The sequence below is a fragment of the Clostridium disporicum genome, from assembly GCF_001405015.1.
Taxonomy (GTDB): Bacteria; Bacillota; Clostridia; order Clostridiales; family Clostridiaceae; genus Clostridium; species Clostridium disporicum_B.
Genome location: NZ_CYZX01000025.1, coordinates 1 through 57,671, shown reverse-complemented (window position 1 = coordinate 57,671; position 57,671 = coordinate 1). Strand labels below are relative to the sequence as shown.

Sequence of the window (57,671 nt, the reverse complement as noted above, 5' to 3'; positions counted from 1 at the left end):
TTGTTAACGTAAAATATTATTTGGGGGTGAAATTTTGGAAATTGGACGTAAAATTAGAGATATTAGAATTAGTAAAAATATTACTCAAAAGAAATTAGCTGAATTAGCAGGTATATCTAATACATATTTATCTGATATTGAAAGAATGCGAACTAGTCCATCAATAAAAACGCTAGGGAGTATAGCAAACTCGCTTGATAAAAATATAAAAGAATTTCTAGATTAGATTTTTATGTATAATTAAATATTAAAAAATATGTTAGATTGCTTTTAAAACTAGTGGTTAGTTTAACTAAAATATTGAAACAAATATAAAACTTTATTTATAAGTGATGAATTATATTATTTAAATGTATATTAAAAAATATTAGATAATTAGATTTATAAATATCTTATTTTTTATTTGCGAGGAGTGAAACATATAATTTATATAATTTATATTGAAGATGATTTACAGAAGAAGAAAAATATTTATTATAGTGAAGATAAAGAAGAAGCTTATTCAAAATTTAATATTTTATTAAATAAATGTATTATTAAAGCATATGAAAGTATTTTTAGGAATGAGAATAATTATATTTTTCAAAGCAATCATTTTAAATCAATATCTTTAAGTAATAAAGAGAAAATCTTGATTAGAACTAAAGAATATGTAATATATATAAATGACAAAGGAAAAATTGTAGGAGCTGTTTCGTTTGTAAATGATTTCGACCGGACATATATAGAAAGAGTTGTTATGGAGATAATTTAAAAATTAAACTTATAATATATTTATTTTAAAATTTAGTTATTTTTAATAATACGATAATAGAAAGTTATAGAATCTAAAATTATAATATACAAGCTATAGTTTAGTTATTTAAATAATAGAGCAATATAAATCTGAGGATTGTTACTGGGATATAGAGATATATTGAATAGTTTTAATAAATAATTAAATATAGTGAAATAAATTGAGATTATCACATATAAGATTTTAAATAGATTAGGACAAGCAGCTTTAATGAATTTAACAATAAATTACAATTAACAGATTATTATCAAAGGAGATATTCCTAATGTTGAATAAAAATACATAAATCATTTAGATTAGCTATTGAAATAGCATTATATATTAGAGAGTATCAGAGATGATATAGGGATCAAAGTATAATAATGGGAGGGTTTTATGAGTGAAGGGTTATCTATAGAGGAAATAGAATCAGTATTAGATTTAATTCCTTTACAAATAGCTTATAGAAATTTAGAAGGAAAGTATATTTATTGTAATAAAAAGTATGCTAGTCAACTTGGAATAAATGAAAGAGAAAAACTTTATGGTAAAAAGTGTGATGAGATTGATAAAATAATATATAACATTAATAAAATAAAAAAAACAGATGATGAAGTAGTAAAAAGAAAAACAGCTATTGAATATGAAGAAGTTATCTATATAAATAATAAAAAGTATATATTTGAAATTAATAAGGCTCCCATAATAGATAATAATAATGTTAAGGGAATATTAAGTTTAAAAAAGCCAATTTCATATAAAGAAGAATTAGATAAATTAAAAGAAGGTTTCTTCTATAATTTAAAACATGAATTTCGAACACCTATAAATGTGATTATAACAACTATACAACTTTTAGAAAATAAATTAAAAGATTTTAATATAAGTGATTATGAAAATTTATTAATGAAAAGTATTGAAAGAATAAGGATAAATTCTTTGAGGATATTGAAGTTATCAAATAATTTTATAGATTTAACTAGCGCATATAATGGTAATACTATATTTAATTTTCATAATTATGATATTGTAAGTACAGTAGAAGATATATGTTTGGATATAAATAATTGTGGGAGATTTAAAAACTTAAGAATAATATTTGATACTGAAATAGAAGAAAAAATAATATCATTTGACAAGGTAAAATTAGAAAGAATAATAATGAATTTAATTTCCAATTCAATAAAATTTAATGATGGAAATAGAATTATAAATGTCACGATATACTTAAAAGATAATAAAGTAAATATATCTGTTAAAGATAATGGATATGGAATATCAGAAAAAAAATTAGAAACAATTTTTGATGAATTTTCTAATTCCGAAAAAAGGTTAAATAAAGTAAATGAAGGTTGTGGAGTAGGATTAGCTATTGTAAAGCACTTTGTTGAGGCACATAAAGGAAAGATTAATGTTAAAAGTGAGTTAGGAAAAGGTAGTGAATTTATAATTGAAATGCCAGATGTAGTTATTGAAGATTTACAGAAAAATACTTGGTTTACTAAAATACATAATAATAGAGAAGAAAGAATTACTATGGAGCTTTCAGATATATATGAATAATACTATCATACAATAAAATTACGTTTTAAAAGTAAAGTTATTTTAAAATATTAAAAGTTTTTTAGTCAATTTTTATGAAGTATAGTATAGAATTTATGAAGAGGGATGAAAAATTAAAAATAGCAATAATAAATTAATAGAATATATAAATAAAGAAGAAGTAGTATCTTCAAAGGTACTTCTATCTTATATTTTAATAAATATATAAAATTAGATATAGCTATATATAACTTATTTAATTAAATTATTTATAATATAAATAAAAATTAACTTAATACTGATATGGATAACTGTATAATAAGTAGCATAGGATAAAAATAAGATAATATATTTAAGTAATAATTATTAGAAATTTATAGTTATTAATAGAATTTATTAAATTTTATACCTAAAGGATATACAAGTAATTTATTATAAAAAGATAAAGTAGTTAATAAATAATACTTACCCCATAAAAATATATTTACGAATTTATAGAAGTTTAACACTAATATTACCTAACTAAGTGTTAAGCTTCTTTTGTTTATTATTTAAGTTTCTTTACGATAAGAAAATTATTTCACTAATAATGTTATAACAGAATAAAATATTGTAGAAATATTTTAATTTAAAGGGGATATATCAAATAGATAATTCCGAGGAACAAGGGAACAAGAATATATAGCTTAAGTATAAATAATAAAAAATAAGTAAATTCATGTGAGTGTACACGCATACACACGCGTATAGAAAAAAAGGAGATTGTTCCAATTATTGTTCGGTATTATAAGTAATATTTAAGATTATAATTTGTCTGTAAGTTTATATAATAAATAATTTTTACATGTATTTCTTATAAAAATTTATATTGATGTATGATATAAAAAATGCAATTATATATTAAGATAATAACAAAGATGAAATAACATCAAAATGATTATAAAGGGAGTGAGGTCGATAGGTAAAACTTATAAAACAAGTGAAGTAGCTAAGTTGATAGGAATACATCCAAATACTGTACGTATGTATGAGGATTTAGAGTTAATATCAAAACCTATTAGAAAAGGCAATGGGTATCGTGTATTTACAGATTTGCATATAGATCAGCTTAAGTTAGCACGTAAGGCTTTTGAGGTTGAAGTTCTACAAAATGGATTAAGAAAAAAGGCAATAGCTATTGTTAAGATGTCAGCTAAACAAGATTTTGATGAAGCTATTGTTTTAACTAAGGAGTATATTAAATCTATTAAAAAAGAGATTGATAATGCTAATGAGGCTGTAGATATTGCAGGTAAATTAATAAATAGATTAAATCATGACAAAGACTTTAATTTAAAGCGTAAAGAAGTTTCAGAATTGCTTGGAATATCTATGGATACTCTTCGTAACTGGGAGATGAATGGATTGGTAAATATTAAGAGAAAGCAAAATGGATATAGGATTTACACTTATGAAGATATCCAACGATTAAAGGTTATTCGTTCTCTTAGATGTGGTAATTATTCTCTTTCTGCTATACTTAGAATGCTTAATAAATTATCAGAGCATAATGAAGCTGATATTAATGAGGTATTAAATTCACCTAATGAAAATGAAGATATTATTTCAGTATGTGATAAGCTTATAATTTCTTTGAATTTAGCTGCCAAAAATGCTGAGGAAATATTAGAAATGTTATATGAAATAAAAAGAAAATATTCAAACCCTACACTTTAACACCAGACTTTTGTTTGGTGTTATTATTTTTACATCAAGCAAGAGGAGGATGTAAAAATGGATTATGCAATTAAGGTAGAAAAACTATCAAAAAATTATCAAAGTTATGTAGCGGTAGATAACTTAAGCTTTGAAGTAAAAAAAGGAACTGTATTTGGGTTGCTTGGAGCTAATGGAGCAGGGAAGAGTACAAGTATTGAATGTATACTTGGAACTAAAAAGATAGATAAGGGTGAAGTTTCAATACTAGGATTAAATCCGATATCTAATCGTAAAGAGTTATTTGAAAGGGTTGGAGTTCAGTTTCAAGAAGCTAATTATCAAGAAAATATACGAGTTGAAGAACTTTGTGAAGTGACAGCATCACTTTATAAAAATCCAGCTAATTATAAGGAGCTATTACAAAGGTTCGGAATTGAAGAAAAAAGTAAAACTTTAGTAAAGGAGATTTCAGGCGGACAAAAGCAAAGACTGTTTATTATACTTGCACTTATTCCTAATCCGGAAATAGTATTTTTAGATGAACTTACAACTGGACTTGATGCAAGAGCAAGAAGAGATGTATGGCAAATATTAAAAGACTTAAAGGAAAAAGGTTTAACAATTGTGTTAACTTCACATTTTATGGATGAGGTAGAAGTATTATGTGATATTATTTGTATTCTTAAAAAAGGAAAGGTAGTATTTCATGGAACAGTTAAAGAGGCTATTGAAGCAAGCCCTTATGAAAAATTAGAAGATGCATATCTTTGGTATACGGATGAGGAGGTAATGTAATATGAAGTCATTTATTACAATGTTAAAAACAGAGTTGAAGTTATCATTAAGAGGAATGGACATGTTCATATTTGCTATATGTATGCCTATAGTTGTACTTGTAGCAATAGGTATTATTTATGGAAGCAAACCTGCTTTTGAAGGTGCAAATTATACATTTTTAGAGCAATCATTTGGAGCAATAACATCTATTGCAATTTGTGCTGGAGGAGTTATGGGCTTACCTTTAGTAGTTTCAGATTATAGAAGTAAGCATATTTTAAAGAGATTTAAAGTAACACCTGTTAATCCAATAGTTATATTATTAGTACAAGTTACCATATATGCTCTATATTCTTTAGTATCTATGATTTCATTATTTCTAGTAGCTAAACTTTTCTTTAAATTTAATATTCAAGGAAGTATTTTAAACTTCATTTTAGGATGGCTACTTGTTATGATTTCAATGTTTAGTATTGGAATTATGGTTGGTGGTATATCAAAAGATTCAAAAATTGCAGGAGTTATAGCAAGTGTTTTATATTTTCCTATGTTGATATTTTCAGGGGCAACAATACCATATGAGGTTATGCCAAATATAATGAAAAATATAGTAGATGTATTTCCACTTACACAAGGAATAAAAATACTAAAATCAGCAATTTTAGGACAATCTGTTGAGAATATTATAATACCAATATTTATAATGTTAATAATAGCTACTATTTGTTCAATAGTTGCAATTAAGTGTTTTAAATGGGAATAAAAATGATACATTTGTAGCTGGTATTAGAAGAGTGAGTATAAAACATATTACTGAAAGCTAGATTTACTAAAAGGGTAGCTCAAAAACATCAGCATGGATATTTTCATATAGGTAACATTGCAATTACTCATCATAAATAGTTAGAGGTAACGGAGATACTATTGAGGAATTTTATAAAATGAAAAAACCTTATTTATAGGAGATACGGAGAACCGTATCATAAATGAGTGATGTTTATAGCCTTAGGCATTGAAATAACTTGCCTAAGGCTATTTTTACAGCTGAAAATAACGTGTCATAAGTAAAATTAAATTTACAAAATATGCTATAATAAGTTGAGAAATGTATTTTATGAATCTAAATTAGAAGCTGAAAAAGAATTGAGATTTATTAATATTTAAGTTCTAAAAAATAACTGATTTAAATTAATTGCCTCTTATAAATTTCAATTTGCAGAGATGATTATTAGTAAAAAAAATTGATGTTTATTTTTTGTGAAAATTTGATATTATATAGATAAGAAAAGCTTAGTCCGATTAACACTAAGCGATCCTTAGAATGGTTTTAGTTTTAGGGCTATTGGTTACAATTAAATAATTTTAATTGAGAAAAAGCACAACTATTCTTGGTCGGATGGAGTGCTTTTTCATTTGTTTTAAAATATAGTTTAAAACATTTAATACCTATATTGAGTTCAAATTCTAAAAGTTTAGTTTTTGAACTTAAAGTCTTTATTATAATTATTAATAAAAATATCAAAACAACTAATAAAGTAAGTATCATATCCAATACCACCCTCTTAAGTTAAGATGAAAATCATCAATAATTATAAAAGGATAAAGTAGTTAATAAATAATACTTACCCCCTAAAAATATACTTACGAATATATAGAAGTTTAACACTAATGTTACCTAACTAAGTGTTAAGCTTCTTTTTATTATTATTTAAGTTTCTTTACAATAATAAAATTATTTCACCAATAATGGTATAACAGAATAAAATATTGTAGAAATATATTAATTTAAAGGGGATATATCAAATGGATAATTCGATTATACTTGCAATTTGTATGTCAGTTTTATCAATAATGATATTACTTCTCTTTTGGAGGTGGAGACGTAGAAAAGCTGCTATAGAAAAAGTAAAGGGAAGAACTGACGAAGAAAAGTTAAAAGATATAAATGATGCTCTGGAAATATATGGTTTCTTATTTGATATAGAGCAAGACATTGTTTATTCAAGCCTTCATCCACCACAAAGAAAGTTAGGTTATTGTAGTCTTTATGATGAATTAGCACCTTCATTAAATATGATTATAGATTGTGAACCTATTTATTTTGAGTATGGAGGAAAAAGGTGGCTTATTGAGTTTTGGAAAGGACAATATGGTATGACAACTGGTGGAGAAGTTGGAGTATATGCAACAGGCAAAAAGGATGTAGATATACCAGATGTTTTCACAGGAACTTTTTATGAAAGTGTATCAGATAAATATCTTTTGCAGATGAAGTATATCTTAAAGAAAAATGACAATCAAATAATAGAAAGAGAAGAAAGACACTGGTGGTTAACAGGGTTTGATGTAGGATTATTTTCTAAACCAGAGGAATTATCTCTAAAAATTGAAATTACTTTCCCATATTTGGATATGCAAAGAGCCTTTATTGATGGACTTTATTATGCTGGATATAAAGCTAATGAAATTAAGATTAATGGTAGAATGGTTAAGTTAGTTTTTACATCTCCTAAAACTAAGCAACCACAGAAATATAGTAAGTTTATGGTAGGATTTATTCAATTACTCAATAGATTTTATTGTAATTTGTTTAATTGGGTAACTAAAGATTTTACACGTGCAATTGATAAGATTGATTTCTTAAGAAGTTATTATCCAATATTATTTAAACTTCTTGCTAATGATAAGAAAGCTAAAAAATTAGAAAATCTTTATAGAGATATACAAGATTTTTTAGATAAATAGTAGAGGTGATAGGATGGGAACCTTTGAGAGTTTATCAAAAGCTTATGAATCAGCTAAAGTTATTCCTTATGATTGTAACTCTAAGTTTGTTATGATGAGTGATTGTCATAGAGGAATTGGAAACTGGGGTGATAATTTCATATCTAATCAACATCTTTTCTGGGCAGCATTAAACTATTATTACGAAGGTGGATTTACGTATATTGAAGTAGGAGATGGGGACGAGCTCTGGGAAAATAGATCTATGAAAGAGATAGTAAAGATTCATAGCAATTCATTTTGGTTGATGTCTAAGTTTTATAATGAAAACAGGTTATATATGATTTATGGAAATCATGATATAGAAAAGAAAAATGAGAAATTGTTCAATAGAAATTGTAGTGAGTATTATTGCGAGACAAGAAAAAAAGTTTGTCCGTTATTTCCTTCAATGCAGGTCTATGAGGGATTGATTTTAGAAGATAGCAATAATAGTAATAGAATATTTATTGTTCATGGGCATCAGGGAGAGTTTATTAATGATATAGCTTGGAAATTAGGTAGATTTTTAGTGAGGTATTTATGGAGACCATTAGAACTTTGGGGAGTTAAAGATCCTACAAGAGCTGGGGAAAACTACAAGCGTAAAGATAAAATAGAACAACATTTAATAAAATGGGCAGAAGAAGAAAATAAAATGTTAATAGCTGGTCATACACATAGGCCAAGCTTTCCTAAAGTTGGAGAAGTAATGTATTTTAATGATGGAAGTTGCGTTCATCCTAGGTGTATTACGGCAATAGAAATTGAGAAGGGCTCAATTAGCTTAGTTAAATGGAGTATGATGACAAGGGAAGATAGAACCTTATATGTGGAAAGAGAAGTATTAGAAGGTGCAGTGAAGATAGATGATTTTTTTAAAGCTAGAGAAAATTAATAAATGACTAAAAGCCTAGCACTATAGTTTGTATACTGTAGTGTTAGGTTTATTTTTACTTAAATAATTTAGTTATTTTGATTTCTCCAACAATCGTATCACCTGCATATATAAAGCCCCATTCACGACCATCAGGGCAATCATTTCTAATGGAAAATGATAAATGTTCAATATTTAAGTACGGTTTTACTAAATTATATAGTTCATTATATTGAAGATATTTTATTGTTTCACAAAGGCTGACTTTATTTTCTCCTAATTCTTTAATTTCAATTTTATACATTACTTGCCTCCTAAATGTATCAACTATAATACAAAGTCATTATATGAAAATAGTTTTAGAAAATTAACAATTTTTTTTAGTAATTATTAATTAAAAATAAATAATAAAATTTTGGCCTTAATAAGGAAACTCGCTACTCATACATATTTGTAGGAGTACACTTCCAGTGTAAGTTCAAGCAACAAAATATAAAATTTTGGCTTTAATAAGGAAACTCACTACTCATATACATTCGTAGGAGTAACTTCAAGTTACCAAATGTGAAATTTGGACTTTCAGTTAAAAAGGTACCTAAAATATAATTAGCTATTGTATTTAATAGTGACAAGGTTATTAAGAGTAATTTAAATTTAAAAAATTACATAAAATTTTGGCTTTCAGCTGAAAAGGTCCCTAAAGTAAAAATAACTCTTGTATATATTAGTATAAAAGAAATATGAAATTAAACTGAATTGATTAAATAAAAAAGCTTTATATTTTAGGAGGAATTTTAAATGAGAAACAATAAGATAAGAAAGATTTACGAAGTTATTAATGAAAATGGAAGAGGGCTAAACTTACATGAAATAAAGGCTATGACTGGTATTGGAAATGGATATAATAGCACAACTATTGATACTATTCCTGTAACTACTACTAATCATAAAAGTGAAAAAATATATGATGTAGTAACAAATATAAAAGGTAAAGTTAATCTTCATCAAATAAAGGCGCAAACTGGTGCAGGAAATGGACATAAACATAGCAATATAGTTGATGTAATAAATAATATTAGTAATGATATAGCTGAGGCTTGCAGTCATAAGAGCCATAAAATCAATGAAGTATTAAATAATAGTAGAAATCTTAATCTTCATGAAATAAAAGCTCTAACTGGAGCTGGAAGTGGATATAGACAATAATATTATAAAAGACTTATGCATTTAATTTTGCATAAGTCTTTTTATGTAATTAAAACTGTTTATGAATTAATCAATATTTCTTTTAATTCATCAAGGCTAGAAACTTCGTATGTAGGTTTTATTGAAGTTTTGTTTTCTAATTTTTTTGGATTATACCAGCAAGTATCTATACCAAAGTTTATTCCACCTTGTATATCTGAAGTTAAGCTATCTCCAACCATTAAAACTTTTGATTTATCAGAATGATTTATAGTTTTTAAAGTATGTTCAAAGATTTCTGGATTTGGTTTTGATATTAATATTTCCTCAGAAATAACTACAGTATCAAAGTATTTTGCTACAGTAGATTTTCTTATTCTCTTATCTTGAACAGCAGTAAGTCCGTTAGTTACTATAGAAAGCTTATGTGATTTAGATATATCTTCTAAAAGTTCTACACTACCATCATATAAAAAGGATGCATCAGCTAAATGTTCCATATATGATTTTGCAAATTCATTTTCATCAAAGCTTACTCCTAACTTATCTGATAATCTTTTAAATCTTTCTACCTTTAATTTTGCTTGAGTAATAAGACCTTCTTCGAACTCTTTCCATATAGCTGAATTTATTTCTTGATATATTTTTAAGTGATAATTTTCATCATAATCGAAGCCAAATTTAATCATTGTATTTTTAAAAGCTTCTTTTTCTGATTTTTTAAAATCAAATAATGTTTCATCTGCGTCAAATAATATAACTTCGTATTTCATAATTTTCCCCCCAAGTTTATATCAAATAAATTTTTACCTAATATAAGAATATCATTTTTTTGAATTTATTTATACAGAGGATATTAATAATAGATAAGGAAATAATAGATTAGAAAATTGATAATTACGATATTAAAAATTAAATTTATTAAGCTATAAATAGTAAGAAAGAAGGAAAGCTAATAGGATAGTTTTATTTTGAATTGAGCCAGAGATTTAATTAATTAAGTCATAAAATGTCGAAATTTGACTAAAAATATTTTTTAAGTATAATTAGTAAATGCTAATATTATACTTACGGAGGAATTTATGAACAAAGAACTAAAGAAAAGCCTTGGTTTAGCTGCTGCTTTTTCAACAGTTGTAGGAGTAGTTATAGGATCAGGTGTATTTTTTAAACCTCAAGCAATATATACCGCAACTAATGGAGCACCTGGATTAGGAATCTTAGCATGGATTTTAGGTGGTCTTATAACAATAGCTGGTGGTCTTACTGCAACAGAGGTATCTGCCGCAATACCAAAGACTGGTGGTATGATGATTTATATTGAAGAAATATATGGCAAGCGTTATGGATTTTTAACTGGATGGATGCAGACAGTATTATTTTTCCCAGGGACGATAGCAGCTGTAGCTGTAATATTTGCACAGCAAGCTTCAGAACTTTTAGGTTCTACGTCAAATAATATGAAAATGGTATTGCCAATAGCTATAGGAATCATATTATTGACAGCACTTTTAAATACTATTGGGTCTTCTTTTGGTGGCTCTATTCAGACTGTAGCTACTTTAGGAAAATTAGTTCCATTAGTTTTAATTATAATTTTTGGATTTACAAAGGGAAACAGCACATCAATACTTACACCTATGGTTGGAGAGGGAGTGAACCCTGTAACTACTTTAGGTCAAGTTCTTATAGCAACATTATTTGCTTATGATGGATGGATAAACGTTGGAGCTATTGCTGGTGAGATGAAGGATCCAGGAAAGGATTTACCAAAGGCAATAGTTGGTGGACTATCATTAGTTATGGCAGTTTATTTAGCTATAAATGTAGCTTATTTATGGGTAGCCCCAGCAAGTAGCTTAGCAAATGTTACTTCACCTGCATCTCTTGTAGCTACAAAATTATTTGGGCCAATAGGTGGAAAGTTAATATCAGCAGGGATATTAATATCTGTATTTGGAACATTAAATGGATATTTATTAACAGGACCAAGAGTAGTATATGCATTAACTAAAGAAAAATTATTACCAGGTAGTAATATTCTTTCAAAGGTTAATAAAGGTGGTTCACCATATAACTCAATATTACTTATATCAATACTTGCTTGTATATATGCATTAACAGGGCAGTTTAATTTATTAAGTGATTTAACTATATTTGCAGTATGGGTATTTTATGTTCTTACATTTATAGGAGTAATTATACTTAGAAAGACTAAGCCAGACCTTTATAGACCTTATAAAGTTCCAGGATATCCAGTAATACCTATAATAGCAATACTTGGAGGAACTTTTGTTGTAATAAATCAACTTATTACAGCACCACTTATATCTTTAGGTGGAATAATTATAACAATAATAGGGTTGCCTATTTATGCGTATATGAATAAAAAATCAAGAAATTAAAGATAAGTTTTATAGAATGGTTATATTTTGAAATTTACATTATTAGATGTATTTGTTGGTATGGGATACTTACATAGGCACATAATGAACTAGGATAATATAAATTATTATACTAATCCATTATGTGCTGAATTAAGTGTTTTATATCAACATTTTAATTTAAGATAGTTATTAAATTAAATCATCTAATCCATTAACAGTTGTTTGTTCATCTTCATCAATAGGAATCATTATGAATTTTTTACCGTCAATTATTTGTGATTTTATTTGAGGTATTTTTTCAGGTTTTACTTGAAGTATAACATCATAATCAGCCGCAACTTCATCACTTTCTACAGTTGCATTAGCAGCTTCATCTACATCATTTTCTAATGTTGCATAATTAGTTTCTTCAGTAGCATCCATATTATTTTCTTCTAAGTTATTTTCAACTGGTTCTTCAGTAGTATTTTCTAAAGCTTCTGAAGTGTTATCTTCTGTAGCATTTTCTAATTCTACATTACCTTCGTTAACTTCTGTAAAGTTATTAGTCACCTTATCAGCAGCAGCTTCTTGTTTAACTTGCTCAAGTTTGTTTTGAAGCATTTCAACTTGTCTTACAAGATGTTCTTCTTTTTTTCTTTGCTCATTTGCTTTAAGTACTTTTGGGTCAATTAAGCTTTCTGCTAAAGGTAGGTCATTGCCGAAGTTTGCTGCATATGATTTTTCTATTTTAGGAGCAAGCTCTTCTGGAACTCCACTTTCTACTAAGATATTTTGAATATCCTTACTTGATATTAATATTGGTTCAGCATCAGCTACATCTTCATACATAGAATTATATTCTTCTATCATATTATTAATGCTTTCTTGAACCTCCATAAATACTTTATCTGCTTTCTTTTCATCAGCACCAAAAGAACCTTTAATTATTTCTTGGAAGGTTTCTTTTTGAATAGTAGCAGTTTGTTTTGAAGGACATCCTAAAGCATATTCCATTAATTCATAATGTGGGTCCTTAGCATTTTTTGTGTAGTACATAATAGAGTTAACATCTGAACTACGGTTAATAAATGCTGGGAATATAAATCCATTAGCAGGAGCTTCAACAACCCAATCTCTATCACGAGCTTTAATTCTATTTTCATCCTCATAGTATCTAAGACCAGGTGCAGTAAGTGAAACTGGACATATTGCACATAGTACGTATTCATATACTTCTTCAGATTCATCAAGCTTAGCATTATCTTTAGTTTTAGTAATAACGTCATAAGCATCATGATACAGAAGTATTAAAAAGTTACCTGTATAATCATAATTCTCTATAATAGATTCGTAAAAACTATCAAGAAGAGCATCATCTTTTAATGCACTACTTTTAAGTTGCATAAGAGAAATTTGTTTTTCATTCACAAGGTCTTCATTAAGTGGAAATTCAAGTTGCAAAATATTATTTCCAATAGTTCCAGACATAACTTTTTTAGCAATTTCTAAGTACTTATGATAATCATCTTCCTCTAAGTTTAAGAATGTTTCTCTAAATTTTAAAATTACATGTTTTTCTCCACTGACATAGCACCCACACATTTTAGTAAAAGTACAGTGGTCTTTCTTTAGTCGTTTTTTTAATTCAAGTATATCTTTCTTTCTCATACATAAACCCCTCAATTTAGTATTTTATATTTCTATATATTAATTATAAGCAAACTCTTTTTTATATTAAACTATTTATTAAGTTTCTGTAAGTAAAAATTTTATATTTAAGTTATGTTTAAAGTGGAAATTAAGGGAAAATGGTAAATGTAATATATGGATATACATTCTATATATTTTGTATAATAGTATGTGATGGTGGATGGGGACCTTTTCTCTTTGCCATCAACCTCTATATGAATTCCAAGAAATTTAATCTTGATTATTAATTTAGAAATGAAAAGATTATGTTTTAAAACTAACCTTATAATATAAACATAGGAAAATAAACTTTAAATAGATTTATTTAGGAGAATTATATGAAAAAAGACTTTGTTATCGTATTAGCACCAGATTCATTTAAGGAAAGTATGACTGCAAAAGAAGCTTGTGTAGCAATGGAAAGAGGAATAAAGAAAGTAAATTCAGATATAAAATGTGTACATGTTCCTATGGCTGATGGGGGAGAAGGCACAATGCAATCATTAGTGGATTCCACAAATGGTAAGGTGTATTCTTTAGAAGTAGTAGGACCATTAGGAAACAAGGTCAAAGCAGAGTATGGTATTTTAGGGGATAGAGATATAGGAATTTTAGAAATGGCTAGTGCAAGTGGAATACAGTTAGTTCCATTAGATAAAAGAAATCCTTTAATAACAACTACTTATGGTACTGGTGAACTTATTAAAGCTTGTTTAGATAAAGGTGTGAAAAAGCTACTAATAGGTATTGGGGGAAGTGCAACTAATGATGGAGGAGCAGGAGTTATTCAAGCTCTAGGTGGAAGATTATTAGATAAATATGGAAATGAATTAGGTTTTGGTGGAGGAGAGTTAGGAAAATTGCATAGTATAGATTTAACTAATTTTGACTCTAGGTTAAATGATATTACTGTAGAAGTAGCTTGTGATGTTAATAATCCACTTTGTGGTGAAAGAGGAGCTTCAAATGTGTTTGGGCCACAAAAGGGAGCAACAGAAGAGATGATTAGTTTATTAGATGATAATTTAAGGCATTATGCAGATATAATAAAAAATCAGTTCGGAAAAGATATATTAAATGTACCAGGTGCAGGAGCAGCAGGAGGTTTAGGTGCTGGACTAATGGCATTTTTAGATGGAAATCTGAAAAAAGGAATTGAAATGGTAATAGAATACGCCGGATTAGAAGAGAAAGTAAAAGCTGCAGATATGGTGTGGACTGGAGAAGGAAGTATTGATTTTCAAACTCAATATGGAAAAACTCCTTTAGGCGTTGCAACAGTTGCTAAAAAATATAATAAGCCAGTTATAGCCTTTGCGGGAAAAGTTGGAGATAATATAGACGTGCTATATGAAAAGGGCATAGATTGTATATTTGGAATTATGCAAGGTGTAATGTCTATTGAAGAAGCTTTAGCTAAAGGTCAAGAAAACTTAGAAAAGGCAGCTGAAAATGTAATAAGACTTATGAAGTTAAACTGTTAATTATAATAGTTTAATATATTGTAATAAATTTGACACCTAATTGTCACAAAAGAAAGTTATTATAAATTCATAAAGTAGTTAAAGCATTATTATTTACCCCAAAAAATAACCTTTTAAGAAAAGCTAGCACTAATGTCCCCCAACAAAAGTGCCAGCTTTTTTATTTAATAATTTCTAATTAATAACTATCCTACGTAGCTTGCAAATAGGTGAATAAATATCATTGATGAAGCTGCAACTGCAAGCCAAGTACATCCACCAAGGATAATAGGTTTAATACCTTTAGTAAATAAATCTTTAAATTGAATTTTGAATCCTACACCAGCAAGAGCTACTGTAATAAAGAATTTATATCCAGTCTTAAATAATCCAGATAATCCTTCGATACTACTGAATAGACCCATTGTATTTAATACAGCCATAAGTAGGAATCCAAGTATAAACCAAGGGAATACTTTTAATACTGTTTGTCCTACGCTAGCTTGTTTAGTAACAGCAACTTGAGTTGCAGCACTAGAATTGCTCATAGTTGATGCAGTAGCAATAGCATTTTCTTTAGCTTCTTTACGTATAGCAAGTATCGTAAAAATTACAGCAAGTGCAATAAGCATAGTAGTTCTAGTAAGTTTTACGGTAATTGCTAAGTTAAGATCAAGACCATGTATTGCATTATAAGTAGCTTCAGATGCAGCAACACTAGAAGTATCGTTTATAGCAGTACCAGCTAAAAATCCAAATTGATTAGCTGTTAAATTAAGAGCACCAGCTAGATATGGATAAACTAAAGCTGCTAAAATATCAAATAAGAAGATTGATGTCATAGCATATGCAATTTCAGTTTCTTTAGCTTTGATTATAGATGAAAGAGTTGCTATAGCAGTTCCTCCACAGATAGAAGTACCACCACCAACTAGAGTACATGTATTATCAGAAAGGTTTAATTTCTTTCCTACAAAAAATGCAACAGTAAAAGAAAGGCAAATATTAAAAATGATTAATGGAAGTGCTTTTGCACCATAGCCAAGAATTTGACTGAAGTTTAATGTAGCACCAGCAAGTATAATACCAATATTTAAAAATTTCTTTCCTGCAAATGTAGTTCCCTTTTTAAAATCTTTATCTACAGTTGGTAGAAGGTTTACAATCAACATACCAATGAATAGACCTATCATAGGAGCACCTACGATATTTTGTAATCCACCTAAGTAAGTAGCAATAACAGCAATAGCAACACAAACAATAATAGCAAAATATGATTTCTTGTTCATAAATTTCTCTCCCCTTTAATATCAATTCTACTTGTTAAAAAATAAACGATTGAAAGTATAAATTAAAGTGGATAATTCCACTTTGTTTTAGCCTTAAAAGGAGTTCTAAATAGTGGGAAATAGAATCCTTTTAAGGCTATTTTTATGATTAAATTAGGTGATTTGTTATAAAATTATATAGTGTTTAGATTAACAAGTAGCTCCACCAACTAAGTGAAGTTGTGCATCTAAAATTTCTTGTTTACGATCCCAAATAGCATCAGAAAGTAATTCTTCTTGAATTCTTTCAAATCCTATACGCTCAATTGTTTGAGATAAACGTTCTCCAGTTTGTCCTTGTTCTCTGTAAAGTAAGATTAATTTTTCTACTACGTCTAAAGCTTCTTCTTTAGTAGTAAATACTTTATCTAAAGCGATACCGTGAGCAATTTTTTTACCCCATCTACCACCAATGTAGATTTTGTATCCTGTAGTACCATCTTCGATACAGTCAAAGTGACATTTTCCAATACAACGTCCACAGTTGTTACATTCATCTTTATTGATTTCTAAGATACCATCTTGAAGTGTAGCAGCTTTGATTGGACAGACATCTGCAACACCACATTTCTTACATCCGTTACATCCATCTTCATCATAGTTAGGTATATTTTGACCAATAATACCAACGTCATTTAAGTCTGGTTTTACACAGTTATTTGGACATCCACCTACTGCAATTTTGAATTTGTGAGGTAACTTAACATTTGCATATCCGTTGAAGAATCTTTCGTGGATTTCTTCTGAAAGAGCAAATGTATCTATTAATCCATATTGACAAGTTGTCCCTTTACAAGATACAACAGGTCTAACTTTAGAACCAGTACCACCAGTTACTAAACCTTCTTTTGCAATATATTCTTGGAATTTTTCTATGTTATCATAGTGGATTCCTTGACATTCAATTGTAAGACGAGTTGTAAGTGTTACAACACCGTTTCCATATAAATCTGTTGCTTCTGATAAACATTTATTTTGAGCTGCAGTAATTTTACCGTTTACAGTAATAATTCTACCTGAGAAACAATCAGTTCCCTTGTTTCTTAAAAAGCCCATCGCTTTTACTCTTTTTTCATCTTCTGGTGTTACCTTAAGTTTTGTCATAGTCATTTCTGCCATAATTAATTCCTCCAATGTTATAAATTTTTTTATTATAATTCTACTTCTGAGAAAGTAGAACCGCCTTCAAGTACAAGAGTATTTGTGTAACCATAATGTTTTAATCTGTTTTGTAAAAGGTAAGCACGTTTACCTTTAGTACAAACTAATAGTAATTTGTCATCTAAGTTATATCCTTCTACAGGTCCTGTAACTTTTGTAAGGTCCATATAAGGAGCACCTGTAATAGAAGGCGCAATTGAAGCATCAATTACCTTATAACCTTCTGGTTTGTTAGTTTTATATTCAAATGGAGTTATTGTTGTAAATGCTCCACTGATTTTATTAAGTAATACGTTTACTGTATGAGAGAATGGATGTATTGCTGTAGAGAATGGTGGAGCATAAGCTAAATCCATATTCTCGATATCTTCTAAAGAAGCATTCAGAGTAATAGCTGTTACTGCGATATCAACCATCTTATCAACAGCACCTTTACCGATTACTTGAAGTCCTAATAATTTTTTAGTTTCTTTATCAGCAATCATTTTTACGATAAATGATGATGCACCTGGATAATAGTGTGCTTTATCGTCTACTACAGTTACAACTGAAGCAACATCAAAACCAGCATCTTTAGCTTGTTTTTCAGTTAAACCAGTACGTCCAACATTTAGTTCTGGTAATTTACAAACACCAGTACCTAATACACCGTTATATTTTAATTTATTACCAGCAATATTTTTTGCTGCAATACGACCTTCGATATTTGCTGAAGATCCCATAGGAGACCAAGCTGGAGCATTTGTAATTGAATTTGTTACGCATGCACAGTCACCGATTGCATATATGTCAGGGTCGTTTGTTTGTAAATATTCATTAACTTTAATTGTTCTATTAGGCATAAGTTCTATAGATGTACCTTCTAAGAAAGAAGTATTAGCACGTATACCCATTGCAAGAATTACAGCATCACATTTCATTGCACGTTTTTGAGTTTTAACCTTTTCAACTCTATCTGTTCCAAGGATACCTTCAAGACGAGTATTAGTAAAAGTCATAATACCGTGGTCTGCAAGGTGATTTTCTACATAGTCACAGAACTCAGGGTCAAAACCTGGAAGTACGTGGTCTGCCATATCAAGAACAGAAACTTTAACTCCTTGTACTGCTAAGTTTTCAGCAACTTCAAGCCCAATGAAACCGCCTCCAACAACTATAGCTCGTTTAATTTCTCCAGCTTCTACAGAGCTTCTTAAAGAAATTGCATCATCTGGTGTTCTCATAAAGTAAACACCTTTTAAATCTACTCCTTCAAGGCTTGGCTTAATTGGATTCGCACCAGAAGCTATGACTAATTTGTCATATGTAAAAGTAGAAGATTCGTTTGTAGATAGATTTAAAGCATATACAGCTTTTTCTGATTGATTTACATTAGTTACTTCCATTTGTGTTAAGACATTAACACCTGTAAGTGCAGAAAAACTTTCTGGTGTATTTACAATAAGTCCAGAACGTTCATGGATTAAGTCACCAACATAATAAGGTAAACCACATCCAGCGTAAGATATATCATTACTTTTGGTTAATATAGTAATATCTAAATCGCGATTTTCTCTTTTTAATTTAGCAGCTACTTTTGTACCAGCAGCTACTCCACCAATAATAAGTATTTTCACCAAATCACTCCCTTGTCATTTATTTAACATACTAACAATCTAAATATAACATTTGAGTTAATATTAGGAAAGTGATATTATCTTATTAAGGTCATAGGAAATACCTATGAACTTTTTGGGGAAATATGTCGAATAAGTAAAGGGGTTATTGGATAAAGGATAAAAGAGGGAGAATTATATGACAATTAAACATTTACGTGTATTTAATGAGGTTGCAGAAAGTGGGAAAATGAGCATTGCAGCAGCAAAGTTTTATTTATCGCAACCAACGGTAAGTCAGATAATAAAAGAGTTAGAGGAGCATTATGGCTTTTTGTTATTTGAACGTTTATCTAAGAAACTGTTCATTACTGAAGAGGGGAAAAAGCTATTATATTACTCAAAACAAGTTGTAAAGCAATTCGATGAATTAGAAAGTAAAATGTTAGAGTCTTCTAAGGTGCAATCATTCCGAATTGGCTCAACTATCACAATAGGAAGTTGTTTAATTAATGACATTATTAAAGAGTTTGAACGTATTGATGATACTGTTGAGATTTATTCTTATGTAAATAATACACAAGCAATAGAAGATGAATTATTAAAAGCAAATATAGATATAGCCTTAGTTGAAGGTGTTGTAAAGAGTTCAGATTTAGTAAGTATTCCAGTAGTAGATGATTATCTAGTACTTGTCTGTAGTAAGAATCATCCATTGGCTGAAAGTCGTCATTTTACAGTGGAAGAGCTAAAAAATCAAGGATTTGCAATGAGAGAAAAAGGTAGTGGAACAAGAGAACAATTTGAAAACTATATAAGTAAACAAGGCATTTCAATAAAGGAAAGTGTAGTAGCAAACTGCCCAACAGCTTTGATAAATGCTGTAATAGAACAAAATTGTTTGGCTGTTTTATCAGTGAGATTAGTAGAAGAGCAAATTAAGAATGGTAGTATAGTAGTTCTAAAAAATGAATGTTGTGCTTGGAATCGTTCTTTTTCTATTGTATATCATAAGAATAAGTTTTTATCGCATAGCATGGTGAATTTTATTCAAGTAGCATCGAGCTTTAAACGTTCAGAGATTATGGATTCAATTATGTCAATGTAAAGGATTAATCATAAATATTTCCTATGATTAACTTAGGCAAAACTTAATTTAACTCAATATATAATTATGGTATGTTAAGTATATAACATTAAATGTTAAATATATAACAGTTTGGTGTTTAATAATCTATATTGTTATTAATAAAGGATGAGCATATGGATATTTACATGACAGGAATTAATTATAATAATGCTGATATTGAATATAGAGAAAAGTTTTCGCTAACAACAGAGCAACAGGATATTATAGCTAAGAAGTTAATAGATTCAAAAATAGCTAAAGGATGTATTTTTTTATCTACCTGCAATCGTACAGAGCTTTGGATAAGTGGAAATAATTCTTTATCACTAGACTTTTTTATAAATGAAGTATTAGGAGATGAAGAAATAGATTTCCTTATAAAAGAAGATATAAAAAAATGTTTTATAGTAAGACAAGGTGAAGAAGCTGTTGATTATCTTTTAGAGCTTGCCTGTGGAATACATTCTCAAATTTTTGGAGAAGATCAAATTTTAACTCAATTAAAGGTAGCTACAGATAATGCTAGAAAAAGTGGATATATAGATAGTATATTAGAAACTTTATTTAGAACAGCTATAACAGGAGCAAAGAAGGTAAAAACAGAAGTAATATTAACGAATAAAAATCGTTCTTTACCAGAGACAATAATTTCTCAATTAGAAGGAATGTATGGGTCATTAAAAGAAAAAAAGTGTCTTGTTATTGGAAATGGTGAGATGGGACGCCTTATGGCTAGTAACTTAGTAGATGTAGGTGCTAATGTTGAAATGACACTTAGGCAATACAAAAAGAAACAAGCTATTATACCATCAGGTTGTGGAGTAGTACTATATGAAGAGAGATGTAATGGAATAGAAGAAAAAGAATTTATTTTTAGTGCTACAAGAAGTCCACATTATACTATAAAGAGAGAAGAGATTAGTGAATTATTAAATAAAGAAAAAATGTACTGCTTTATTGATATGGCACTTCCAAGAGATATTGATCCTAAAATTGATGAGCTTAGTAATGTAAGACTTTTTCATATAGATGATTTTGGAGTAAGGTCTGAATGTGAAAAAGAAGATTTAGAAAGTGCAAGAGAAATTCTTTCAGAATATAAACAGGATTTTATTAATTGGTATCAGATTAGAGCTTTAGCTCCTAAGGTAAATGAGATAAGTGAAATAGTTGGTGAGTTAACTCATTGTAAGCTTACTAAGGTATATAAGAATATAAATATATCTGAAGATGATAAAGGTTTTTTACAAAGTAGTGTACAAGCTGCTACCAAAAAAGCTGTATCAAAAATAATATTTGGATTACGTGAAAATATGGATAGAGAACAGTACAATGAATTACTTAAAGCATTGGAATTAACAGCAAATAATTGCATGTAATAAATATAGGATATCATCTATATTTAGAAAAGTAGATGAATTAATAAGGTGTAGAGTATATTTGAAAAACGTTAGAATAAATAGACTATGGGAGCAGATTTATGAGTAAAAATAAAATTATAGTTGGAAGCAGAGATTCAAAGTTAGCTGTCATGCAGACAGAATTAGTTATGAATCAAATTCGTAGATATAACCCAAACTTAGAATTAGAACTAGTTACATTAAAAACTACAGGAGATTTAATTTTAGATAAGACCTTAGATAAAATTGGGGGAAAAGGGCTTTTTGTAAAAGAATTAGACCAGGCATTAATAGATGGAAGAATTGATATTGCAATTCATAGTTTAAAGGATATGCCGATGGAAGTAAGTGAAGATTTACCGATTGTAGCACTTCCAACACGTGGTGATGCAAGAGATGTATTAGTATTACCACAAGGTGAAACTTTAGAATCTTTAGATAGAGACAAATATTTATCTAACATAGGTTCTTCTAGTAATCGTAGAAAATTACAGCTTGAAAATTTATATGGTAATGTAAAGATAACACCAGTAAGAGGAAATATTATTACTCGTCTTGCAAAGCTTGACAGAGGGGAGTACTCATCTCTTATCCTTGCAGCGGCAGGATTACAAAGAGTTGGTTTAGAAAATAGAATAAGCAAATATTTCTCTGTAGAAGAAATGATTCCATCTGCAGGTCAAGGAATATTATCTATTCAAGCAAGAAAAGATTTAGATGTTAGCTTTTTACAAGGGGTAAATGACCCAATATCAATGTATTGTGCAACAGCAGAACGTAGCTTTGTAAGAGTATTAAATGGAGGATGTTCATCTCCAATTGCTGCTCATGCAAGAGTAATAGGAAATGAAATAAAGCTAGTAGGACTTCATTATAATGAGAAAACAAAAGAGCATATAATTGATACTATTGTAGGAGATGTACTAAAAGCAGAAGCTTTAGGTGAAACATTAGCAGATAAGTTGAGAGGTGAAATAGGATGAATACAGGAAAAGTGTGGCTTGTAGGAGCAGGTCCATCTGATGAAGGATTATTTACTTTAAAGGGGAAGCGTGTACTAGAACAAGCAGATGTTGTTGTTTATGATCAACTTGTTGGTGATGGAATTATGAGTATGATTCCAGCTAATGCAGAATGTATTGATGTTGGTAAACATGCTGGAAATCATAAGGTTGTACAAGAAAGAATAAATGAAATTTTATTAGAAGAAGCTCAAAAAGGAAAAAGAGTTGTAAGACTAAAGGGTGGAGACCCATTTTTATTTGGTCGTGGTGGTGAAGAGTTAGAATTATTATGTGAACATAATATTCCTTTTGAAATTGTACCTGGTATAACATCAGCAATATCTGTACCAGCTTATGCAGGGATACCAGTTACACATAGGGATTTTACTTCATCTCTACATATTATAACAGGTCATAAAAAGAAGGGTTGTAATGACCCTATTGATTATAAAAGCTTAGTAGCATTAGGAGATGTAACTTTAGTATTTCTTATGAGTGTAGGGGCTTTACCTGATATTTCAAAAGGCTTAATAGAAGCTGGAATGGATAAGAATACACCTGCTGCTATATTAGAAAAGGGAACTAGATATAATCAAAGAAAAGTAGTGGCAACTATTGAAACATTACCTGAAGAAGCAAGAAAAAATGATGTTGGAACTCCAGGCATAATTATTGTTGGAAAGGTATGTTCATTATCAGAACAGTTTTCATGGGCAGAGAAGAGACCTTTAGGAGGAAAACGTATAATAATTACTAGACCTAGACGTAAATCATCTAAGCTTAAAGAGATGTTATATGATTTGGGGGCAGAGGTAGTAGAGGTACCAAGTTTTGAAACTGTAGCTATTAATAATAATGAAGTATTAGATGAAGCTATAAATAATATTAAAGATTATAATTGGGTTGCTTTCACATCAGAAGCAGCAGTTGAAATATTTTTTAATGAATTAAGAGATACAAAAATAGATATTAGAAATTTAATCAATGTTAAATTTGCAGTTGTTGGACCAGCTACTAAGAAAGCTGTAGAGAGTCGTGGAATATTTGTAGAGTATATGCCGGAGGAATACTATGGTGAAGCTATGGCTAAAGGATTGTCAGAGCGTATTTCTGTAGACGATAAAGTTATGGTTTGTGTACCTAAAGAAGTAGATACTGAGCTTTATAAAAATTTAAAGTCATATGAAAAACAAATAGATGTTGTTCCTTTATATGATATTGTATATGAGAAAAATAAAGATATTAAAGTTAATGATGAAGATTATGTTGTATTTACTAGTGCATCTTCAGTAAAAGGCTTTGTAAACTCTATAGATGATTTAGATTATAATTCTATAAATTCAATTTGTATCGGAAAGAAGACAGCAGAAGAGGCTAGCAGTTATGGTATGAAGGTGTCAGTTTCAAAGGAAGCTACAATTGAAAGTTTAGTAGAATGTGTTATTGAATGTAGTAAGAGAGGTATTGATTAATGGACTTAATAAATAGACCGAGAAGACTTAGAAGTAATCCTTTTGTACGTTCTATGGTTAGAGAAACTAAGATGAATATAAAATCATTAGTTTATCCTATTTTTATAAAAGAAGGAACTGGCATTAAGGAAGAAATATCTTCAATGGAAAATCAATTTAGATATAGTATAGATATGTTGCCACAAGTTTTAAAAGAGATAGTAGATAGTGGTGTACAAAATGTTATGTTATTTGGAATTCCTGATAAAAAAGACCCATTAGGTACTGGAGCTTGGAGTGAGGATGGAATAATACAAAGAGCATTAAGAGTTGCGAAGAAGGAATGTCCAGAGCTTTATTACATAACAGATGTATGTCTTTGTGAATATACTTCACATGGTCATTGTGGTATGTTAAAGGGACAAGAGGTAGATAATGATAGTACTCTTCCTTTATTAGCAAAAACAGCTTTATCGCATGTACAAGCTGGAGCTGATATGGTTGCACCATCAGACATGATGGATGGAAGAGTTGCTGCAATAAGAAGTATATTAGATGAAAATGGTTATGAAAATATTCCAATTATGTCTTATGCAGTTAAGTATTCATCGTCTTTCTATGGACCATTTAGAGAAGCTGCTGGTTCAGCACCATCTTTTGGAGATAGAAAAACTTATCAGATGGATTATCATAATAGAAAAGAGGCAATGAGAGAAGCTTTATTAGATATTAGTGAAGGTGCAGATATAATTATGGTTAAGCCTGCATTATCATATTTAGATATAATTCGTGATGTTGCTAATGAAGTTAACGTTCCTGTAGCTGCATATAGTGTAAGTGGTGAGTATGCCATGATAAAAGCAGCAGCAAAAATGGGATTTATAGATGAAGATAATATTGTTTGTGAGACTGCAACAAGTATATATAGAGCAGGAGCAGATATATTACTAACATATTATGCAAAGGAACTTGCACAATTTATGAAGAGTGGAAGAATCGGCTAAAATAGCACCTTGTATTTGTTATATAGTAAGTAGAATTACAAAAATATTTTTATATATTATGTTAAGAATTAAGCACCATATAGGTGCTTTTTTTGATATTAGGAATATTATTAATATTACAGCATTTACTTTCAAATGCACTACCTATATAATTATGATGTTAATTATTAAAGTATACCTATAATATATTTTTAAAATTAAGCAAATTATAACTATATACTAAAAAGCAAGGGGGAATAAGCATGAAATCCTTAAAGATTGCTTGCACTAATAAAACAGAATATTATTTCTATACAGACAGAGAAATTATATCAGCAATGTCAACTGATTATACAGATGTAGCAGCTGCTGTAGTTAATGAATGTGATATAGAAATTATTAATAGCATATATGACACAAAATTCGGAATAGATATATTTGTTATAGCTGAGACTGATAATATTGATGAATCTATTAAAAATAAAGTTGCTAAAATAGTAAAAGCTGAAGATTTAAATACAGAAGAATTCAGTAAAGAAGTAAATGAAGCAGCTGATAGATATGAAGAGCAAATGTTACCTCCATTTTTTGATGTCTTAAGTAAATACTCAAAAAGAGGAAATTTAGCATTTGCATGTCCAGGACATCAAGGTGGAAAGTACTTCCTTAAGCATCCAGCTGGAAGAGCTATGTATGAATTTTTTGGAGAAAATATATTTAAATCAGATATATGTAATGCAGACGTTGATTTAGGGGACTTATTAATACATGAAGGTCCTGCAATGTCAGCTCAAGCATATGCAGCAAAGGTATATAATGCAGATAAGACATACTTTGTAATGAATGGAACAAGTACGTCAAATGCTGTAGTTATAAATGCAACAGTTGCCCCTGGAGATTTAGTTTTATTTGATAGAAATAACCATAAATCTATATATAATTCAGCGTTAGTAACAGCTGGAGGAAAACCTGTATATTTAGAAACCTCTCGTAATCCATTTGGATTTATAGGAGGAATAGATGCACATTGCTTTAATGAAGAGTATTTAAGAAATGAGGCAGCTAAGGTTGATGCAGAAAAAGCTAAAAGTAAGAGACCATTTAGATTAGCTGTTATTCAGCTTGGAACTTACGATGGAACTATATATAATGCAAGACAGGTAGTTGATAAGATAGGACACCTTTGTGATTATATTCTTTTTGACTCAGCATGGGTTGGATATGAGCAGTTTATACCAATGATGAGAGATTGTTCTCCATTATTATTAAATTTAACACCAGAAGATCCAGGTATATTTGTTACACAATCTATACACAAGCAACAAGCAGGATTTTCTCAAACTTCTCAAATCCATAAGAAAGATAGTCATCTTAGAGGACAAAAGTGTTATATAGATCATAAGCGTTTCAATAATGCTTATATGTTATATGCTTCAACAAGTCCATTCTATCCATTATTTGCGGCATTAGATGTTAATGCTAGAATGCAAGATGGAGAAGCAGGAAGAAAGCTTTGGGCAGATTGTATAAAGATTGGTGTTGATGCTAGAAAAGACGTTTTAGAAAGATGTACTTTATTAAAACCATTTATTCCACCAGTAGTTAATGGAAAGCCATGGCAAGATTATGATACAGAAGAAATATCGACAAATATTGAATTCTTCAAATTCCATCCAGGAGAAAGATGGCATTCATTTGAAGGATATGGAGAAAACCAATACTTTGTAGACCCTAATAAATTTATGCTTACAACTCCAGGAATAAACGTAGAGACTGGTGAATACGAAGATTTTGGTATACCAGCAACAATACTTGCAAATTATTTAAGAGATAATAGAGTTATACCAGAAAAGTGTGATTTAAATTCTATTCTTTTCTTATTAACTCCAGCAGAAACTCCTGCAAAGATGAAAGGTCTTGTAAATCATCTTGTAAGATTTGAGACATTTATAAAAGAAAATGCTCCATTAAGTGAAGTTTTACCTGTGCTTTACTCTAAATATGAAGAGCGTTATAAAGGTTACACAATAAGAAGACTATGCCAAGAGATGCATGATTTCTATAAAAAGAATGATGCTAAAACTTATCAAAAGCTATTATTTAGAAGAGATTCACTTCCAGAGTATGTGATGGACCCAAGAGAAGCTAATGTTGAGCTTAAGAGAAATAATGCTAAGCTTATACCATTAACTGATATAGTTGGAGAGATTGCATTAGAAGGAGCGCTTCCTTATCCACCAGGAGTATTCTGTGTAGTTCCAGGTGAAAGATGGAATACAGTAGCTCAAAGATATTTCTTAATTTTAGAAGAGGGAATTAATTCTTTCCCAGGCTTTGCTCCAGAAATCCAAGGTGTTTACCTTGAAAAAGAAGATGGTAAAGTTAGAGCTTATGGATATGTTTTAGATAAATAAGAATTAGTATAGGTGAAATTATATTTCACCTATATTTTTTTTGCTTTTTTATTAAATAAGGTCATATAAGTGCAAATAGAAAAGAAATGATTTTATATAATATTTAAGATATTGTATTTAATTTAATATAATATTAGAAGAATGTAGTTCTTAATATTAAAATTTAATAAAAAATATAATAAAGACTATCTTAAGATAAATAGTATTATTATCTTAGGATAGTCTTATAAATTATGTATAAGTATATTTGACGTTTGATTATGCTGCTTTAGGATTTCTTATTTCATCAGCAGTAAGGATTTTCTTATTTTTAAATATTAAGTATCCGATATATCCACTTATTACACTTACTATAATACATCCAGCTGCTGCTATTAAAACTTTTATAGCTGGGTTGTAAGCAAACATAACTGCAAACCCTGCAATTGGAGTAGCTGTACCTGGAGTATTGTTTACTAATCCCATTAAAGCAACTATTATACCACTTGCTGCTCCCCCTATAAAGTTTGTTACGTAAACTGGAATAGGGTTTGCACTAATTATATCTGCTTGAGTAAGAGGTTCTATAGCAACTGCTATAGTATCTTTCTTAGAACCAAACTTCATTTTGTGGAAGAATACATAGTTCATGAAAGAAGAACCAAATACTGCTAAAGCACCTATAGCCATTGGAACACCAGTTAATCCAAGCATAGCAGTAAGAGCCATTGAGCTAAGTGGAGCTGTAGCAACTACCGTTAATATTCCACCAAGGATAATTCCCATAATTACAGGGCTTGAATTTGCAGATGAAAGTAATACATCACCTATTTTTAATAATGTTCCATTAACTATTGGGTTTACGCCAGTAGCAATTAATCTAGAAAGTGGGGCAGCGATAATTATTATAGCAATAAGATCTAAACCAGCTGGCACTTTCTTTTCTAAGAATTTAACAACATAAGATATTAGGTATCCTGCTATAAATCCTGGTAATATACCAAAGCCTGAAACAGCAAGACCAGTTAATACTGCATAAACTGGAGAAACTCCAAGAGCTAGCGGTACAAGTATACCTGCTGCAACACCACCAAGGCTTCCGTTTGCATTACCTACACCTTGTAAAAATTCAATTTTTAATACTTCACCAAAGAATGCAAAGTGAAAGGCTTCAACTAAGAAACTAGCACAAGCTGCATTTGCAAGAGCTCCCATAGCCTTCATTCCATTTGGTGCCTTGTAGCTAAATAAAGTAAATAGTCCAAGTACTACAAGTAAAAGAACAGTTCCAAATATGATATCCATTTTTTCATCCCCTATTAATCATTTGTTTTTTTAAAATTTATCATAAGTTAAATTTTTGCTGTTAAGTAGTTAAGTAATTATTCGTTTATTATTATTTAGAAGATTTCCCGAATACTTTTTCTTTAAGTGCTAGACCAGTTTCAGTAATAGCAACTCCACCTAAAGCTGTTTCTCTTAATTCCGCAGGCATGCTTGTACCAACTTTGTACATTGCTGAAACTGCATCATCAAAAGGAATCTTTGAATCTACTCCTGCCATTACCATATCTGCTGTACAAAGAGCACTTATTGCACCTGATACATTTCTTTTTGCACAAGGTATTTCAACAAGACCAGCAACAGGGTCACATACTAGACCTAATACGTTTTTGAAAATTATAGCTGCAGCATCTAAACTCATCTTAGGAGTACCACCCATAAGTTCAACTACAGCACCTGCTGCCATTGCAGCTGCAGAACCACATTCAGCTTGACATCCACCTTCTGCACCAGAGAAAGTAGCATTCATTCCTATAATCATACCGATAGCTGAAGATGCAAATAAACCTTGAATAAGTTCTTCATCAGTTTTATTTAATAATTCTCCAGCACTTAAGATTACAGCAGGAAGGATACCACATGAACCAGCAGTTGGACATGCAACTATCTTACCCATAGCACCATTTACTTCTGAAGATGACATAGCCATTGCCATTGCAGTAACGATACCACTTCCCATTAATGATTTACCAGAGTTGCTGTATTGTTGTAGACGATAAGCATCTCCACCGATAAGACCACTAAGAGAATATACTTGTTTCTCTCTACCAACAGTAGCACTTTCTTTCATTGCATCAAGAGTAAGTTTCATTTGTTCAAATAAGTATTCACGAGAAACGCCTTTGCATTCCATTTCTTTACGTATAGCATATTCACTTAAAGATATTTGTTCTTTTTCACATATTTCAATTAATTCTTTACCAGAATTTGCAATCATCATAGTTAAAATCCCCCTAACCTAAAGAGTTTATAACAATAACACGGTTTACTCCGTCTATTGATTTTATTTGTTCAATTACTGCATCAGAAGCAGTGTGGTCTATTTCAACAGTCATTGTAGCATCTTGTCCTTTTTGACTTCTTACAAGAGCCATATTAGCGATATTAATTTCATTTTCATAGAAAATAGTAGAAATCTTAGAAATAGTACCAGGAATGTCATCGTGGCTAGTAATAATAGTAGGATATTCTCCAGTTATTTTTACCTTATTTCCATTTATCTCGTAAATTTCAACTAGTCCACCACCGATAGAAGAGCCTAGCACTTCCCATTGAATATCATCTAAATCAGTGATAAGAAATTTTACTGTATTAGGATGAACTTGTCCTAAATCTGCTGGAAGAAATTTAATTGTTAGACCCTCTGATTCAGCAATTAAAAGTGAGTCTTTAAGCCTAGAATCATCAGGCATCATTCCTAATATTCCCGCAACAAGCGCACGGTCTGTTCCATGTCCTTTGTAAGTTTCTTTAAAAGAGCCATGCAGTAAAAAAGTAACATCTTTGATAGGCTTATTTACAATTGTTTTAGCTATTTTACCAAGTCTTGCTGCACCAGCTGTGTGTGATGATGATGGACCTATCATAATTGGTCCTAAAACGTCAAATATTCCGATATTAGACACAATAAACATCCTTTCCGTATAGTAATAAGTATTTTTTATTTTTTGATTACGGTTACAAGAATACAATATTCGACAAAGTTTGTAAATGGTTTTATTGAAATATAATAAATTACCAGGTATTTTACGATTAAATTAAGAGAATAGTAAAAAAATAATAAAAATAATCAAAAATATTTGATAAAACACTAAAGGAAAATAATGGAATATATGTTATAATTGCTATGTAAATAATACAAAAAGGGAGATGTTTAAAATGAGAGATTATTTTGAAGGTAGGTTTGAAGGAAAAAATATGCTTGTAACTGGAGGAACATCTGGTATAGGTAAGGCTGTTTGTATTAGAGCGGCAAAAGAAGGTGCATTTGTAATTATAGTAGGACGTAACGAAGAAAGAGCACAAGCTGTACTTTCTGAAATAGTTCAAAATGGTGGTAAAGCAAGATTTATAAAAGCTGATGTTAGTAGAGAAGATGAAGTTACAAGCTTATTTAATATAATAAACAATGAAGTAGGAGAATTACATGTTGCTATCAATAATGCTGGAGTTGTAGGACATGGAGAAAGAATTGATGAGCTATCTACAGAAGAATGGTCAAGAGTTATAAATACAAATTTAAATTCAGCATTTTATTGTTGTAGAGAAGAAGTTAAAAATATGTTGAACCATAAACAAGGTGGTTCTATAGTAAATGTATCATCAGTGGCAGGAACTACAGGTTTTTATAGAGCAAGTGCTTATGTTACATCTAAGCATGCGCTTAATGGATTAACTAAAGCTGTAGCTAATGATTTGGCTAAATTCAACATACGTTGTAATTCAGTTTCTCCAGCAGTTACAGCAACACCATTAAATGATAGAAGTGCTCAAGAGATTAAAGTTAAGCTTGGAACAGCTATGGCTCAAGGAAAATCTTTAGAGGAAGCAAAATCAGAAACTATGATAGGTGGAAAAACTGAAACATTACAAAAACGTTCAGCAACTCCTGAAGAGCAAGCAGCAACTATTCTTTATATAGCAAGTGAAGAAGCAGCTCATATAACTGGCTCTATCATTATGAGTGATGGTGGTTATACAGCTTACTAAAATGAAATTTAGTTAGAAATAAAATCTAGCACAAAAGTTTAACAACTAAAGTGCTAGATTTTTTTAATTATTTGTAACTTTATTTATCAGCAAGATAAGATAAAGATTCTATTTTAAAGTTTGAAATCCATGAAGTATAAAAGATTCTGTTAATAATGCTATTTCATGTGGTGATTCCTTTAGTCCATTATTTAACCAGGCCTCAAATAATCCTAAACATCCTGAAAGAATATAAGTATAAAAATAATCAAAGTTATTCATGTTTTCAGAGTTAAAAAAGGCACTCCATGAAGTAAAACAGTTTTTTCGTATAATATCTTTTATTTTATTAACAAAAGCAATATCTCCATTACGACCTAATAATACTGTTGTCATGGAAGCATTATCTTTTAAAAACATAAAAATATCTTCTAAAAGTGGAAGAGGACGGCCATCAAGTTTATCTGGAGAATGAGCATCCATAATTTTATTAAATTCCTCAAATAATTCTTCTTCAATTTTTTCTAGCAAATCAAAAATATCTTTGTAATGCAAGTAGAATGTTCCTCTATTTAAATCAACTTTTTCTGTAAGTTCTCTAACTGTAATATCATTTATACTTTTTTCCAACATAAGTTCAATAAGTCCATCTTTTAAGGCATTTTTAGTCTTTCTGATACGCCTATCAGTAGATTTCTGTTCCATAGATATCCTCCTAAGATTTATTTCAATATCATGTATGAAAAATGGTTATTAAAAATAGACACATTTTTAAAATCTGTCTAATAATATTCAGAGTTACAAAAGGAAGTCTAGTTTTTAACATTTTCAAAAATATTGATTATTGATATGGAAATTTTAGTCTATTATAATCTAAATGGACTAATAAATCAACACAGTGTCTAATAATTAGGCTATTTAAAAAGGGGATGGAGCAATAAATGAAGGAAAAGTTTTTTAGAGGAGTTGTAAAGCATAAAAGATTAATTTTAATAGTTTTTTTTATAGTAACGATATTTTCAGCTTTATGTAAGCCATTGGTTTCTGTTAATTATGACATGAACGATTACCTTCCAGATGATACATCATCAACAGTATCTCTAAATGTAATGGAGAATGAGTTCAAGGGTGGAATACCTAATGGAAGGATAATGGTATCTAATGTTACTATACCTGAAGCTATTGATATTAAAGATAAACTTGAAGCTATTGATGGTGTTGATGAAGTTATGTGGTTAGATGATGTAGCTAATATAAAAGAGCCATTAGATACTATAGATAAAGATATAATTAGCGATTATTACATTGATGGGAATGCCTTATTTACTGTAACTGTAGATGAAAGTAAAAGAATAGAGGCTGTAAATGAGATAAGGGATTTGATTGGTGATGATAATGCATTTTCAGGAACAGTAGTAGATACAGTTGTTGCAACAGAATCTACTACAAAGGAAATTGGTAGAATAGTGATGATAGCAGTACCGTTTACCTTATTAGTTCTATTAGTTACTACAACATCATGGTTTGAACCTATCATATTACTATTATCAATAGGTGTAGCGATTATGATAAATTCTGGTACAAACTTGATTTTTGGAGAAATATCTTTTGTAACTAATGCAGCAGGAAATATATTGCAGTTAGCGGTATCACTAGATTATTCTGTATTTTTATTACATCGATATAAAGAGATACGAAAAGAAGAATTAGATAATAAAGAGGCTATGGTACAAGCGTTATGCAAATCTACAGGTTCAATTTTATCTAGTGGATTAACTACTGTAATTGGATTCTTAGCTCTTACAGTAATGCAATTTAAATTAGGTCCAGACCTTGGATTTGCATTAGCTAAGGGAATAGCTTTAAGCTTAATAACAGTGTTTATTTTTACTCCAGGATTAATTTTATATTGCAGTAAGCTAATTGATAAAGGGGAGCATAGAAACTTTATGCCTAGTTTCAATGGATTTGCTAAGGTAGTAAGAAAGATTATGATACCATTTTCTATTTTATTTGCAATTGTAATTGTACCTTCTTATTTAGCATCTATAAATAATGACTATTATTATGGAGCTTCTAAGATATTTGGAGAAGATACTAAATTAGGACGAGATACAAAGTTGATAGAAGATACTTTTGGCAAGTCAAATAACTTTGTATTAATGGTACCTAGAGGTGATTTTGGGACTGAGGAAAAATTATCAGAAAGACTTAAGGAAGTTAAAGAGGTAAGCTCTATAATATCTTATGTAGATAAAGCTGGTGCAGAAGTTCCTATGGAATATTTAGATGAAGATACTTTATCTAAATTAATAAGTGATAATTATAGTAGGATGGTCATTACAGTTAAAAGTGATTATGAAGGAGAAGAAGCTTTTAAGTTAGTAGAGGAAATTAGAAATATTGCAAAAGAATATTATGGAGATAAATATTATTTAGCAGGTAGTACTGTAAGCACTTATGATCTAATGGATACAGTAACAGCAGATATGGTTAGTGTTAATTTACTAGCAATAGGAGCAGTTTTTCTAGTATTAGCAATTACAATGAAATCCATATCTGTTCCAATAATTTTAGTTTTAGCTATTGAAACAGCAATTTGGTTTAATCTTTCAATATCTTACTATATGAATACACCATTATTTTATATTGCTTACTTAATTATAAGCTCAGTTCAATTGGGAGCTACAGTAGATTATGCAATATTAATGACTGAAAGATATCTAGAATTTAGAAAAGATTTTAATAAAAAAGAGTCTGTAGTAAAGACAGTATCAGTATCAATGGTTTCAATACTTACTTCAGGTACAGTATTGACAGCTGTAGGACTTTTACTTGGATATATGACAACCCATCAATTACTAGCACAGCTTGGAAGACTTCTTGGAAAAGGAACAATATGTTCATTAGTAATTGTAATATTTGTTATACCAGGCTTGTTATATATTTTTGATGGTGTAGTTGTTAAAAAGAATAAGATTAAAAAAGCTGAAGGATTAGATATAAAGGAAGGGTTGATATAAATGGATAATAATAAAGTAGTAAAAAGAACTGCAGCTGGTGTTGTGACATCTCTATTTGTAATTTCAAATATATTACCAACTGTTGTACAAGCAGCTTCAATAGCTAGTAATAAAGAAGAAGTAGTATATGTAAATTTAAATTCCGATGGCGATTTACTTGGAACTTACGTAGTTAATATATTTAATGATAATGATAATGATATAACTGATTATGGAAATTATATAGAAGTAAGAAATATGAATACAAATGATGAAATTAATTATGATTCAGGAGTAATAAAAATAAAAAATTCTAAGGATAAGCTATATTATGAAGGTATTATGGAAAATGCAGAAATACCATGGAATATAAATATTACTTATAAGATGGATGGAAAAGAGTATTCAGCAGAAGAAATTGCAGGAATGAGTGGGAAGCTTACGATAGAAACTAACATTACAGAAAATACTAAAGCAAAAGAAGGATTTTTTGAAAGTTATGCATTACAATCTACAGTTAAGTTAGATACAAATATATGCAAAAATATTGTAAGTGAAGGTGCTACAGTAGCTAATGCTGGTGATTTAAAACAGCTTACTTACACAGTGATGCCAGGCAACGAAAAAGATATTAAAATATCAGCAGATGTAACTGATTTCGAAATGGATGGTATTGATATAAATGGGATTAAATTAAATCTTGGTATTAGTAAGGATAATGTTGATACTAGCAACCTTTCAGATAAGATAACAGAATTACAAGATGCAGTAAGCGAATTAGATAATGGCGCTAAGGACCTAAATGACGGAGCAGAAACCCTTAATAGTGGAGCAGGGAAATTAAATGATGGAATAAATACAATTAATGAAGCTTTAAATACTTTAAATGGAAAATCATCTTCATTAACAAATGGTTCTTCTGAAGTAAAAATTGCCTTAGAAACTATAGATTCAGCTTTAAGTGGAGTTACTATTTCTTCTGGTGAGATTACAAAATTAAGCGATGCTTCTGCACAAATAAAAAATGGAATAGCTATGCTTGTAGGAGGACTTCAGTCTATAGATGGATCAATAGACACATACTATGGAGCATTATCACAAAATGGATTAACAGATATAAATGATTTTATAAATAGCCATAATAATGCTATTGCTGCTTTAGGAATAACAGATACACAAAGAAATCTTTATAGTGCTTATGTAAATGGAGGAATAGAGGGAGTACAAGCTAGCCTTGGTCAGCTAGTAGCTGCAGGTGATGCAGAAGCAGTAGCTTTATTTAATCAATATGCTTCAGGAGATACTAATGCAGTAGTTAATTACGTTACAACTGCAGGAAAACTTATATCAGTTGAAGCACTTTTAAGTGCAGATGTTGCTTATATACAAGGAAGCCAAGCTTTAATAGGTGGAATAGATTCAGCTTTAGACAGTGAAAGCGGAGAGCTTATGACAGGAGCAACTGCATTACAACAAAACTATGAAGTATTTGATGCAAGCATACAAAACCTTGTATCATCATTAGGAAATCTATTAGTAAATATGAATGATTTAAAGAATGGAATAAATATGCTTACTGAAAATTACAGCACATTAGATTCTGGAATTAATGAATACACAAATGCTGTAAATAGTATAACTATGGGATACAATCAAATATGCAATGGAGCACTTGATTTAGTAAATGGAACATCAGAACTTTATAATGGAACAAAGACTATGGCAGAAGGAACAGGAGAATTTTCTAAAGAAACAAGTGGATTACAAGATGAAGTGGATGAACAAATTGATTCTATGCTAGAAAAGTTCACAGGCTCAGATTCAGAAGTCGTATCATTTGTATCAGAAAAAAATACTAATGTTGAGTCAGTGCAATTTGTAATAAAGACAACAGGAGTAGAAAAAGCTACTGTTACAGAAGAGAAAATTCAAGTAGAAGAAAATCTTAATATGTTACAAAAATTCTTAAGATTATTTAAATTATACTAATTAAAAATTAAAGGGAATTTATAAATTATAAGTGCTAATAGATAATTATAATAAAATATCTATTGGCACTTTATTTATTATAGGTATGCAAGTATACTTATAGTTTTTGTATCTATTATTTCACCGGATTTTACCATTGCCTTTACTTCATCTAAAGAAAAAGTTTTAATTGATGTAAACTCATCTTCATCACAGCATTTTGTACCTAATGATAAGTTTTCGGCTTTATATAAGTGAATAATTTCATCGCAGAAACCAGGGGCTGTAGCTATAGAACCAAGATATGTAATAGAGCCAGCTTTATAGCCTGTTTCTTCTTCTAATTCTCTATATGCACAATTTAAAGGATCTTCGTTTTTATCAAGTTTTCCAGCAGGAATTTCTAGTATAGTTTTTTCTAATGGTTTTCTAAATTGTTCAACTAATAAAACAGTTTCTTTATCTAAAAACGGAATTATAGCACATGCACCTGGATGTTTAATAATATCTCTATTAGATGTTTTTCCGTTAGGTAATTCAACTTCAACATTATTTATTTCTAGATAATTTCCTGTATATATGTGAGTTTCTTTGATAGTCTTTTCATGAAATTTCATAATAGCCTCCAAAAATTTTTGTTAAAAATATTATATCAAAACTAAGATTTTAATATTACAAAATAATATAATTCACTATGATAATAAAGAAAAAAATTATTTTTAATTAACCGATAAAAGAGGATATCAGTATGTTTGAGATGTATTGGAAATAAATAAAATAAATTTTAAAATTATATTTGTTGTAATAGATAAGAAAGTGTGTTACTATTAATGAGTAGCGTAAATGCTAACAATAAGAGTTAATTCAGGTAAATAGTTTCTCGTAAATTAGAGATTATTATATCGATTTAAATTCTTTAAATTTAGGAGGAACAAATATGACAGATAAGACTTTAACATGCAGAGATTGCGGAGCTGAATTCGTATTTACAGTAGGAGAACAAGAATTCTACAAAGAAAAAGGATTCACTAACGAGCCAACAAGATGCATACCTTGCAGAAGAGCAAAGAAAGAACAAAACAACAGAAGATAGTTTTGAATTTATAAGGTTGTAGTTTTAACTACAACCTTTTTTGTATATTATTTTTTACCTTTTCTAAAATCTAGAGGTGTTTTTCCATGAGTCTTTTTAAACATTTTTATAAAATTACCGCTATAATTATATCCAATCATTTTTGAAATTTCATCAATACTTAATTCTGTTGTAGATAATAAATTTTCTGCCATTGTCATTCTTATGGAATTAGTATATTGGCTAATAGACATATGGTATTTAGCTGAAAATCCAGCCTTTAGTTTCTGCTCATTTAGAAATACTCTCTTGCTTAAGCTTTTGATAGTTGGAGGATTACAAGCTTCCTTTGTCAAAATATCATAAGCTTCTTTTATTGCATTAGCGTCTGAAGCTGTTAATGTGATATATCTATCTTTTCCTATTTTAATTTCTCCGTAATTTAATTGATTAGTAAAGGCATTATTAGGAGATGAATTAATTTCATCATTAATCAATGAAATAGATTCTAAAATTTTACTTTCTAAATATATAGGGGTTAAACGCTCAACTTCAGCTAAACTCTTTAAATGCTGTATAATTGAGGCTATTTCAAGAGGAAGATAGTTGTAGGTATAGTTGGTTATAAAATAATCAAAATCTATGATATTTTTAAAATTTGGCTTTATTACTTCATCAAAATATTTTTTATGAATTGTTATTTCTGCGCCATGAAAATGTTGTCCTTTACTCCAAACTTGATTTCCTTTAAGTGTTTTTTCAACTACGAAAAAGGATGATGGACTAAAAGAAGAAACTGGATTATTTTCTATTTTAAATTTAGTTTCTCCAGTATAAACCGTGCCAAAACGCATTAATTCTTCTTCATGGTCAAAGGAGAGAGAAAAATCTGATGGAATTGTATAATCACCAACTCCAAAATCATAATAATCTTCTCGGCTATATTTAATAAAATATCCTAGTTCTGGTCTAGATTCATTCTTATATATAATGCAATTTTCTTTATGATATGGGCTAAAAGTCATTTTGTCTAAAACTCTGCTTTGAAATTCCTTAGTTGTTTTACAAATCGAAATCATAGATTATCAATCCTTTATATAAATTGTATAAGTTATATAATTTTTAACTTTTTAAATATTATAAACATAATGGTATTTAACAGGCAAATAAAATTATTTAGTATTTCTTGAAGATGCCATTATTTATGTATATTTGGGAATAATAGTAGTAATTAATCAGATTTACGATAAAAAATACATATTTACTTTATAAATTAGTATGATACAAAAATAATTATAATAGATGATAAAATTATTAAATTGGGTGCAACAGTTGAAATTGAGAATGAATCTCATATACAATCATCTCAGACGAAAGAGAAATAAAAAGTTAGACTTAAATATATACGGAGGTAAATTATGAAAAAGAATTTATTAAAGACGTTAGTAGTTTCTTGTGTTACAGCTTTAATGTTCATGGGATGTGGAGCTAAAACAGAAGATGGAGCTAATAACGTATCAGAAAATACTGTAACAGTTACAGATGTAAGAGGAGAAGTAGAAATACCAGCAGATCCTCAAAGAATAGTAGACTTAAGCGGAAACAGTGATATTTTATCAATTTTAGGATATAAGGTTATAGGAACTGCAAATAGTGATGCTTATGATTATACTAAATTCCCAGCATACTTAGAAGAAACATTAAAAGGTGCAGAGATTTTAGGTTACAGCATGCAAGATACTATGGACGTAGAAGCAGTTATGAACTTAAACCCAGACTTAATAGTTATATCAACAGTTCAAGAGAAGATGTATGACCAATTAAGTGAGATTGCTCCAACAGTTATGATTCAATTAGAAGCTTTAAACTGGAAAGATGATGTTAAAGCTTTAGCAGAAGTATTCAATAAAGAAGATGTTGCAAATGAGTGGATAGCAAATTACGAAACTAAAGCTAAGGAAGCTGGAGATAAGATTAAAGCAGAATACGGTGAAGATACAACTTATCTTTCATTCTTAGCAAGTGGTGGACAATTCTTTATCTTTGATGGTGCAGGTTTTGGTGATGTATTATACAACGATATGGGACTTGCAAAACCAGAAGGAATGCCAGAACAAACTGATATAAGCTTACCAGTTGTAACTTATGAAGGATTAGCATCAATCAAAGCTGATTATATATTCTTAATAGCAACTGCTGAAGATTTAGCTCAGCTTGAATCAAATGCAATATGGAACAACTTACCTGCAGTTAAAGAAGGTCATGTAGTAGTATTAGATTCATCACCATACTTTAACCAAGGATATAGCTCAATCGGAAGAGAATTATTAGTAGATGAAATAGGTGAAATGTTAAATGGAACAAAGTAAGAAGCGTACAATAATCTTTGTGATTTGTAGTTTGTTACTTTTAGTAGGAGGACTGGTTCTGGCTGTAAGGCTAGGATCCGTCCATATTACTTTTACGGACATTTTTGACAGTATCTTTAATTATAGTGAAACTTTAGAAAAAATGCTTGTTAGAGATGTACGTATTCCAAGAGCTCTTTCTGTATTATTAACAGGAGGGATACTAGGAGTAACAGGTGCTATGATTCAAGGAGTTACAAGAAACCCAATAGCTGAACCATCAATATTAGGGGTTAGCCAAGGAGCAACTTTAGTAATAGCTATTTTTTATGCAGCAGGTATTGCAATAACTACAACTAATGTAATGATAGCTTCTTTTATAGGAGCACTTATAACTGGAATTATAGTCTTAGGATTTATATCAAAAAAAGCCAATAATAATTCTATTGCAAAAATACTTTTAGCAGGAACAGCTATGAGTACCTTTTTTATTTCATTAACTACAGTTATAGGACTTTTATCAAACCAATCTCAAATGATAGGTTTCTGGGTTTCTGGAGGATTCAGAAATGCTAGTTGGGCAGATTTTAGATTAGTATTTTTTGTAGGAATTATAGGTCTTATTATAGCTTGTGTTTTATCACCAAAGATAAATATTTTAAATCTTGGTGACGATGTAGCTATTGGTCTTGGTCAAAATCCAGAGAAAATAAGGTTTATGACTCTTATGGTTATGATACCAATGTGTGCGGCAGCAGTAGCAGTAGGTAAAAATATAGCCTTTGTTGGACTTATAGTTCCACAGATAGTTAGAAAATTATTAGGTGAAGATTATAGAAGAAATATTCCATGTTCATTTTTACTTGGAGCAGTTCTTTTAACTTATGCAGATATTGCAGCTAGAATGTTATTTAATCCGTATGAAACTCCAATTGGAGTATTTACAGCATTAATTGGAATACCATTTTTCATAGCAATAGCTAGAAAGGAGAGGGGATAATGAAAAAAAGAAAATACAAAATAACTTTATTAATTTTATTAGCGTTATTAGTTATCTCCTTTGCAGTTACATTATGCTGGGGTACATATAAGGTTTCACCATTAGAGGTTATAAATACTCTTCTTGGAAATGGAACTAAGCTTCAAAATACAGCTATATTAAGTATAAGACTGCCTAGAATGTTAGTAGGAATATCAGTAGCAGTTGCATTATCAACAGCAGGAGCGATACTTCAAACTATAACTAAGAATGATTTAGCGGATACAGGGATAATAGGTATAAATGCAGGAGCATCAGTAGCAGCAATATTATTTATCACTTATCAAACTGCTAATTATTATAGTGAGCTTGGAGGACTTTCAATATTTGTATTACCTATTATGGCAGTAATAGGGGCAGGTATTGCAGCCTTTATGATATATATGTTATCAAGCAGAAAAGGAATAAGACCAAAAAGACTTTTATTAATAGGTATTGGATTAAATGCAGGACTTAATGCTTTTATAACTTTCTTTACTTTTAGAGGTGGAGTTGGAGATTATAATAAGGTATTAGTATGGACATCAGGAAGTCTTTGGGGTTCAGGATGGAGCTATGCAAAGGTAATAATCCCAATAGTACTTTTAATGTTTGTAGTAGTTTTACTAAACCATAAAAAATTAGATGTTTTAAATCTTTCAGATGAGATTGGGATATCTTTAGGATTAAACTTAGAAAAAGAAAGAAAGAAGTTTTTAAGCTTTGCAGTTATTTTAGCAGGAGTAGCAACAGCCTTTGCAGGAAATATTGGATTTTTAGGACTTATATCTCCTCATATTGCAAAGAAGTTAGTTGGGCCTTATCATAAGAATTTCGTTGTAATTTCAGCGGTGATAAGCGTTATAATAATTCTTCTTGCTGATGCGGTTTCAAGAAATTTATTTTCTCCAATTGAAATTCCAGTGGGAATAACAGTGTCAATATTTGGAGTACCATATTTTATTTATTTAATGATGAAGGAGAAATAATTATGGAAGCTATTAGTGTAAAGAATTTAACAGTATCTTATGAAAATAATACTATAATTCAAGATATGGATTTATCTATACCAAAGGGAAAGATAAGTATAATAATTGGAGCAAATGGATGCGGAAAATCAACACTCCTAAAAACTATATCAAGAATTAATAAGCCTAAAGCAGGTGATATTTTCATAAATAATAAAAATATAAAAAAGGTTAAGGAAAAGGATATAGCAAAAGAAGTTGCATTTCTTCCTCAAGGACCAGTTTGTCCAAGCGGTCTTACAGTAAGAGAACTTGTAGCCTTTGGAAGATTCCCTCATCAAAAAATGATAGGTGGACTTAATAGCCATGATAAAGAAGTTATTGACTGGGCAATAAAAGAAACTGGACTTAGTGAATTTGCAGATAGAGAAGTTGAAAATTTATCAGGTGGACAGAGACAAAGAGCTTGGATAGCTATGACCCTTGCTCAAGAAACAGAGATTATAATGCTTGATGAACCTACAACTTATTTAGATATGTCTTATCAGCTTGAGGTTTTAGAAGTGCTTCAAAAGCTTAATAAAGAAAAAAAGATTACAGTAGTCATAGTTCTTCATGAGCTTAACAATGCTTGTAGATTTGCAGATAACATAATAGGTCTTAAAAAAGGAAAGACTGTTTGCCAAGGAAGACCTTTAGAAGTTATTAATAAAGAAAACTTGAAAAAGATTTACGGTATAGATGCAAAACTTACAGAAAGTGAAAATAAAGAATACCCAATATGCATAGATTATGAACTTTTTAGGGGGATAAATGAAAAATAAAAACTTTATAATTATAGTACTAGGGCAGATTATATCTCTCTTTGGTAATGCTATTCAAAGATTTAGTATGTCCTTATACTTGTTAGAATTTACAGGAAGTACAGCTGCTTTTTCTAGGATATTAGCTATATCAACTATACCCTATATCTTATGTGCACCTATTGCTGGAAGACTTTCAGACAATGTAAATAGGAAAAAGATAATGGTATACTTAGATTTTTTCTGCTCAGTATTGATTGGAGGATATGCCTTTATATTACTTAGAGGAAGAGATAGCGAACTTATAGTTGGAACAGTTATGTTTATACTATCAATCTGCTATACATTATATGGACCAGCAGTAACTTCTTCAATTCCTCAGATTGTAGAAGAGGAAAAGCTAACTTCAGCAAATGGGATAATAAATCAAGTAAGTTCAATAGTAAATTTTGTAGGCCCTATATTGGCAGGGTTACTTTATGGATTTGTTGGGATAAAGCTTATAGTAATAATAAATGCAGTAAGTTTCTTAGCATCAGCAGTAATGGAATTATTCTTAGATATACCAGATGTAGTTAAAGTTGAAGAAGTATCTTGTGATAAAGATGATAAAGTAATATCTATGGATTTTGTAAAAAAATCATTTGTGGATATGAAAAATAGCTTTATTTACTTAAAGAAAGAAAAGAAAATCATATTAGGAATTATAGCTTCTTATGCATTTTGTAATATTTTCTTAGTGCCAATATTATCAATAGTTGCACCATATTTTATAAATATATTATTAGGACTTTCATCACAGGTTTATGGAATAGTAGAAGGACTGTGTGTGTTAGGTATGATACTAGGAGGATTCCTTATAAGTGTTAAGCCAAAAATGTTCTCAATGAAAAAAGTTCATTATACATATTTCCCTATGATAATAGGTGTTATATTAATGGCAACATTAGGATTTATAAAAATAAATAATTATGCTTTAGCTGGACTTTTTGCATTTGGGGGCATGGCAATAATGCTATCTTTAGCATTATCAAATGTACTTACTTTAACATTTATACAAAAAGAAGTAAGAAGCGATATGCTTGGACGTGTATCAGCCTTTTCAACAGCAGTAGCAACTATAAGTGTTGCGCCAGGGCAATTACTATTTGGACAAGTAATAGATATGGGAATACATATAAGTATAATCTTAGGTATAACAGCTATATTAAACATTGCACTTATGCTGTTTATTAAATGGAATGTAAGAGAATTAGCATAATTTTCTTAAAAAAACTTTCTTGACATATATTTAAATTTTATGATAATGTTTATAAAGTCGACAGCAGAAATGCGTAGAATTCGGACAGGATTCTACGCATATTTTTTTTGCCAAAATAAGTTTCAGGTAGCTTTTCTAAAAAAGACTCCAGTTATGTAATTTAGGAGGTTCAAATGAAAAAATCAGAAGAGAGTAAGTTTTTAGGTGAAGAGAAAATTTCAAAATTATTATTAAAATTTTCTGTTCCATGTATTTTATCATTACTTATCAGTTCATTATATAATATCGTAGATCAAATATTTATTGGTAATAGTGAAATGGGATACTTAGGAAATGCATCAACGACTATAGTATTCCCAATTACTATTATAGCAGTTGCTTTTGCATGGTGTTTTGGAGATGGTGCAGCAGCGTATTTAAGTATATGTCAGGGAAAGAAGGATACAAAGGATGTTCATAAAAGCATAGGTAATAGTATTACAGCTACATTTGTTATAAGTTTAATTTTTGTAGCCATAGGTTTTATGTTTAAGGATGAAATATTATTTGCTTTTGGTGCATCTAGTGCAAGCATAGGATTAGCTAGAGAATATTTTGTTATAATACTTGCAGCAATTCCTATATATATGCTTATGAATATGATGAATGCAATTATTCGTGCAGATGGAAGCCCTGCATACTCAATGGCGTCTATGCTTGTTGGAGCTATTATAAATATCATTTTAGATCCAATCTTTATTTTTGTGTTTAAATGGGGAATTAAAGGGGCAGCATACGCAACTATTATAGGACAAATAATTTCATTTATAATTTCAGCAAGCTATTTCTTTAAGACAAAAACATTCAAATTAAAGTTAGAAAGCTTTAAAATGAATTTCTGTATATTTAGTAATGTTATCAAATTAGGGGCATCTACTTTTATTACACAAATGTCTATAGTTATAATATCATTAGTATGTAACATCATGCTTGTTAAGTATGGGTCAGTGTCTAAGTATGGTCAAGATATTCCTATTGCAGTTATCGGTATTGCAATGAAAGTATTTACTATAGTTATTAATATTGTTGTTGGTATAGTTCTTGGAGGACAACCTATTCTTGGATACAACTATGGCGCAAAAAAATATAATAGAGTAAAAGAAGCTTATAAGATAATATTCATTTCTACATTAATCGTAGGAATTATAGCTACACTTATTTTTGAACTTTGTCCACAAGTTATAATTGGAATGTTTGGCGCTGAGTCAGAGTTGTATAATGAGTTTGCTAAGATGACTTTCCGTATTTTCCTTTCTTTAGTTACTTTTACTTGTACAATAAAAATGACATCAATTTTCTTCCAAGCAGTTGGCCAACCAGCTAAAGCAGCAATTATTTCATTAACTAGAGATATTGTTTGCTTTGTACCACTTGTAATATTGCTTCCAATTAAAATGGAGATTACAGGGATACTTTGGGCAGCACCTATTGCAGATGGAATAGGAATGATTATTTCTATGATATTTGTTACATTATTCTTAAAGTCGCTAGATAAGAATATTGATAAAAAACAATTAGACTATAAAGAAGTAGTTTAAATAAAGATTATTTATTGAAGCATACTAACTTTATAAGGAGTATGATATATATGAAAGTAAAGATAGTATGTACTAGAGATAATGAAACAAAAATTGTAGACCTACCTATGAATGAGGAAGAATTATTAAAAATTCAAGGTAGTGTACTTGATAGAGATACAGTTGGTTATATAACAGGTGCAGAAATTAAATACTATGATGAAAATCTAAATGAAATAGATAATGTATTTCTATTAAATAGACAACTTAAAAATATTTTAAAATAAAAGATGCTATAGGGTAACTAAGATTATGAATGTTACTCTATAGCATTTTAAATTTTATTTACTTTTCAAATGGGCTTTCATTAAATCTTATATAATAATCTTGAGTGTATTCGCATACAGGACATTTAGCAGGTGCACTTTCACCTTCATAAATATATCCGCAATTTGTACACATCCATTGAAGCTTATTAGTTGCTTTAAATAAGGAACCATTTTCAAGCATAGTAGCATAATTATTAAATCTTTCTGAATGAACTTTTTCAACTGATGCAATATTATTAAATAAAGTATATATATCCATGAAACCTTCCTCTTTTGCTGTTTCTGCAAAAGATTTATAGATTTCATCATGTTCAGCAGATTCATGTTTTGCTGCTGATTTTAATAATGTTAAAGTACTGCTTTCAACTTCAGCTGGATATGTAGCTGTTATTTCTATTTCTTGACCAGAAAGCTCTTTAAGCTTTTTCATAAACTGCCAAGCATGAGCTTTTTCTTGATTTGCAGTATAGATAAATAAGTCATGTAAAATTTGATAACCTTCTTTTTTAGTAGCATCTGCAGCAAAAGTATATCTGTTTCTTGCTTGACTCTCACCAGCAAAAGCTCTCATTAAATTTTCTTTAGTCCTACTATTTTTAAAATCTACCATTTAGACGACCTTCCTTTCAATAGTATGAAATCCACTTTAGTATTAAAATTAATTCGTAATAAATATATTTTATACAGAATATATAGATTTATACTAAATTTTACTAAATGAGATGACATTAAAAATGTTGAAATTTAATAAAAATATGGTAATGTAAAATTAAGGGGATTTATATTAAATTATAGCTAATTTTAATATAAGTGAGAGAGGTGATTAATATGACATATTATTGTCCAGATTGTGGTAAGGTTATAGAATGTATAAGAGGCTGTGGTTCAACTGGATACTTTTGCAATGAGTGTAAAAAGTTAATATCTAGTAAGGCTGTATTAACAGAACCAAAAACTGAAGTTAAAGAAGAAAAATAATTAATATCTATTAATCTAAATTAAATAGTAAATATTTAATTTAAGAAAATAATAAGGATTAATTTTAAAGGGTACAAAAGCAACTTTGGGGGGATAAATAATGATTAATTTAAATGTATTAAAAGAATTATCTGATGCATTTGGACCATCAGGCTTTGAAGATGATGTTGTAGAGGTTATAAAAAAGCATTGTAAAGATATGATAGTAGAAAATGATGCTATGAATAATGTTTTTGCTAAGTTAAAAAATAATAGTGGCAAAAAGATAACAGTAATGTTAGATGCCCATACTGATGAAGTTGGATTTATGGTACAAGCTATAAATGATAATGGGTTATTAAGTATAGTAAAGCTTGGGGGATGGCATAACACTACTATTCCTGCACATACTGTTTATATAAAAAATAGAGATGGTGAATTAATAAGGGGTATTACAACTTCTAAGCCATCACATTTTATGACTGCAGCCGAAAAATCTAGCAATGCATTAGAAATTGAGGATATATTTATTGATGTTGGGGCAAGTAGTAAGGAAGAAGTTATAGATATATTTAAAATTAAGGTTGGAGACCCAGTAGCACCAAATGTAGAATTTGATTTTAATGAAAAAACTGGTGTATGTTTTGGAAAGGCTTTTGATAATAGGGTAGGGTGTTTCTGTATTATTCAAACATTAAAGGCTTTAGCAGATATTATAGATTTAGAAGTAGATGTAGTAGGTGCTTTTGCAGCACAAGAAGAGGTTGGTATTCGTGGGGCTCAAATAACAACTGAGGTAGTTAATCCTGATTTAGCAATTGTTTTTGAAGGCTCACCAGCAGATGATTTATATTATTCAAAAAATATATCTCAAGGAGCATTAAAAAAAGGTACTCAAATTAGAAATTTAGATCAAGGATATATAGCAAATCCTTTATTTATAAGATATGCAGAAGATATTGCAGATAAAAATTCTATAAAATATCAAAATGCAGTTAGACGTGGTGGCTCAACAGATGCAGCTAAGATAAGTTTAGGGAATAAGGCAGTTCCTTGTTTAGTTTTAGGAATTCCATCAAGATATGTTCATAGTCATTATAATTACTGCGCAAAGGAAGATATTGAAGCATCTGTATCTTTAGCTGTAGAAGTTATTAAGAATTTAAATGAAGAGTCAATTAACAAGATTATGAGAAAGTAACTAATATAAAAGCTATACTTATTAATTTAAGTATAGCTTCTAATTTTATTTGATTTATAAATATTAAACATAAAAAGTTAATTGTTAATGTTTCAATATTTAATTATTTGAATTTTTGTGGAAATTGCTTAATTATACCATCAACAAGTATATCAGCGAACATAATCATGTGATCTTCACCTTTATCAAATGCAATAATATCTGAGCTCCAATCCCCATTTAATCTAGCTACAGCTTGAGCTGTAACAAACTCTAGATGCTTATGTAGCATATCTTTTAGAGTTTGATTTGAGTAGTTAGGGTTAGCAGAACTTAAAAAGTCAGCTATTTGATCAGCATTTTCATACCATAATTTATTATATTTTTCTAAATCATCTTTCTTTCCGTTTTTAGCTGCATCAACAACTTGACCTGCAAGTTCTATATGTTCTCTCAATAAAGTGGCAAGTTTATCTCCGGCTTCTTCACCATAATATGGTTTAATTGATGAACCGATATCATCTTGATTTTTAAGAAGTCTTTCTAATACAGGACCTTTATCCTCAAGTGAGTCTAAGTCACTTACAATAAAGCTTCTAGTCCATAAAACATAGTCTATCCAAAGTTTCCTTTCTGCCATTCTTAACTCACATGTAGCTTTATTATAGGGTATATCTTTAGATTCTCTATCTTCTAAAGCTTGAACTTTAGTTGGTGATAAGATTAAAGATAATAAAAATAGTGAAAATAATGTGTTTATTAATAATTTTTTCATTAATATATACTCCTTTAATAATTAGATTTCAATTTTAGTTTTTTTAAATTTGAATAGAAGTATACATAATTAATATATATTTTTTATTTAATTAGAGCTTATATATAATGAGGGGTGCAAATAATATAAAATAGGATACTATTTTAATTTAGCATCTAATTCATTTGATATTGCTAAGTTATAAATATAAGCATTATTTACTTCATTTATAAAGTCAATTTTCTTTTCCTCTGTAAGATTAATATCAGCTAACATTTTGTGATATTTCATAACATATCCTCTTAAATCAGTAATTTCAGGGAATCGATAGTAGTTTAATCCTTCAGCAGATATATTATAGCTTGTACTTAATAGAGATAAGAATGTTCTACCACCAAATAAGTCAGCTAAAAATCTTGTATAAGCATAAGCTACAACAAGCTCAGGGCTTTTTTCTGATAACTCTTCAATTTTAGCAACACAAGCTTCAGTAGAAGCAAGAAGTTTCATTGAATCTAGCTTATCACCTAAAAGGAATTCTAAATCCTTTCTCATAAGTTCAGAACGATATAATTCTTTAGTAACAAAAGGTTTAACTATTTCATTATTTTCATTTTTATCTAAAGCTACTTCAATTGCTCTATACATTCTTTCTAAGTTAAAGATATATTCAGCATATCCTTCAACAGAAGCAGTTCCATCCATTAATTTTTTTATATATCCTGTATTTTCTGCTGCACTATGTAATAGTGAAGTCTTTTCTTTAATATCCATCATAAATTTCATTTCTATCACCTCGAGTATATTATATTATTATTTAATTGATAATATATATCATTAGATAATAATTATCAAATATCATAACTGATGAAAAGATTAATTCTGATTAAAATAGTCTGATATACTCGTGATTTCTCTTAAATTCTTAGTATTTTCTATTGGGTTACATAACTTAACAATTAGTATAAGTTTTAAGCGTGAATACTGAGTAAAAAATTATATTTAGAATAATTTAAATATTAGGTAAAATATATACATAATATCTAGAGTGAAATATATACTTATGTGTGAAGATAGGAGTTAAAAATGATAAAACCTGAGGTAATTAAATATTTTAGTGAAAAAGAAATGAGAATATATGATTATATAAATAAAAATAGCGATAAATTTCCTTATATGACAATAAGAGAAGTAGCTGATGAAGTATCAGTATCAACAACGACTATATTAAATTTTATCAAGAAGATAGGATATCCTAATTATAGTAGTTTTAAATATGCATATAAGGTAAAGGAAAAGAAAGAAAAAAGCAAAGAGAATAAGTATGATTTTAAGGAAGTCATAAAATGTTTAGATAAATTTGATTCAACATTTTATAAAGGTAAATTTGAATGCGCCATTAATATTTTAAGAAATAGTGATAATGTTATATTCATAGGGATAGGGAATTCAGGTATTATAGCTCAATATGGAGCAAGGTTATTTTCAAGTATTGGGAAGTTTTCGTTAGCTATAAATGACCCATATCTAAGAGTTGGTTATTTAGGTGCAAAGTCTACTATAATAGTTTTATCAGTATCTGGAGAAACACCAGAAATTATTAGGGAAGTCAAGGAGTTTAAAAAGCTAGGATGTAAGATTATTGTAATAGCTACAACTGAGAATTGTACCCTTTCTAGAATGTCTGATGTTACAATCCCGTATTATATTGAGTCTGTTTATAATGAGTTTATAGATATAACTACCCAAATGCCTGCTATAGGAATAATTGAAAATTTAAGTAGAATATTAAGTAATTAAGACATAGCTAAATAAAAAACGCTATGTTTTTTATTTTTGACAAAAAAACATAAGATGATTACTTTTTATAGAACTCCCAAAGTTATTCAAATTTTATTCACAATTGATATAATTATTTTTGAAATCGATTCAAGTTATAATTAATAATTAATTAATTTTGGTTGGCCAAATATATTTTAAAATCTTTATCAAAGAAAGGATTGAAATAAAATATGATGGAAAAATTCCAAGCATTTATGGAAAAGTATTTCGTTCCATTAGCAACAAAGCTTAATGGACAAAGACACGTTGCTGCTGTACGTGATGCATTTACATTATCATTCCCACTTACAATGGGAGGTTCATTAGTTATATTAATCAACTACGTTTTATTATCACCAGATGGATTCGTTGCAAGTATACTTCACTTAGATAAGTTAATTCCCAATTTAGCAGATTATCAAGCAATATTTACTCCTATTATAAATGGTACTACTAGTATCCTTGCAATTATTATAGCGTTTCTTACAGCTTATGAATTAGCTGGAAACATGGGTGGAGATAAGTTATTATCAGGTATAACATCTCTTTCATGTTACTTTATAATGTATCCAACTGCTCAAGAATTTGTAAATGGTGGTTCAGGTTTAAGCACTACTTACTTTGGAGCACAAGGATTATTCGTTTCTTTATTAGTAGGTTTAGTTGTAGGAGAACTTATAACTAGATTAAGTAAAAATAAAAGATTACGTATTGCGATGCCAGAAATGGTTCCACCAGCTGTATCAAAATCATTTAACTTATTAATACCTATAATAATGGTTTTAGGTTTAGCAGGTTTAGCTAACTTCATATTCTTAAAGGTTACACCAGATGGTATACAAGCACTAGTTTATAATGTAATACAAGCACCATTACAATCTTTAGGAAGCTCAATGGGAACAATCTTAACCTTTGTAGTAGTTCAACAATTATTATGGGTTTTAGGTATCCATGGACCAAATACTTTAAGTGCATTAAGATCAATTATATTCGCAGAACAAGGTCTTATTAATTTAGAATATACAGTAGCAGCTGGGACTGCATGGGGAGCTCCTTATCCAGTAAACTGGGGATCAATAAATGATGCATTTGGTAATATTGGAGGATCTGGTGCAACACTAGGATTAATTTTAGCAATATTCCTTGTAGGTAGAAAAAATAAAGCACAATATGAAATTAGTAAGATGGCACTTGCTCCAGGGTTATTTAATATAAATGAACCAATTATATTTGGATTACCAATAGTTATGAATCCAATTTACGTAATACCATTTATATTAGCACCAGTTGTATGTAATATTATTGGATATTTATGTGTAGCAGTATTTGAAATTATACCACCTGTAGCATATAGTGTTGCATGGACAACACCTGGATTCTTAATACCTTTCTTAGGGTCAGGAGCTAATAACTTCTTATCATTATTAATAGGTATTTTATGTTTAGGGGTAAGTACACTTATTTATATGCCATTCGTAATGGTTAGTGCAAAAGCTGCACAAAAAGATGATGACCTAGAAGTGGAGGAAGTAGTTTAATGGATAAAAATTTCTTATGGGGTGGAGCTGTTGCTGCACACCAACTAGAAGGCGGATATAATGCTGGTGGTAAAGGATTATCTATAGCAGACGTAATGACAGTTGGAGGCAATGGTATTCATAGAAGAATTACAGATGGAGTCGTAGAAGGAGAAATATACCCTAACCATGAAGCAATTGATTTTTATCATCATTATAAAGAAGATGTTGCACTATTTGCAGAAATGGGATTCAAGTGCTTTAGAACTTCAATTTCATGGGCAAGAATATTCCCTAATGGAGATGAATTAGAACCAAATGAAGAAGGGTTAAAATTCTATGATGATTTATTTGATGAATTATTAAAAAATGGAATAAAACCAGTTATTACATTATCTCATTTTGAGATGCCATATAATCTTGTAAAGCAATATGGCGGATTTAGAAATCGTAAATGTATTGATTTCTTTGTTAGATTTGCAAAAGTATGTTTTGAAAGATATAAAGATAAAGTTGAATATTGGATGACATTCAATGAAATAAATAATCAAACTGCAGTTGAAAATGAATTTGGTATATATACTTGTTCTGGAGTTAGATTTAAGGAAGATGATAATCGTGAAGAGCTTATGTATCAAGTTGTTCATCATGAGTTTATAGCAAGTGCTTTAGCAGTTGCTGAAGGTAAAAAGATAAATCCTAACTTTAAAATTGGATGTATGCTAGCATGTGTACCTGTATATCCTTATTCTTGTAATCCAGATGATGTTATGCAAGCAGTAGAGCAAATGCATCAAAGATATATGTTCACAGATGTAATGGTAAGAGGTTATTATCCATCATACACTAAAAAGTTCTGGGAAAAGAATAACTTAAATATTGTTATGGAACCAGGTGATGATGAAATATTAAGAAATGGATGTGTAGATTACATCGGATTCTCATATTATATGTCAGCAACGACTAAAACTGGTGAAGATACAATAATGGCTGGGGTTAAAGGAGCTGTTCAAAATCCTTATATTAAGTCAAGTGATTGGGGTTGGCCAATTGATCCAGTAGGATTAAGATACTCTTTAAATGTTCTTTATGAAAGATATCAAGTACCTCTATTTATAGTTGAAAATGGATTTGGTGCTTATGATAAATTAAGTGAAGATGGAAAATATCATGATGATTATCGTGTAGAATACTTAAGAAAGCATATTGAGCAATTAAAGAAAGCGGTAGATGAAGATGGCGTTGATGTTATTGGATATACTGTTTGGGGATGCATAGATGTTGTTTCTTATGGTACTGGTGAGATGGAAAAACGTTATGGGTTCATTCATGTAGATAAAAACAATAAAGGTGAAGGTACTTTAAGAAGATCTAAAAAGGAATCATTTAATTGGTATAAAAATGTTATAGCTTCAAATGGTGAAGAGCTATAGTATTTAGATAGAAAAATTGACAAAGGAGTTACCATGAAAGAATTAATATTAAAATTAAAATTTGATAAGCCAAATAATGTAGGATTTTTCAGAAGATTTATATCATATATGATAGATTGGTATATTGGTGGAATACTAACTTCATTACCAATTATTTTAACTTATACAGCTATGAATAATGGCAATATAGGGATTATAGAGCAAAACATAAATATATTTGAATATCCTTTAAATATAATAATTGGACTTGCATCATTCATGGTAGCTGCACTTTACTATGTATATGTACCTATGTTTATAAATAATGGACAAACATTAGGAAAGAAAATAATGAAGTTAAGAATAGTAAATAATGATTATACTCAAGCTTCAAAAAAGCAATTATTTATTAGACAATTTGTTATTATTCTTTTATTAGAAGGAAGTCTTTATACTTCAAGTAATATGTTACATCAAGTAATTAATGAAGTTACTGGAGCAAATATTGTAAGTATATATAATACTATAGGTATAGTTATAACAGTCTTTTCAGCACTACTAGTTATAATGTTTAAGTCAAGAAGAGCTTTGCACGACATTATAATAAATACTAGAGTTGTAACTGAAAATTCACCAGAATTGAGCGTAGCATAAAAATTTAAAAATACAAAATATATAAATCAGGGGTTAAGTTTAACGTCTGATTTATATTCTTTTCAGGGTCTTTAAATTAATAATAAAGTAAAAATTATATGTAAATATTGATTATTGAATAGATTGTTTTGTCTAATTTTATAATAGGAAACATAAATATAATAATGAAAATATAATTGGGAGAGGATTAGGGTATGAAGTATTTAGTATTTGATGTTGGAGGTAGTGCTATAAAGTATTCTCTAATGAATGACGAATTAGAAATGTTAGAAAAGGGAAGTGAAAAAACGCCATTAGATTCATTAGAAAATTTTAAGCAAGTCATAAAGGGAATTTATGAAAAATATAAAGGACAGATTGATGGAATAGCAATGTCTTTACCTGGATTAATAAATAGAAAAACTAATAGGATGCAAATTCCAGGTGCGCTAGAATATAACTTTGGTGTAGATATATTAAGTGAGCTAAAATCTGTAACTACAGATAGGTTTACAATAGAAAATGATGCAAAATGTGCTGCATTATGTGAAGTAACTTACGGAAGCTTAAAAGGGACAAGTGTAGGTGCTGTATGTATCATTGGTACTGGAATCGGTGGTGGAGTTACCATTGGGGATAATGTTTTAACTGGAAGTAATGGGTTTGCTGGAGAGTTCAGCTATTTTTCAACTAATTGGAGAGATTATGAAGGGTTTAATAGTAAATGGGCAGTTGAGAACAGTGCATTTACATTAGTCTCTATGATTGCAAAAGAGAAAGGATTAAAGGCTGAAGAGTTAGATGGAATTAAGGCATTTGAATTCTGTAATAATGGTGATAAAGCTGCTTTAAAAGCTCTAAGTGATTATTGTGATATAGTAGCAATGGGACTATGGAATATCCAAGCTACTGTAGATCCAGAAAAAATTGCTATCGGTGGTGGAATAAGTAGACAGCCAATTCTTATGGAGTATATAAATAAATCATTAGAAAAGGTTTATTCAAAAATGCCTATTCCAATTCCTAGAGTACAAATAGTAAATTGTAAATTCTTTAATGATTCTAACTTAATTGGAGCTTTAGCAAACTATAAAAAAGTATATAAATAATATAAATAGCTATATGAAGATTTTTATCAATCTTTGTATAGCTATTTATTTTATTAATCAACTACAGGAAAATACTTCATTTAAAATAATATATTATGTATTTTAATTATAATTTGGTAAAATGAGTATGTTAAATTAGAGCGTATTTTACATAAGTATAAATTTAAGTATGTAGGGGATGAAATAAGTATGAATCTTTTGGAAAAGGTAAAGTCACTTAATGAATTAGAATATTCTATTTATGTACATTTAAATAAGGATAAGAATAAAGTTAAAGATTTAAGGTTAAAAGAGGTAGCAGATGAATTGCATGTATCAGCTTCAATGATTACAAGAGTATGTAAAAAGTTAGGCTTTGATGGATTTAGTGAATATAAACTACATTTAAGATACAATGAAGAGAATAATAGAAAAGTAAAAGATGAAAAGTTAAATTACCTATTAGATTATTTTCAGAGGTCGACTACTGAAAATTCAATATTAGAGATAAAGAAAGTTGCAAATGCTATAGTAAACAGTAACGAAGTATTATTTTTAGGATTAGGCTTATCTTCAGCAATAGCTAAATATGGAGCATTATTATTAAATCGTAAAGGTTTTAGAACAGCATTTGTTGATGATATGAGCTGGCGTGTAGAAAATATTTACGATTCAAAAACATTAGCAATTATTTTGACTGTATCAGGTGAAACTGAAGAAGTTAATAAGGCTATATTGAACTTAAAGACTAGAGATATAAAAATTGTAGTTATTAGCAATAGCGAGATGTCTACAGCTGCAAGTTTAGCAGATTATAGTATAGGGTATTACGTACCAAATAGTAGAGATAAATACTTTCATAATTCAGCAACTCAAGTTCCAGTAATACATATTATAGAAAGTATAAGTGATGAAGTTCAAAATTTAATAAAGTTATAATTGCACTATCAATAGATAAAATATGCAGTTAATTTTAAAAAACTAACCTCTTACATCTAATAATTAACCACTTACCTAATTCCAGTTTACAGGAAATTTTAAGGAGAATATAATTAATAGTGTGGAGAGTGAAGAGATGAGAATACGAATTGAAGTTGATGATAGAATTGAAGAAAATGAAGTTATCGTCAGATGTAGTGAATTGAATGATGAGGTTAAGAATATACAGAAGGTACTAGGTGAAGTATTATCACAAAGTAAGCAAATAATCTTTTATAAGGGAAATACAGAATATTATATTTCTTTAGATGAAATTTTATTTTTTGAAACTGAAGAAAGTAGTATAAGTGCACATACCATTAATGACGTATATTCGGTAAAGTATAAACTTTATGAATTAGAAGAGATTTTACCAAATAATTTTTTAAGAGTTTCTAAATCAACAATTCTAAATACTAATCATATTTACTCAATAACAAGAAATATAACATCTGCAAGTATAGTAGAATTTCAAAACACACATAAAAAAGTATTCGTATCAAGACATTATTATAAAGTATTACAATTTAAATTATTAGAAAAGAGGAGATAGGATGAAGAGCGATAGAATATTCTGGGGGGTATTTCTTTTACTTGGAGCAGTATTTTTGCTTGTAAGTAAATTAGGATATTTTTCAGATATAAATATTTTTAGTTTACTATTTACAATTTTATTGGTAGCAATAATTTTAAAGAGTATTATAAAGCTTAGTTTTCCAGGTATATTATTTCCATTAGCTTTTATAGGAATAATATATGATGACAAGCTTGGAATTACGGCTATTACTCCATGGACAATTTTATTTGTAGCTTTACTTGGAAGTATAGGATTATCATTAATTTTTAATAAAAAACCTAAATGGGATAAAGCTAATTATAAATGGGATGGAAACGCAACAGAGACTATTGATATAGAAGATGAAGGACATATAAAGTTAGAAACATCATTTGGGAGTAGTATAAAGTATATAAATACAGATAAATTTGAATATGCTAATCTTAAGTGTTCCTTTGGAAGTATGAATGTATATTTTGATAATGCTATAATGGAAAAAGAAAATGCAGTGGTTAAGATTGATGTATCTTTTGCTGGAATGCAACTATATATACCAAGAGGATGGAATGTTATAAATAACACAAGTGCTTCTTTTGGAGCTGTTGAAGAGAAAAATAGAATAGATGCAGTCAAAACTAATACATTAACTTTAATAGGTGGTATAAGTTTTGCAGGAGTAGAAATTTTCTATATTTAATTTATTAAAGGCGACAATATTTATTGTCGTTTTTCTTTTTTAATATTTTTAATTTTGGCTCTGTTAGATTAAATTGTTGATTTGATACATAATAAAGGTTGTCCAATAAGACAACCTTTATTTACTTATTATATTATAA

The 57,671-nt window shown here is 29.3% G+C and carries 53 protein-coding genes; 38 read left to right on the top strand and 15 right to left on the bottom strand.

All coding sequences use genetic code 11. The features are described from left to right. The first annotated feature begins 34 nt into the window (after positions 1-34). From ARA56_RS14375 to ARA56_RS14335, 8 genes are all read left to right on the top strand, one after another. Positions 35-226: a helix-turn-helix domain-containing protein gene (locus ARA56_RS14375; RefSeq protein ID WP_055267884.1), complete on the top strand. Its 192-nt coding sequence runs from the start codon at positions 35-37 to the stop codon at positions 224-226. A 186-nt stretch (positions 227-412) separates the two neighbouring features. Further along, positions 413-754, top strand: a complete 342-nt coding sequence (locus tag ARA56_RS14370; protein ID WP_055267882.1) for a hypothetical protein — start codon at positions 413-415, stop codon at positions 752-754. A 417-nt stretch (positions 755-1,171) separates the two neighbouring features. Next, positions 1,172-2,338 carry a sensor histidine kinase gene (locus ARA56_RS14365; protein ID WP_055267880.1) on the top strand — a complete coding sequence of 389 codons (1,167 nt, stop codon included), beginning with the start codon at positions 1,172-1,174 and terminating at the stop codon, positions 2,336-2,338. A 912-nt stretch (positions 2,339-3,250) separates the two neighbouring features. Continuing rightward, entirely contained in the window at positions 3,251-4,033 is a 783-nt protein-coding gene (locus tag ARA56_RS14360) for a MerR family transcriptional regulator (protein ID WP_055267878.1), read from the top strand. Positions 4,034-4,090: 57 nt separating this feature from the next. Next, positions 4,091-4,810, top strand: a complete 720-nt coding sequence (locus ARA56_RS14355) for an ABC transporter ATP-binding protein (protein WP_055267876.1) — start codon at positions 4,091-4,093, stop codon at positions 4,808-4,810. A 1-nt stretch (position 4,811) separates the two neighbouring features. Continuing rightward, positions 4,812-5,555 carry an ABC transporter permease gene (locus ARA56_RS14350; RefSeq protein ID WP_055267874.1) on the top strand — a complete coding sequence of 248 codons (744 nt, stop codon included), beginning with the start codon at positions 4,812-4,814 and terminating at the stop codon, positions 5,553-5,555. Positions 5,556-6,595: 1,040 nt separating this feature from the next. Then, positions 6,596-7,537 (top strand): DUF4474 domain-containing protein, encoded by a 942-nt coding sequence (locus ARA56_RS14340; RefSeq protein WP_055267870.1) that lies wholly within the window; start codon positions 6,596-6,598, stop codon positions 7,535-7,537. Positions 7,538-7,550: 13 nt separating this feature from the next. After that, positions 7,551-8,453 (top strand): metallophosphoesterase, encoded by a 903-nt coding sequence (locus ARA56_RS14335; RefSeq protein ID WP_055267868.1) that lies wholly within the window; start codon positions 7,551-7,553, stop codon positions 8,451-8,453. A gap of 55 nt (positions 8,454-8,508) precedes the next feature. On the opposite strand, the gene ARA56_RS14330 is transcribed toward ARA56_RS14335, so the two are convergent. Further along, positions 8,509-8,736, bottom strand: a complete 228-nt coding sequence (locus ARA56_RS14330; protein ID WP_055267866.1) for a hypothetical protein — start codon at positions 8,734-8,736, stop codon at positions 8,509-8,511. A 494-nt stretch (positions 8,737-9,230) separates the two neighbouring features. On the opposite strand from ARA56_RS14330, the gene ARA56_RS14325 reads away from it, so the two are divergent. Beyond that, positions 9,231-9,638: a hypothetical protein gene (locus ARA56_RS14325; protein WP_055267864.1), complete on the top strand. Its 408-nt coding sequence runs from the start codon at positions 9,231-9,233 to the stop codon at positions 9,636-9,638. Positions 9,639-9,697: 59 nt separating this feature from the next. On the opposite strand, the gene ARA56_RS14320 is transcribed toward ARA56_RS14325, so the two are convergent. Then, positions 9,698-10,390 carry a YjjG family noncanonical pyrimidine nucleotidase gene (locus ARA56_RS14320; RefSeq protein WP_055267862.1) on the bottom strand — a complete coding sequence of 231 codons (693 nt, stop codon included), beginning with the start codon at positions 10,388-10,390 and terminating at the stop codon, positions 9,698-9,700. A 309-nt stretch (positions 10,391-10,699) separates the two neighbouring features. Here ARA56_RS14320 and ARA56_RS14315 point away from each other — a divergent pair, with 309 nt between their 5' ends. Further along, entirely contained in the window at positions 10,700-12,022 is a 1,323-nt protein-coding gene (locus ARA56_RS14315; RefSeq protein WP_055267860.1) for an APC family permease, read from the top strand. Positions 12,023-12,193: 171 nt separating this feature from the next. On the opposite strand, the gene ARA56_RS14310 is transcribed toward ARA56_RS14315, so the two are convergent. After that, a complete protein-coding gene (locus tag ARA56_RS14310) occupies positions 12,194-13,654 on the bottom strand; it encodes a DUF4317 domain-containing protein (protein ID WP_055267858.1) in 1,461 nt (486 codons plus the stop codon). A gap of 359 nt (positions 13,655-14,013) precedes the next feature. On the opposite strand from ARA56_RS14310, the gene ARA56_RS14305 reads away from it, so the two are divergent. Beyond that, on the top strand, positions 14,014-15,159 hold the full coding sequence (locus ARA56_RS14305) for a glycerate kinase family protein (RefSeq protein ID WP_055267856.1): 1,146 nt from the start codon (positions 14,014-14,016) through the stop codon (positions 15,157-15,159). A gap of 185 nt (positions 15,160-15,344) precedes the next feature. On the opposite strand, the gene ARA56_RS14300 is transcribed toward ARA56_RS14305, so the two are convergent. The 3 genes from ARA56_RS14300 to ARA56_RS14290 all read right to left on the bottom strand — a co-directional run bounded on the left by ARA56_RS14300 (position 15,345) and on the right by ARA56_RS14290 (position 19,243). Further along, a complete protein-coding gene (locus ARA56_RS14300; protein ID WP_055267854.1) occupies positions 15,345-16,427 on the bottom strand; it encodes a YeiH family protein in 1,083 nt (360 codons plus the stop codon). 189 nt (positions 16,428-16,616) lie between these two features. After that, positions 16,617-17,585, bottom strand: coding sequence for a 4Fe-4S dicluster domain-containing protein (locus ARA56_RS14295; protein ID WP_341380627.1), 969 nt, complete (start codon positions 17,583-17,585; stop codon positions 16,617-16,619). A 32-nt stretch (positions 17,586-17,617) separates the two neighbouring features. Beyond that, entirely contained in the window at positions 17,618-19,243 is a 1,626-nt protein-coding gene (locus ARA56_RS14290) for an FAD-dependent oxidoreductase (protein WP_055267852.1), read from the bottom strand. Between the two features lie 178 nt (positions 19,244-19,421). Here ARA56_RS14290 and ARA56_RS14285 point away from each other — a divergent pair, with 178 nt between their 5' ends. The 6 genes from ARA56_RS14285 (at position 19,422) to speC (ending at position 27,603) form a co-directional block, all read left to right on the top strand. Then, complete coding sequence (locus tag ARA56_RS14285) at positions 19,422-20,330, top strand: LysR family transcriptional regulator (RefSeq protein ID WP_055267850.1); 909 nt, start codon at positions 19,422-19,424, stop codon at positions 20,328-20,330. A gap of 155 nt (positions 20,331-20,485) precedes the next feature. Next, a complete protein-coding gene (gene hemA / locus ARA56_RS14280) occupies positions 20,486-21,730 on the top strand; it encodes a glutamyl-tRNA reductase (protein WP_055267848.1) in 1,245 nt (414 codons plus the stop codon). Positions 21,731-21,831: 101 nt separating this feature from the next. Beyond that, positions 21,832-22,734 (top strand): hydroxymethylbilane synthase, encoded by a 903-nt coding sequence (gene hemC, locus ARA56_RS14275; protein WP_055267846.1) that lies wholly within the window; start codon positions 21,832-21,834, stop codon positions 22,732-22,734. Then, entirely contained in the window at positions 22,731-24,227 is a 1,497-nt protein-coding gene (gene cobA, locus ARA56_RS14270) for a uroporphyrinogen-III C-methyltransferase (RefSeq protein ID WP_055267844.1), read from the top strand. The genes hemC and cobA overlap by 4 nt, the downstream gene beginning before the upstream one ends. Further along, positions 24,227-25,210 carry a porphobilinogen synthase gene (gene hemB, locus ARA56_RS14265; protein ID WP_055267842.1) on the top strand — a complete coding sequence of 328 codons (984 nt, stop codon included), beginning with the start codon at positions 24,227-24,229 and terminating at the stop codon, positions 25,208-25,210. Before cobA ends, hemB begins: the two co-directional genes overlap by 1 nt. Positions 25,211-25,452: 242 nt before the next feature. After that, positions 25,453-27,603: an ornithine decarboxylase gene (gene speC / locus ARA56_RS14260; protein WP_055267840.1), complete on the top strand. Its 2,151-nt coding sequence runs from the start codon at positions 25,453-25,455 to the stop codon at positions 27,601-27,603. A gap of 258 nt (positions 27,604-27,861) precedes the next feature. Here speC and ARA56_RS14255 read toward each other — a convergent pair whose 3' ends face one another. The 3 genes from ARA56_RS14255 to sdaAB all read right to left on the bottom strand — a co-directional run bounded on the left by ARA56_RS14255 (position 27,862) and on the right by sdaAB (position 30,551). Next, positions 27,862-28,887 carry a PTS sugar transporter subunit IIC gene (locus ARA56_RS14255; protein WP_055267839.1) on the bottom strand — a complete coding sequence of 342 codons (1,026 nt, stop codon included), beginning with the start codon at positions 28,885-28,887 and terminating at the stop codon, positions 27,862-27,864. Between the two features lie 91 nt (positions 28,888-28,978). Next, on the bottom strand, positions 28,979-29,866 hold the full coding sequence (gene sdaAA / locus ARA56_RS14250; protein ID WP_172675776.1) for an L-serine ammonia-lyase, iron-sulfur-dependent, subunit alpha: 888 nt from the start codon (positions 29,864-29,866) through the stop codon (positions 28,979-28,981). A 13-nt stretch (positions 29,867-29,879) separates the two neighbouring features. Next, entirely contained in the window at positions 29,880-30,551 is a 672-nt protein-coding gene (sdaAB, locus tag ARA56_RS14245) for an L-serine ammonia-lyase, iron-sulfur-dependent subunit beta (protein ID WP_055267837.1), read from the bottom strand. Positions 30,552-30,804: 253 nt separating this feature from the next. Between sdaAB and ARA56_RS14240 the strand changes: the two genes are divergently transcribed. Next, the gene (locus ARA56_RS14240) at positions 30,805-31,635 is read left to right on the top strand and encodes an SDR family NAD(P)-dependent oxidoreductase (protein WP_055267835.1); all 831 of its coding nucleotides are present in this window, start codon (positions 30,805-30,807) and stop codon (positions 31,633-31,635) included. A gap of 108 nt (positions 31,636-31,743) precedes the next feature. On the opposite strand, the gene ARA56_RS14235 is transcribed toward ARA56_RS14240, so the two are convergent. After that, complete coding sequence (locus tag ARA56_RS14235; protein WP_055267833.1) at positions 31,744-32,319, bottom strand: TetR/AcrR family transcriptional regulator; 576 nt, start codon at positions 32,317-32,319, stop codon at positions 31,744-31,746. A 236-nt stretch (positions 32,320-32,555) separates the two neighbouring features. Here ARA56_RS14235 and ARA56_RS14230 point away from each other — a divergent pair, with 236 nt between their 5' ends. Together ARA56_RS14230 and ARA56_RS14225 are read left to right on the top strand one after the other, a co-directional pair. After that, positions 32,556-34,637 (top strand): efflux RND transporter permease subunit, encoded by a 2,082-nt coding sequence (locus ARA56_RS14230; protein ID WP_055267831.1) that lies wholly within the window; start codon positions 32,556-32,558, stop codon positions 34,635-34,637. Continuing rightward, positions 34,638-36,605 (top strand): YhgE/Pip domain-containing protein, encoded by a 1,968-nt coding sequence (locus ARA56_RS14225; RefSeq protein WP_055267829.1) that lies wholly within the window; start codon positions 34,638-34,640, stop codon positions 36,603-36,605. Between the two features lie 77 nt (positions 36,606-36,682). Here the strand turns inward: ARA56_RS14225 and ARA56_RS14220 are convergent, their stop codons facing one another. After that, a complete protein-coding gene (locus ARA56_RS14220; RefSeq protein ID WP_055267827.1) occupies positions 36,683-37,201 on the bottom strand; it encodes an NUDIX domain-containing protein in 519 nt (172 codons plus the stop codon). 320 nt (positions 37,202-37,521) lie between these two features. Here ARA56_RS14220 and ARA56_RS14215 point away from each other — a divergent pair, with 320 nt between their 5' ends. Next, positions 37,522-37,677 carry a zinc-ribbon domain-containing protein gene (locus ARA56_RS14215; protein WP_055267825.1) on the top strand — a complete coding sequence of 52 codons (156 nt, stop codon included), beginning with the start codon at positions 37,522-37,524 and terminating at the stop codon, positions 37,675-37,677. Between the two features lie 47 nt (positions 37,678-37,724). Here the strand turns inward: ARA56_RS14215 and ARA56_RS14210 are convergent, their stop codons facing one another. After that, entirely contained in the window at positions 37,725-38,735 is a 1,011-nt protein-coding gene (locus ARA56_RS14210) for an AraC family transcriptional regulator (RefSeq protein ID WP_084759046.1), read from the bottom strand. Between the two features lie 339 nt (positions 38,736-39,074). Between ARA56_RS14210 and ARA56_RS14205 the strand changes: the two genes are divergently transcribed. The 7 genes from ARA56_RS14205 (at position 39,075) to ARA56_RS14175 (ending at position 45,897) form a co-directional block, all read left to right on the top strand. Continuing rightward, the gene (locus tag ARA56_RS14205; protein WP_055267823.1) at positions 39,075-40,025 is read left to right on the top strand and encodes an iron-hydroxamate ABC transporter substrate-binding protein; all 951 of its coding nucleotides are present in this window, start codon (positions 39,075-39,077) and stop codon (positions 40,023-40,025) included. Then, positions 40,012-41,004 (top strand): FecCD family ABC transporter permease, encoded by a 993-nt coding sequence (locus ARA56_RS14200; RefSeq protein ID WP_055267821.1) that lies wholly within the window; start codon positions 40,012-40,014, stop codon positions 41,002-41,004. Before ARA56_RS14205 ends, ARA56_RS14200 begins: the two co-directional genes overlap by 14 nt. Continuing rightward, a complete protein-coding gene (locus tag ARA56_RS14195; protein ID WP_055267819.1) occupies positions 41,004-42,011 on the top strand; it encodes a FecCD family ABC transporter permease in 1,008 nt (335 codons plus the stop codon). Before ARA56_RS14200 ends, ARA56_RS14195 begins: the two co-directional genes overlap by 1 nt. A gap of 2 nt (positions 42,012-42,013) precedes the next feature. Further along, a complete protein-coding gene (locus tag ARA56_RS14190) occupies positions 42,014-42,814 on the top strand; it encodes an ABC transporter ATP-binding protein (protein ID WP_055267817.1) in 801 nt (266 codons plus the stop codon). Continuing rightward, a complete protein-coding gene (locus ARA56_RS14185) occupies positions 42,804-44,054 on the top strand; it encodes an MFS transporter (protein WP_055267815.1) in 1,251 nt (416 codons plus the stop codon). Before ARA56_RS14190 ends, ARA56_RS14185 begins: the two co-directional genes overlap by 11 nt. A gap of 173 nt (positions 44,055-44,227) precedes the next feature. Further along, the gene (locus ARA56_RS14180; protein ID WP_055267813.1) at positions 44,228-45,631 is read left to right on the top strand and encodes an MATE family efflux transporter; all 1,404 of its coding nucleotides are present in this window, start codon (positions 44,228-44,230) and stop codon (positions 45,629-45,631) included. Positions 45,632-45,681: 50 nt separating this feature from the next. Continuing rightward, positions 45,682-45,897, top strand: a complete 216-nt coding sequence (locus tag ARA56_RS14175) for a hypothetical protein (RefSeq protein ID WP_055267811.1) — start codon at positions 45,682-45,684, stop codon at positions 45,895-45,897. Between the two features lie 58 nt (positions 45,898-45,955). Here ARA56_RS14175 and rbr read toward each other — a convergent pair whose 3' ends face one another. Continuing rightward, entirely contained in the window at positions 45,956-46,549 is a 594-nt protein-coding gene (gene rbr / locus ARA56_RS14170) for a rubrerythrin (RefSeq protein ID WP_055267809.1), read from the bottom strand. Positions 46,550-46,767: 218 nt separating this feature from the next. On the opposite strand from rbr, the gene ARA56_RS16500 reads away from it, so the two are divergent. Next, positions 46,768-46,917 (top strand): YfgJ family double zinc ribbon protein, encoded by a 150-nt coding sequence (locus ARA56_RS16500; protein ID WP_084759044.1) that lies wholly within the window; start codon positions 46,768-46,770, stop codon positions 46,915-46,917. Positions 46,918-47,017: 100 nt separating this feature from the next. Next, on the top strand, positions 47,018-48,097 hold the full coding sequence (locus ARA56_RS14165; RefSeq protein WP_055267807.1) for a M42 family metallopeptidase: 1,080 nt from the start codon (positions 47,018-47,020) through the stop codon (positions 48,095-48,097). Between the two features lie 103 nt (positions 48,098-48,200). Here the strand turns inward: ARA56_RS14165 and ARA56_RS14160 are convergent, their stop codons facing one another. Next, positions 48,201-48,851, bottom strand: coding sequence for a hypothetical protein (locus tag ARA56_RS14160; RefSeq protein WP_055267805.1), 651 nt, complete (start codon positions 48,849-48,851; stop codon positions 48,201-48,203). Between the two features lie 138 nt (positions 48,852-48,989). Continuing rightward, positions 48,990-49,616 (bottom strand): biliverdin-producing heme oxygenase, encoded by a 627-nt coding sequence (locus ARA56_RS14155; protein ID WP_055267803.1) that lies wholly within the window; start codon positions 49,614-49,616, stop codon positions 48,990-48,992. Positions 49,617-49,916: 300 nt separating this feature from the next. Between ARA56_RS14155 and ARA56_RS14150 the strand changes: the two genes are divergently transcribed. From ARA56_RS14150 to ARA56_RS14115, 8 genes are all read left to right on the top strand, one after another. Then, positions 49,917-50,630 (top strand): MurR/RpiR family transcriptional regulator, encoded by a 714-nt coding sequence (locus ARA56_RS14150; RefSeq protein ID WP_055267801.1) that lies wholly within the window; start codon positions 49,917-49,919, stop codon positions 50,628-50,630. A gap of 212 nt (positions 50,631-50,842) precedes the next feature. After that, positions 50,843-52,189 (top strand): PTS sugar transporter subunit IIC, encoded by a 1,347-nt coding sequence (locus tag ARA56_RS14145; protein WP_207642912.1) that lies wholly within the window; start codon positions 50,843-50,845, stop codon positions 52,187-52,189. Further along, positions 52,189-53,601 (top strand): 6-phospho-beta-glucosidase, encoded by a 1,413-nt coding sequence (locus ARA56_RS14140; protein WP_055267799.1) that lies wholly within the window; start codon positions 52,189-52,191, stop codon positions 53,599-53,601. Before ARA56_RS14145 ends, ARA56_RS14140 begins: the two co-directional genes overlap by 1 nt. Before the next feature lie 33 nt (positions 53,602-53,634). Next, positions 53,635-54,234: an RDD family protein gene (locus ARA56_RS14135; RefSeq protein WP_055267797.1), complete on the top strand. Its 600-nt coding sequence runs from the start codon at positions 53,635-53,637 to the stop codon at positions 54,232-54,234. Between the two features lie 194 nt (positions 54,235-54,428). Continuing rightward, positions 54,429-55,322, top strand: a complete 894-nt coding sequence (locus tag ARA56_RS14130) for an ROK family protein (protein ID WP_055267795.1) — start codon at positions 54,429-54,431, stop codon at positions 55,320-55,322. Between the two features lie 189 nt (positions 55,323-55,511). Then, complete coding sequence (locus tag ARA56_RS14125; RefSeq protein ID WP_055267793.1) at positions 55,512-56,240, top strand: MurR/RpiR family transcriptional regulator; 729 nt, start codon at positions 55,512-55,514, stop codon at positions 56,238-56,240. A gap of 136 nt (positions 56,241-56,376) precedes the next feature. Beyond that, the gene (locus tag ARA56_RS14120; protein ID WP_055267791.1) at positions 56,377-56,832 is read left to right on the top strand and encodes a LytTR family DNA-binding domain-containing protein; all 456 of its coding nucleotides are present in this window, start codon (positions 56,377-56,379) and stop codon (positions 56,830-56,832) included. A 1-nt stretch (position 56,833) separates the two neighbouring features. Beyond that, complete coding sequence (locus ARA56_RS14115) at positions 56,834-57,532, top strand: LiaF transmembrane domain-containing protein (RefSeq protein WP_055267789.1); 699 nt, start codon at positions 56,834-56,836, stop codon at positions 57,530-57,532. Positions 57,533-57,671 lie beyond the last annotated feature (139 nt).

What these genes read in the sequence shown, in the direction of transcription:
- ARA56_RS14365 (WP_055267880.1), top strand. Translation starts at nt 1,172, where the DNA reads ATGAGTGAAGGGTTATCTATAGAGGAAATAGAATCAGTATTAGATTTA.
- ARA56_RS14360 (WP_055267878.1), top strand. Translation starts at nt 3,251, where the DNA reads ATGATTATAAAGGGAGTGAGGTCGATAGGTAAAACTTATAAAACAAGT.
- ARA56_RS14355 (WP_055267876.1), top strand. Translation starts at nt 4,091, where the DNA reads ATGGATTATGCAATTAAGGTAGAAAAACTATCAAAAAATTATCAAAGT.
- ARA56_RS14350 (WP_055267874.1), top strand. Translation starts at nt 4,812, where the DNA reads ATGAAGTCATTTATTACAATGTTAAAAACAGAGTTGAAGTTATCATTA.
- ARA56_RS14340 (WP_055267870.1), top strand. Translation starts at nt 6,596, where the DNA reads ATGGATAATTCGATTATACTTGCAATTTGTATGTCAGTTTTATCAATA.
- ARA56_RS14335 (WP_055267868.1), top strand. Translation starts at nt 7,551, where the DNA reads ATGGGAACCTTTGAGAGTTTATCAAAAGCTTATGAATCAGCTAAAGTT.
- ARA56_RS14330 (WP_055267866.1), bottom strand. Translation starts at nt 8,736, where the DNA reads ATGTATAAAATTGAAATTAAAGAATTAGGAGAAAATAAAGTCAGCCTT.
- ARA56_RS14325 (WP_055267864.1), top strand. Translation starts at nt 9,231, where the DNA reads ATGAGAAACAATAAGATAAGAAAGATTTACGAAGTTATTAATGAAAAT.
- ARA56_RS14320 (WP_055267862.1), bottom strand. Translation starts at nt 10,390, where the DNA reads ATGAAATACGAAGTTATATTATTTGACGCAGATGAAACATTATTTGAT.
- ARA56_RS14315 (WP_055267860.1), top strand. Translation starts at nt 10,700, where the DNA reads ATGAACAAAGAACTAAAGAAAAGCCTTGGTTTAGCTGCTGCTTTTTCA.
- ARA56_RS14310 (WP_055267858.1), bottom strand. Translation starts at nt 13,654, where the DNA reads ATGAGAAAGAAAGATATACTTGAATTAAAAAAACGACTAAAGAAAGAC.
- ARA56_RS14305 (WP_055267856.1), top strand. Translation starts at nt 14,014, where the DNA reads ATGAAAAAAGACTTTGTTATCGTATTAGCACCAGATTCATTTAAGGAA.
- ARA56_RS14300 (WP_055267854.1), bottom strand. Translation starts at nt 16,427, where the DNA reads ATGAACAAGAAATCATATTTTGCTATTATTGTTTGTGTTGCTATTGCT.
- ARA56_RS14295 (WP_341380627.1), bottom strand. Translation starts at nt 17,585, where the DNA reads ATGGCAGAAATGACTATGACAAAACTTAAGGTAACACCAGAAGATGAA.
- ARA56_RS14285 (WP_055267850.1), top strand. Translation starts at nt 19,422, where the DNA reads ATGACAATTAAACATTTACGTGTATTTAATGAGGTTGCAGAAAGTGGG.
- hemA (WP_055267848.1), top strand. Translation starts at nt 20,486, where the DNA reads ATGGATATTTACATGACAGGAATTAATTATAATAATGCTGATATTGAA.
- hemC (WP_055267846.1), top strand. Translation starts at nt 21,832, where the DNA reads ATGAGTAAAAATAAAATTATAGTTGGAAGCAGAGATTCAAAGTTAGCT.
- cobA (WP_055267844.1), top strand. Translation starts at nt 22,731, where the DNA reads ATGAATACAGGAAAAGTGTGGCTTGTAGGAGCAGGTCCATCTGATGAA.
- hemB (WP_055267842.1), top strand. Translation starts at nt 24,227, where the DNA reads ATGGACTTAATAAATAGACCGAGAAGACTTAGAAGTAATCCTTTTGTA.
- speC (WP_055267840.1), top strand. Translation starts at nt 25,453, where the DNA reads ATGAAATCCTTAAAGATTGCTTGCACTAATAAAACAGAATATTATTTC.
- ARA56_RS14255 (WP_055267839.1), bottom strand. Translation starts at nt 28,887, where the DNA reads ATGGATATCATATTTGGAACTGTTCTTTTACTTGTAGTACTTGGACTA.
- sdaAA (WP_172675776.1), bottom strand. Translation starts at nt 29,866, where the DNA reads ATGATGATTGCAAATTCTGGTAAAGAATTAATTGAAATATGTGAAAAA.
- ARA56_RS14240 (WP_055267835.1), top strand. Translation starts at nt 30,805, where the DNA reads ATGAGAGATTATTTTGAAGGTAGGTTTGAAGGAAAAAATATGCTTGTA.
- ARA56_RS14235 (WP_055267833.1), bottom strand. Translation starts at nt 32,319, where the DNA reads ATGGAACAGAAATCTACTGATAGGCGTATCAGAAAGACTAAAAATGCC.
- ARA56_RS14230 (WP_055267831.1), top strand. Translation starts at nt 32,556, where the DNA reads ATGAAGGAAAAGTTTTTTAGAGGAGTTGTAAAGCATAAAAGATTAATT.
- ARA56_RS14225 (WP_055267829.1), top strand. Translation starts at nt 34,638, where the DNA reads ATGGATAATAATAAAGTAGTAAAAAGAACTGCAGCTGGTGTTGTGACA.
- ARA56_RS14220 (WP_055267827.1), bottom strand. Translation starts at nt 37,201, where the DNA reads ATGAAATTTCATGAAAAGACTATCAAAGAAACTCACATATATACAGGA.
- ARA56_RS14215 (WP_055267825.1), top strand. Translation starts at nt 37,522, where the DNA reads ATGACAGATAAGACTTTAACATGCAGAGATTGCGGAGCTGAATTCGTA.
- ARA56_RS14210 (WP_084759046.1), bottom strand. Translation starts at nt 38,735, where the DNA reads ATGATTTCGATTTGTAAAACAACTAAGGAATTTCAAAGCAGAGTTTTA.
- ARA56_RS14205 (WP_055267823.1), top strand. Translation starts at nt 39,075, where the DNA reads ATGAAAAAGAATTTATTAAAGACGTTAGTAGTTTCTTGTGTTACAGCT.
- ARA56_RS14200 (WP_055267821.1), top strand. Translation starts at nt 40,012, where the DNA reads ATGGAACAAAGTAAGAAGCGTACAATAATCTTTGTGATTTGTAGTTTG.
- ARA56_RS14195 (WP_055267819.1), top strand. Translation starts at nt 41,004, where the DNA reads ATGAAAAAAAGAAAATACAAAATAACTTTATTAATTTTATTAGCGTTA.
- ARA56_RS14190 (WP_055267817.1), top strand. Translation starts at nt 42,014, where the DNA reads ATGGAAGCTATTAGTGTAAAGAATTTAACAGTATCTTATGAAAATAAT.
- ARA56_RS14185 (WP_055267815.1), top strand. Translation starts at nt 42,804, where the DNA reads ATGAAAAATAAAAACTTTATAATTATAGTACTAGGGCAGATTATATCT.
- ARA56_RS14180 (WP_055267813.1), top strand. Translation starts at nt 44,228, where the DNA reads ATGAAAAAATCAGAAGAGAGTAAGTTTTTAGGTGAAGAGAAAATTTCA.
- ARA56_RS14175 (WP_055267811.1), top strand. Translation starts at nt 45,682, where the DNA reads ATGAAAGTAAAGATAGTATGTACTAGAGATAATGAAACAAAAATTGTA.
- rbr (WP_055267809.1), bottom strand. Translation starts at nt 46,549, where the DNA reads ATGGTAGATTTTAAAAATAGTAGGACTAAAGAAAATTTAATGAGAGCT.
- ARA56_RS16500 (WP_084759044.1), top strand. Translation starts at nt 46,768, where the DNA reads ATGACATATTATTGTCCAGATTGTGGTAAGGTTATAGAATGTATAAGA.
- ARA56_RS14165 (WP_055267807.1), top strand. Translation starts at nt 47,018, where the DNA reads ATGATTAATTTAAATGTATTAAAAGAATTATCTGATGCATTTGGACCA.
- ARA56_RS14160 (WP_055267805.1), bottom strand. Translation starts at nt 48,851, where the DNA reads ATGAAAAAATTATTAATAAACACATTATTTTCACTATTTTTATTATCT.
- ARA56_RS14155 (WP_055267803.1), bottom strand. Translation starts at nt 49,616, where the DNA reads ATGAAATTTATGATGGATATTAAAGAAAAGACTTCACTATTACATAGT.
- ARA56_RS14150 (WP_055267801.1), top strand. Translation starts at nt 49,917, where the DNA reads ATGATAAAACCTGAGGTAATTAAATATTTTAGTGAAAAAGAAATGAGA.
- ARA56_RS14145 (WP_207642912.1), top strand. Translation starts at nt 50,843, where the DNA reads ATGATGGAAAAATTCCAAGCATTTATGGAAAAGTATTTCGTTCCATTA.
- ARA56_RS14140 (WP_055267799.1), top strand. Translation starts at nt 52,189, where the DNA reads ATGGATAAAAATTTCTTATGGGGTGGAGCTGTTGCTGCACACCAACTA.
- ARA56_RS14135 (WP_055267797.1), top strand. Translation starts at nt 53,635, where the DNA reads ATGAAAGAATTAATATTAAAATTAAAATTTGATAAGCCAAATAATGTA.
- ARA56_RS14130 (WP_055267795.1), top strand. Translation starts at nt 54,429, where the DNA reads ATGAAGTATTTAGTATTTGATGTTGGAGGTAGTGCTATAAAGTATTCT.
- ARA56_RS14125 (WP_055267793.1), top strand. Translation starts at nt 55,512, where the DNA reads ATGAATCTTTTGGAAAAGGTAAAGTCACTTAATGAATTAGAATATTCT.
- ARA56_RS14120 (WP_055267791.1), top strand. Translation starts at nt 56,377, where the DNA reads ATGAGAATACGAATTGAAGTTGATGATAGAATTGAAGAAAATGAAGTT.
- ARA56_RS14115 (WP_055267789.1), top strand. Translation starts at nt 56,834, where the DNA reads ATGAAGAGCGATAGAATATTCTGGGGGGTATTTCTTTTACTTGGAGCA.